Consider the following 42,405-nt stretch of genomic DNA (forward strand, 5'->3'; position numbering starts at 1 on the left):
CCGGGACTTCATGCGCAGGTGCGCGTCATCCAGACGACTGCTGCCCTTGGCGGTGAGCCAGGCGCGAGCAAATTGCACCGGGTTGCTCGCCGCCAGCCAGTTCATCGCTTCGGCGAGGGTGGCGGCCTGGTACAGCTCGTCTTTCTCGCCGCTGATCATCAGCCAGGTGCCGACATGCTCCGGCAGGATGACCACGGTTTTATCATTCAACAGCCCCTGATCCTGCGCCTGCTGCAAATAGGCGGCGAGCTTGCGGTGCAGGCGTTCGGGGCTTTGGTAGTCGGTGGGGAACAGCTCGGGCTGGATGCCCAGCAGGTTGCCACGGTCGGCGGGCGTGCCCTGATCGACCGCGAGTTTGATCCGCAGGTCCGACAGGTAATGACCGGCCGGGCGGTCAGCCGCCCACATGGCGTAGAAGGTGAGCGCGGCGATGAGCGCCATGGAAAAAGTCAGGTACAGAAGTTTGCGCATGAAATCCAACAACAACCGGGTACAGGGTGTGCGGACAGGGTAGGGCGCCAGCCCCGGCTTGCCAAGGGGCGCTGCGCATTTGGATCAATAACTTGTCAGTTACGGTCATTGAGTGACAGCGATGCGACTCCTAATCTGTCGAACATGACTGACGGGGGACGCAGAGCTCCCGCATTTTCCGTGATCGCTCGCTGTGGAGTTAACGATGACCGCCACTCAATACCCGCACCTGTTGGCCCCGCTGGACCTGGGATTCACCACGTTGCGCAACCGCACCCTGATGGGCTCGATGCACACCGGCCTTGAGGAAAAGCCGGGTGGTTTCGAACGCATGGCGGCGTATTTCGCCGAGCGTGCCCGTGGCGGCGTGGGCCTGATGGTCACCGGCGGTATCGGTCCGAACGACGAGGGCGGCGTGTACTCCGGCGCGGCCAAGCTGACCACCGAGGAAGAAGCGCTCAAGCACCGCATCGTGACGCGCGCCGTGCATGATGCAGGCGGCAAGATCTGCATGCAGATCCTTCACGCCGGCCGTTATGCCTACAGCCCGAAACAGGTCGCGCCGAGCGCCATTCAGGCGCCGATCAACCCGTTCAAGCCCAAGGAACTGGACGAGGAAGGCATCGAGAAACAGATCAGCGATTTCGTCACCTGCTCGGTACTGGCCCAGACCGCCGAGTACGACGGTGTGGAAATCATGGGTTCGGAAGGTTATTTCATTAACCAGTTCCTCGCCGCCCACACCAACCACCGCACCGACCGTTGGGGCGGCAGTTACGAAAACCGCATGCGTCTGCCGGTGGAAATCGTTCGCCGCGTACGTGAAGCGGTCGGCCCGAACTTCATCATCATCTTCCGCCTGTCGATGCTCGACCTGGTGGAAGGCGGCAGCACCTGGGAAGAAATCGTCACCCTGGCCAAAGCCATCGAGCAGGCCGGCGCGACCATCATCAACACCGGCATCGGCTGGCACGAAGCGCGAATCCCGACCATCGCCACCAAAGTGCCGCGTGCGGCGTTCAGCAAGGTCACGGCCAAGCTGCGTGGTTCGGTGAATATTCCGCTGATCACCACCAACCGCATCAACACTCCGGAAATCGCCGAGCAGATTCTGGCTGAAGGCGATGCCGACATGGTTTCGATGGCGCGCCCGTTCCTCGCCGACCCGGACTTCGTCAACAAGGCTGCCGAGGGTCGCGCTGACGAAATCAACACCTGCATCGGCTGCAACCAGGCCTGCCTCGATCACACCTTCGGTGGCAAGCTCACCAGCTGCCTGGTCAACCCGCGTGCCTGCCACGAGACCGAGCTCAACTACCTGCCGGTCAAGCAGATCAAGAAAATCGCCGTGGTCGGTGCCGGTCCTGCCGGTCTGTCCGCCGCCACCGTGGCCGCCGAGCGCGGGCATCAGGTGACCTTGTTTGATTCGGCCAGCGAAATCGGTGGTCAGTTCAACGTCGCCAAGCGTGTGCCGGGCAAGGAAGAGTTCTACGAAACCCTGCGTTACTTCAAACGCAAACTGCAGACCACCAACGTCGAGGTGTGCCTGAACACCCGCGTTGACGTGGCAAAACTGGTCGAAGGCGGTTACGACGAAGTCATTCTGGCGACCGGCATTGCGCCGCGTCTTCCGGCGATTCCGGGCGTCGAAAACGCCAAAGTGCTGAGCTATCTGGATGTGCTGCTCGAGCGCAAACCGGTCGGCAAGCGTGTGGCGGTGATCGGCGCCGGCGGTATCGGTTTCGACGTCTCGGAATTCCTCGTCCATGAAGGCGTGGCCACCAGTCAGGATCGCGCTGCGTTCTGGAAAGAGTGGGGCATCGACACGAATCTGGAAGCCCGTGGTGGCGTGGCCGGAATCAAGGCTGCACCGCACGCACCGGCGCGTGACGTGTTCCTGCTGCAACGCAAGAAATCCAAGGTCGGCGACGGCCTGGGCAAGACCACCGGCTGGATTCACCGCACCGGTCTGAAGAACAAGCAGGTGCAGATGCTCAACAGCGTCGAATACCTGAAGATCGACGACGAAGGTCTGCACATCCGCATCGGCGAAACCGGCGAGCCGCAAGTGCTGCCGGTGGACAACATCGTCATCTGCGCCGGCCAGGATCCGCTGCGCGAGCTGCACGACGGTCTGGTCGAAGCCGGGCAGAACGTGCACCTGATCGGCGGCGCCGATGTGGCGGCCGAGCTGGATGCCAAACGTGCGATCAATCAGGGTTCGCGTCTGGCCGCCGAGCTGTAATGCTGCAACCAGGTTCAGCGTGCCGATGACCATCGCGAGCAAGCTCGCTACCACAGGTTTTGCATCGTTCACAGATGTTGTGAGCTCAGCAGAACCTTGTGGGAGCGAGCTTGCTCGCGATGGCGTCCTTTGAGCGACTAGAATGCTGGCTCTGTCCAGAATGAAAAGTCGCCATGCTTCTTCCCCCCGCTGACTGGCTACCTCAAGCCCCCCTCGAACCGCTTGATCTGGACTGGCTCACCGCCGCCGGCATTGACGTCGCGATCCTGCGTCTCGACCGCATCGATCCGCTGATCAGCGGCAACAAGTGGTTCAAACTCGTCGAACATCTCAAAGCCGCCGACCGTGCGGGTGCCGAAGGCATCATCAGCCTGGGCGGTGCGCACTCCAATCATCTGCATGCACTGGCGGCTGCCGGCAAACGCCTGGGATTCGCCACGGTCGGGCTGTTGCGCGGGCATCCGCAAGACACGCCAACGGTCAGGGATCTGCAGGATTTCGGCATGCAGTTGCACTGGCTCGGATTTGGCGGTTATCGGGCGCGGCACGAGCCGGGGTTCTGGCAACCGTGGCAAGCGCAATACCCGACGCTGCATCCGGTGCCTGAAGGTGGTGGCGGTTTGCCGGGCGCGCAGGGTTGCGCGTCATTGAAGGAGCAGGTCAGTCAACAACTCGGCAAGCTCGGCTGGGACGACTACCACGGTTGGTGGCTGGCCTGTGGCACGGGCACCACGCTCGCGGGATTGGTGTTGGCCGAGGCCGGACAACATGCGGTGTACGGCGCAATGGCCGTGCCCGACGATCACGGCGTCGCAGCCAATGTCGAGGCGATTGTGGGCAAGGCTGGAGGCTACGAACTGATCGACGCCAGCCGTGGGGGTTTCGCCAAGGTCGATCCGGCGTTGCTTGAATTCATCGCGCAAACCGAACAGGCCAGCGGCATTCCCCTCGAACCGCTGTACACCGGCAAAGCCTTGCTGGCGCTCAAACAACAGATCGAAGCGGGCCGCTTTGCCCGGGGTTCACGCTTGATCTTCGTCCACACCGGCGGCTTGCAGGGCCGGCGCGGGCTCGACAGTTAACCCTGGCTGCGCTTGGGCATCATCCGCAGCAACGTGTTATCGCGCACCACGTAATGGTGATAGATGCCCGCCAGCGCATGCAGGCCGATCAGCCAGTAGCCGATGGTGCTGATCAGCACATGCCAGTGCTCGACCTCTTTGGCGAACACCTTGTCTTCACTCACCAGCAACGGCAGGTCGAAACCGTAGAACATCACCTGATGACCTTCGGCGCTGGTGATCAGCCAGCCGAGGATCGGCATGCTGATCATGAACAGGTACAAGGCCCAGTGCATCAGGCGTGCGAGGGTGGTTTGCCACTGTGGCGAGGCCGGGAAGATTTTCGGCGCCGGGCCCAGGCTGCGGGCGAACAGGCGAAACCAGACCAGCACGAACACAGTCAGCCCGAGCATGTAATGCACTTCGCGGATCAGCGTGCGGCCACCGCTGCCCTTGGGAAACAGCCCGCGCAATTCCATGCTGGCGTACACCAGTACCAACAGCACCAGCATCAGCCAGTGCAACAGGATCGACACGGTGCTGTAACGGGATTCGGAATTTGTCCACGGCATACGGCGTTCCTCACGGTTCAGGGCTCAAGCGTGCCGTTCTGCGACGGCATGCCTTAACTGTAATCCCCTTTGGCGCGTTTGCCCGAGGCTAAAAAAGCTTTCACTGAGCTGCGTCAGCGATTTGACTGAAAACACCCATGAAAAAACGCCAGTGTCGGGCAGACACTGGCGTTTTTGTTTGCCGCGATGGATGCAATCAGCTGCTTTGCGGCATCTCGCCATTGGCCAGGCGCTTGTTGATGTCGGCGATCACTTCCGGCAGATCGCTGATGGTGTCGATCATGTAGTGCGGGCGCGATCCTTCGAACAGCGCGTGAATGCGCTTGCGCTCGCTGGCCAGCGCGTCGCTGCCCAGTGCGCGATAGCCTTCGTAATCCAGGCCCAGCGCGTTGCCAGAGCAGATCAGCGCCACGGTCCACATCCCGGCGCGACGGCCTTCGAGAATGCCTGGCACGGTGTCGTCGATCTTCACGCAGGCAGCGACATCATCGATGCCCAGCGCAATCACGTTGGCCAGCGCCTGGGCTGGCCATGGGCGGCCGTTCGGCACTTCGTCGGTGGCGACGACGTGGTCGGCGACGTAGCCGTTGGTGGCGGCGAGTGCCACAACCTTGTCCATCACCTGCTTCGGATAACCCGAGCAGGAACCGATCTTGATCCCTTGCTGACGCAGGTTGGCGATGGTCTCCAGCGCGCCGGGAATCAGCGCCGAGTGCTCGGCGATTTTCTCGATCTGCAGCGGCATGAAACGGTTGTAGATCGCGGTCACGTCATCGTCGGTCGGGGTGCGGCCGAACGCCTTGCGATAGCGCTCGGCAACCTGCGGCTGATCGCACAGGGTGCGGATGTGATCCCACTTGCCCATGCCCATCGGGCCACGGGCCTCTTCGATGGAGACCTGGACGTCGAACTCGGCGAAGGCTTCAACGAAGATCTGGGTCGGTGCGAAAGAACCGAAGTCGACCACGGTGCCGGCCCAGTCGAGGATGGCGGCTTGCAGCTGGGTTGGGTTGTTGTAGTTCATGGCAAAGATTCCTGTGATAACACGCAATTCGGAGTTCGCTGTCCCTGTGGGAGCGGGCTTGCCCGCGATGGCGGTCTGACATTCACCATGGATGTCGACTGCCAGGGCCTCATCGCGGGCAAGCCCGCTCCCACAGGGGATTTGTGGTGTTGCTTAAATTTCCAGAACTTCCATCTCGCGCAGCACTTCACCCACCGCCGCGACGGCTTCGCGCATTTGCGCCGGGGTGACGTGGCCGATGCAGCCGACGCGGAAGGTTTCGACCTGGGTCAGCTTGCCGGGGTAGAGGATGTAACCCTTGGCCTTGACCCGTTCGTAGAAGTCCTTGAACTGGTAGCGCGGATCTTTCGGTGCGTGGAAGGTCGCGATGATCGGCGCCTGAATCGCAGCCGGCAGGAAGCTGCGCAAGCCGAGTTTGCCCATCTCCTCCATCAGCGCCTGGCAGTTGGCGGCGTAACGCGCATGCCGCGCCGGCAGGCCACCTTCTTCGTTGTATTGCAGCAGCGCTTCGTGCAGCGCGGCGACCACGTGGGTCGGCGGGGTGAAGCGCCACTGACCGGTCTTCTTCATGTAGCTGTGCTGGTCGAACAGGTCCATCGCCAGCGAATGCGAATTGCCGGCGGCTGCGGCCAGGGATTCCTTGCGGGCAAACACGAAGCCCATGCCCGGCACGCCTTCCAGGCATTTGCCAGAGGCGGCAATCAGCGCGTCGAACGGGACTTTTTGCGCATCCACCGGCAAGGCGCCGAAGGAACTCATGGCATCGATGATCAGGCGTTTGCCATGTTGCTCGACGACCTGGGCGATCTCCGGCAGCGGGTTGAGGATGCCGGTGCTGGTTTCGCAATGGATCAGCGCGACGTGGGTAATGTCATTGTCGGCGCGCAGCAGGCGGTCGACGTCGGCGGCGGTGGTCGGTTCGTCTTCAGCGGTTTCAAAGGTGCTGAATGAGCGGCCGAGCACTTCGCAGATTTTCGCCAGACGCTTGCCGTAGGCGCCGTTGATCAACACCAGTACCTTGCCGTCGCGGGGAACGAGGGTGCCGATCGCGGCTTCGACGGCGAAGGTGCCGCTGCCCTGCAAAGGTACGCAGTGATGGCTGTCGGCGCCGTTGAGGATCGCCAGCAGTTGTTCGCACAGGCTGGCGGTCAGTTGGTTGAAGCGGTCATCCCATGAACCCCAGTCGACCATCATCGCCTGGCGGGTGCGGGCCGAGGTGGTCAACGGGCCGGGAGTGAGCAGGATGGGTGCGGCAGTACTCATTCGTGTGTCCTCGCGATAGCGCTGTGGGATGAAGCTACGGGGCATACGTTGCAATTCGGCGGATCATCAATCAAATTGTTTGTTGTTATGCCAGCCATCAGTGAGGGTTATCCATGAACCTGTTCCAGCTCCGCGCCTTTGACGCCGTGGCCCGGGAAGGCAGCTTCACCCGTGCCGCCGCGCGGTTGTTCATCAGCCAGCCGGCGGTCACCGGGCACATCAAGGCGCTGGAGGAGCATTACCAGATCACCCTGTTGCGACGGACGGCGCGCCGGGTCGAGCTGACGGAAGAGGGCATCAAACTGGCGGCGATCACCCGGGCGATGTTCGGTATGGCGGAAGAGGCGCAGGCGTTGCTCGAAGCCAATCGGCAGTTGCTGACCGGACGACTTGAGGTGGCGGCGGACGGTCCGCACATGGTCATGCCGATGCTTGCCAGCCTGCGGGCGCGATATCCGGGGATTACGGTGAATCTGCGGTTGGGCAATGCTCAGGAAACGTTGGCGGCGTTGTTGTCCGAGCACGCTGACGTGGCGGTGCTGACTGAAGTCGAGCCGCGCAAAGGGCTGCATCTGCAAGCGCTGAGCGAATCGCGGATCTGCGCGCTGGTGCCGGCGGGGCATCCGTGGGCGACACGTTCCGGCGAGGTCAGGCTCAAGGAGCTGGATCAGGTGATCATGGTGTTGCGCGAGCCGAGTTCGATTACCCGGCGCACGTTTGATCAGGCCTGTGTGCAGGCGTCGGTCAGCCCACGGGTGTTGCTGGAGCTGGACAGTCGCGAGGCGGTGACGGAAGCGGTGGCGGCTGAACTGGGGGTTGGGGTGGTGTCGTCGGTTGAAGTCAGCCACGATCCCCGTGTCGTCGCGATTCCCATTGCGGGAGAGGGGCTGGTCAATCGGCACATGATCGGCTGCGTGGAGCGGCGGCGGGAGTTGCGCTTGATTCAGGCGTTTTTCGGGTTGGCTCCCAACTGATAACCGCCAGATCGTTCCCACGCTCTGCGTGGGAACGCAGCCCGGGACGCTCCGCGTCCCATTCGAGAGCTGGAACGCGGAGCGTCCCTTGAGGCATTCCCACGCGGAGCGTGGGAACGATCTACGAGAGGCTTTCGCGCACCATCTCGAGAAACGTCGCCACCACCCGCCGCGAACTCTGCTCGCGCAAGCACACCAGTGTCTCGGTCAACCGCCGGGTGCAATCGGTGATCGGCAGCGCGCAGACCCGTGAGTCCGCACCAAACTCCGCCGCCGACACCACACCCACGCCAATCCCCACCACCACCGCCTCCCGCGCCGCTTCCCGGCCTTCGACCTGGATCGCCGGGCGGATGCGGAAACCAGCCCGGGCCATTTCTTCTTCCAGGGTCTGGCGGGTGACCGAGCCGTGTTCGCGCAGCACCAGCGGCGTGTCGTCCAGATCTTCCAGGCAGATCGATTCACGCTCGGCCCACGGGTGATGGCGCGAGACAAACGCCACCATCGGGTCGTTGCGCAGCGGTACGCACAACAAACGTTCATCACTGACATCGCGCCCGAGCAACGCCAGATCAGCCTGATAGTTGAACAGCCGAAACAGCGATTCATCGGTGTTACCGGTCTCGATCTTCACGCTGATCCCCGGATAGCGCTCACAAAACCGGGCGATCTGCGGCAGCACATGCACCGGGGCATCCACCGCCAGAATCAGGCTGCCGGTCTGCAAGGCCTGGGATTCCTGCAACAACTCCTGGGCTTCGGCCTCGACCACAAACAGACGCTGGGTGATTGCCAGCAAGCGTTCGCCGAGATCCGTCAGGCGCACTGAGCGCTTGTTGCGGTGGAACAGCAACACACCGAAGCGTTCTTCCAGCTTGCGCACCTGGTCGGAAATCGCCGGTTGCGTCAGATAAAGCCGCTCGGCGGCCTTGGTGAAGCTTCCGTGCACGGCCACGGCGTGAAAGGCTTTGAGCTGGGCGTGGGAAACCGACATGGCTGATTCCTCGTTTACAGGCGCAGTTCAGTAACAAGCTGAGCTTATGTGTGAAATACGATAAATCGATTTTATTTATTAAACAGTAATTGCTTTGATCGGCTCACGCCAACGCTGACTGCCCGGTCGGGCAGCGACGCTGGCCATGAGCCTGTGCGTGCAACACCAGGTCTCATCTGACCGGTATCGCCGAAGGGACGGGGTGATATCGCAGTGCTCAACAATAAAAAACACAGGCGTTTACTCATCGATTCTGCCGGCACACTCACACCCTGAGGTCAGAACCACAATGAACAAGCACATCGGCACCATTGCGCGTTGGCGCATGCAGATCTTCGCTGTCACCTGGCTCGCTTACGCCGCGTTCTATTTCACCCGCAAAGCCTTTTCGGTGGCCAAACTGGGCATCGCCGAAGACCCGAGTTTCACCCTCGACAAAATGGCCATGGCCAACCTCGACGCGATTTACCTGGCGGCCTACGCCATCGGCCAGTTCACCTGGGGCATGCTCGCCGACCGCTTCGGCCCACGGGTTGTTGTCCTTGGTGGTTTGCTGATTTCCGCCGCGGCGGCGCTGGTGATGGGCAGCTTTGCAACCTTGCCGATCTTCGCCACCTGCATGCTGATTCAGGGGCTGGCGCAGTCCACCGGCTGGTCGGGGCTGTGCAAGAACCTCGGCAGTTTCTTCCCCTCCGAACAGCGCGGGCGAGTGCTCGGGTTGTGGAGTTCCTGTTATGCATTCGGCGGTCTGGTGGCGTCGCCGTTCGCCGGCTGGTGGGCTTACACGCTGATCGGTTCGTGGCACGCGGCGTTCATTTCCAGCGCGGCGGTGGTCGCGGTGGTGGCGGTGTTGTTCTTTATCTTTCAGCGCGACAAGCCGGAAGACGTTGGCCTGCCCGCCGTGGAGCCGGAGCCGGTCATCAGCGCCGAAGAGGCCGAAGCCAACAGCAAACTCAGCGTCTGGGAGCCACTCAAGGAAATCCTGCGCAACCGTACGGTGCTGGTGCTGGGTCTCGCGTATTTCCTGCTGAAACCGGCGCGTTACGCGATTCTGCTGTGGGGCCCGGTGATCGTGTTCGAACAGATGCCCTCGGTCGGCAAGGTCGGCGCGGCGATCATTCCCACCGCGTTTGAACTGGCCGGGCTGCTGGGCCCGATCATGATTGGCCTGGCCTCGGACAAACTGTTCGGTGCGCGACGCATGCCAGCCTGTGTGTTGAGCCTGCTGGCGCTGACCGTGACCCTTGCGCTGTTCATGGGCGCCCTGCACACCGGCAGCGTGATGCTGGTGGTCGCACTGTTGTTCGTGATGGGCCTGACCCTGTACGGCCCGGACTCGATGATCAGCGGCGCGGCTGCGATCGATTTCGGCAAGGCCAAGGCTGGCGCCACGGCGGCGGGATTCGTCAATGGCTGCGGCTCGGTCGGTGCGGTGCTCGGTGGTTTGCTGCCGGGTTACTTCGACTCGGTGACGGTGTTCATCGTGTTCGCCGGTTGTGCGCTGTTCTCGGCGCTGGTGCTGATTCCGCACTGGAACAGCCGCCCGGTCGGCGTCATGGAACCGCGTGCCTACGTGCCCAATCGTGCCCTGACCATCAAACCCCTGCGTAACTGAAAACCCTTGCCTCGCGGCCTGCTGCGGCACTCGCGGCAGGCTGTGCCGTGGCTGACTGACTGGAGAATTTTCATGAGACCGTTTTGGCTGGAGCAGGCTTTGCAGCTCGACACGTCCGAACCTTGTCCGCCGCTGCAAGGCGATGTGCGCACCGACGTGTGCATCGTCGGCGGCGGTTACACCGGGTTGTGGACGGCGATCATGCTCAAGCAGCAGAACCCCGAACTCGATGTGTTGCTGATCGAAGCCGACATTTGCGGCGCCGGCGCCAGTGGGCGCAACGGCGGTTGTGCGCTGTCGTGGTCGGCGAAGTATTTCACCCTCGAGCGGCTGTTCGGTGTCGAGGAAGCGGTGCGGCTGGTCAAGGAATCCGAGCGCAGCATCCACGCCATTGGCGAGTTCTGCGAGCAGTACGGTGTCGATGCCGATTACCGGTTGGACGGCACGCTTTACACCGCCACCAACCGCGCGCAATGCGGCTCCACCGATGCGGTGATCGCGGCGCTGGAGCGCAACGGCATCAACTCGTTTACCCAGCGACCGGTCGCCGATGTACAGCGCATGGCCGGTTCGGAAAAACACCTGGAAGGCTGGTTCTCGCCCGCCGCCGCCAGCGTGCAGCCGGGCAAACTGGTGCGCGGGTTGCGCCGGGTGGCGTTGCAACTGGGCGTACGGATTCATGAAGGCACGGCGATGACCGGGCTGGAGGAGGGCCGTCCCGCACGCCTTCACACGGCGAGCGGTCGGGTGACCGCCGACCGCGTGGTGCTGGCGATGAACGCGTGGATGGCCCGCGCGTTCCCACAGTTCGAGCGCAGTGTGGCGATCGTTTCCAGCGACATGCTGATCACCGAACCGCGCCCGGATCTGTTGCAGGAAATCGGTTTGACCAGCGGCGTCACGGTGCTCGATTCGCGGATTTTCGTGCACTACTACCACAACACCCCGGACGGCCGGATCATGCTCGGCAAGGGCGGCAATACCTTCGCTTACGGCGGGCGGATGCTGCCGGTGTTCGACCAGCCCTCGCCCTATACCGGATTGCTCAAGCGCAGTCTCGACGATTTCTTCCCGGCCTTTGCCGATGTGAAAGTCGACGCAACCTGGAACGGCCCTTCGGATCGCTCGGTCACCGGCCTGCCGTTCTTCGGCCAGATGAGTGCCAGCGGCAATGTGTTCTATGGTTTCGGCTATTCCGGCAGCGGTGTCGGGCCGTGCCACATGGGCGGGCAGATTCTCGCTTCGCTGGTGCAGGGCCTCGACAACCCGTGGACGCGTTCGCCGCTGGTCAACGGGCCGCTGGGTTACTTTCCGCCGGAGCCGATCCGCTACCTCGGCTCGCTGATGGTGCGCAACGCCATTCGCCGCAAGGAGCGCGCCGAGGATCACGGCCGGCGGCCCCGGCACCTCGATGTGCGTCTGGCGAAATTCGCGGCAGCGGCGGGCAAGGCCGACAAAGGTTGATCGTCAGCGCGGTGGGGCGGAGCGGTTGAGCAGCCAGTCGAGCAAGAGGTCGTCGTCGGGCTCGGTTTCTGTGGGCTGCGACGTTCGGGGGCGGCAGGCGTCGAGGCAGAGGATCGGCCGGTCGGGATCGCTGTCGAGAAAACTTACCCAGACCTCGCTGCCGGCGCAGGGCAGATTTTCCCGAGGCAGGCCGCCGCCGGCGTGGGGCATGACCACCGGCAACCACAGCCCTTCACTTGCGTCGGCACGAGTCTGATCGGGCCATAACCGCACGGCGATCCGTCCCTGATCGTCGACCTGCGCCGGTTGCCCCGGCGCGCCGAGTACTTGCGCCGGCTGATACCCCGGGATGCCCGGGCGTGGTTGGTTCGGCGGCGGGCGAAACGGGGTCGACCAGGGCAGCGCGGTGAAGTCGTTGTGATAGCGGCGAACCGTTGGCACTGGATCGAGAATCGAAGGTTGCTGACCTTGATGACGCAAGTCGGTGATTAGCCACTGCTCGTTGAAGGCGCTCACCGGATGCTCCATGACTTGCAACAGGCGCCCGCTGAGCAGTCGCGGACAATCGCTGCGGCCCTGAATCGAGCGCGACCGGCAGCGTTGGCGTTCCAGCAGGCGACGACTGCGTTGGGCCGCGTGACGTTGCGCAGTCGGCAAAAATCCCGATGGGGCGACGGCACCGCCCAGCGTTTGATTGGCGGCCTCCTGGCCCGTAATCGAATGCCCTCGCTCACGCACGCCGGCAGGAATCTGAGGCAGCACCGCTTCATGGCGCTGGAACAGGCTGCTGAGGCCGGTTGCTGGCGCATCGATCTGCGTGTTGAAAGCAATCGCCGTCGGTTGCTGCGGCAGGCTCAGGCTGTCATCGGCGAACACCACCACATGGCCGTCCGGCTGATGTTCGAAGTGATAGTGGATGCCTTCCTCTTCACAAAGCCGTTGCAAAAAGGCCAGATCGGTTTCCTCGTACTGAATGCAGAACGGGCGCGGCGGGTAATGGCCGACGGTCATATCGATCCGGTAGCTGTGGGCAGGCAGGTGATGTTCGCTGAGCAGTTGCTCAAGGATGGCCGGCACGTTCAGTTGCGTGAAGACCCGGCGTACGGGATGTTGCTCCAGCGCTTGCAGATGCGGCATCAGCACCAGTTGGTAGGCGATACGGTGCGTCGCCCGGTGTTCGCAACTGGCGCTTTGAATGATGCCGTGAATCCCGTGGTCGTCATCCAGGTGCAGAAACGCCGCTTGATGCAGCAGCGTGCCGGGTGACCAGGCGGGTGCCAGGCCCATGACTTCGATTTCGAACCGAAAGGGCTGATTCAGCGCTTCGTGGCCACTGAAGCGCAGGACCGGCAGGCTGATTCCGCCCTCGGCCAGGGTCAGCGAAAACGGACTTTCCTTGTCATTGAGCATTCGGGCGGGCTCTGTTCAGGCAATACGGGCCACAGAGGGTACGAAAACGCGACGTCGAATGGACGTGGCAAACCGGTTTTTCAGAATCGCCCTACAAGGCGCGTAGAAGATGTCGATGCGCATCGGAATTTTTGGTCGATTGCCGACTTTAGGCCGTATAAACTTGGCGCCATGCGTCGGCCAATAGATGTCTCGGCGCCACAGATCAAGAGAGTGAGTAATGGGCGCACAGTGGAAGGTTAAACACAAAGAAGCGGCAGCCAACGCCAAGGGCAAGATCTTCGGCAAACTGGTGAAGGAAATCACCATTGCTGCGCGTAACGGTGCCGATACCGCCACCAACGCACACCTGCGTCTGGTGGTCGAACAGGCCAAGAAAGCCTCGATGCCCAAGGAAACCCTGGACCGTGCCATCAAGAAGGGTGCTGGCCTGCTGGGCGAAACCGTTCAGTACCATCGCGTAACCTACGAAGGCTTCGCGCCGCATCAGGTGCCGCTGATCGTCGAGTGCGTCACTGACAACATCAACCGCACCGTGGCGGAAATCCGCGTGGCGTTCCGCAAGGGCCAACTGGGTGCATCCGGTTCCGTTGCCTGGGACTTCAACCATGTCGGCATGATCGAAGCGTCGCCGGACACCCCGGACGCCGATCCGGAAATGGCCGCGATCGAAGCCGGTGCCCAGGATTTCGAGCCGGGCGAAGAGGGCGCGACCCTGTTCCTGACCGACCCGACTGACCTGGACTCGGTGCAGAAAGCCCTGCCGGAGCAAGGCTTCACCGTGCTGTCGGCCAAACTGGGCTACCAGCCGAAGAACCCGGTCAGCGGCCTGAGCGACGAGCAAATGGCTGAAGTCGAGGCGTTCCTCGAAGGCCTGGACAACCATGACGACGTGCAGGACATGTTCGTCGGTCTGGCCGGCTGACACACCAGAAAATCGCAGCCCTCGGGCTGCGATTTTTTTTCAGGCGTGTTGCAACGTCTGGCTGATCTCACCAAACCCCGGCCGCGCCAGCACATCCGGCTGACAGCAGCGCTGCTCCAGGGTTTCCAGCACCTGACACTGTTCATCGCTCAACCCTGAGTCGATGCGCGCCAGCAGCTCCCCCAGCAAAATCCCGAACGCACGCACTTCGAGGCGTTGCAGCGCGCGGGTTTCAGGCGTATCCGCCATGGCATGGAACGACGCCGCACCAAAATCCCCCAGCAGACAATCGCCCTGATCGTTCAACAGAATGTTGTGTCCGTAGAGATCGCCATGGGTGATGCCATGACGGTGCAGATGCCCGGCGACCGAGGCGATGCCCCGGGCGATGCGCAAGGCAACGTCGGCACTGAAACGGCAATCATCGGCATACACATCCCGTGAACAGGACGCCAGGCTCGGCAGTCCGGCCAGGTTGCGGTAGCTCGGATCGATCAACTGCATCACCAGGCCCTGCTGGCCGTCGGGATGCTGGTCGATGCGGCCTTCGACGCGGATCAGGTTCGGGTGCAGCCCGGCGGTGATGCACGCGTTCATTTCATGCAGCGGCGAGCCGTCGCTGGTCATCTCGCCCTTGTACAACTTGACTGCCACGGGCGTGGCGGGCTGATTTGCGGGTTGCCACTGCGCCCGATAAATGACCCCGGAGGCGCCTTCGCCCAGCCGTTGCTCCAGCTGCAGCGCCGACCAGTCGATCAGGGGCGCTTTGTCGAGGGCGGCAGCATCGGCTTCGGTTTCCAGCGGATTGCCGGCGTAGGCCAGCCAGGTCAGGCTCGGCAGGGTCAGCAACCATTGTGGTAATTCGGTCAACTGGTTGGCGGCGATGCGGATCAGCTCCAGCCGATGGCACTGGCTCAGTGACGGCGGCAGGGCGCGCAGGCGATTGCCGGCAAGCATGAGTTTTTGCAGCAGCGGACGTTCGCCCAGTTCGGTGGGCAGGGTTTCGATGGCGTTGTCGGTCAGGATCAGCCAGCGCAGATTTGGCGGCAGCGCCGCGCCGGGCACCTGAGTGATGCGGTTGGCCTTGAAACCGATCATCGTCAGGGCCTGGCATTGGCCCAGGCACGCCGGCAATTGGGTGAACTGATTGTCGGAGCAGAACAGCACGCGCAGGCGCGTCAGACGATGCAGGTCATCCGGCAGGCTGCTCAGGGTGTTGCCGCTGAGGTTGAGCACTTCCAGCGTGTCGGCCAGGTTGAAAATCTCCGGCGGAAATTCGCTCAAGCCTTCGGCCAGATCCAGCCGGGTGATGCCCGACAGTTCGCCGGCGCGCAGTTGTGCAAGGGTGTGCATGAAAAGGATCGCTATCGAGAAGGCGCAAGGCGCCGGAAATGGGCCGCATGATAACGGCAAATCAGCCCGGTTCGTGCACTTCGCTCAATTGCCCGAGCCGGCTGCGGGTGCGGGCCAGATCGATCGCCTGGCCGCCGAGGCTTTCGTGCAAGGGGAGCTGGCCGAGCAGGGTCAGGTGTTTGTCCTGATCGTAGAGCACGTCGATCAGGTTGATGAACCGCTGCTGGGCGGCGATCGAACATTCGCCCAGTTCCGGTAGTTCGTCGATGATCCAGTGGTCGAAGCGTCGGCACAGTTCCAGATAATCCATCACGGCCGTGGGTTGTTCGCAGAGGTCGCTGAAGGTGAAACCGACGCGCCGGTCTTCGCACAGCCGCGCCTGCAAATGGCGGCTGCCGACCGCCAAGGGCAACGGCGCGGCATCGAGGGGCGGCAGGTTCAACGCGAGGCGCTGCCCCGGGGTGGCCGGCCAGACGTAATGGCCTTGGGTGAACAGTTGATGCGCATGCCGGCGCGCCTGGCTGCGGTAATCGTGCGGGCCGCCGACTTCCATGACCTGCATGCGCGCATTGATCAGGTCGATCACCGGTTTGAACCGCGCGTGGTATAGCGGGTTGGGGAGCAAGCCTTCGGGCGGGTAGTTGGAGGTCACCAGCAACAGGATCCCGCGCTTGAACAGCGCCTTGAACAGGCGGGTGATGAGCATCGCATCGCCGATGTCATGCACATGAAATTCGTCGAAACACAGCACCCGACAGTCCGTCAGCAACGCGTCGAGGGTGACGGCGAGGGCGTCGTCGCGGTCGCGGTGCTCGAACATGCCTTGATGCAACTGGGCGAAGAACCCGTGGAAATGCAGACGGCGCTTTTGCTGGATCGGCAACGCCTGGAAGAATCCGTCCAACAGCCAGCTCTTGCCGCGCCCGACCGCCCCGTGCAGATACAGGCTGGGCGGAGTTTGCGCAGGGGTGCCGAACAACAGGCCGGCCTGATGGGCCATGCAATCGATGACCCGCTGCTGGCTGTGGCTGAGGGTGTAGCCCTGGCCGTGGGCCTTTTGCCGGAAATAGTCACGCACCGATTGCGCGCTGGCGGCGCACTGGCCCGCGTTTGTAACGGAGCGTTTGCCGAAGAAATGGCGCAAGGCTGACCAGCGCTGGGTCAGACGCGAACGGTCGGGCAGTCGGGCGGGCACAGCAATCACTCCGTCATCATCGGGCCGGCTCCCCCCGAGCGCGGCGGGGTAGTTTAACCAGACGGGTAGTTTTGCTTCCACTGCGCTTTATCGTTTTTCCGGAGAGCAATCTGCGGCGTGTACAGGATTTTTCAACACTTTAAATCGACGTGTTGCCAACCTTTCGAAACAAATCCCGGCGAGTGACTGGATCCAATCGACTGGCGCAATCGGCGTCCGTTGCTAACCTGAAACACTGTAACGACAGAGACGCTGTCGCCATCAAGGAACGGGCGGTGAATGCAGGGATGGTCTGGGCATTGCTGGGCGGGCTCGCGGTACCGGTCCACGCCGCCGACCTTCAGGTCGAGGTGCGGGTCGATGTGCAGCGCGGTTGCCAGTTGATCGGCCAGCAACGCGAGGCCGGTATCGAACAACTGGGCGTGCTCGACTTCGGCACCACGGCGCGGCTCGGCGACCGGGACGGGCCACTCGGTGCGGCGCTCACGAATTCGCGCCTGCCGCGTCTGGAATGCAACCCGGACACCCCGTACCAGTTGCGCGTCGATGGCGGCCTGCACGGTGGCGTTGGCGAGGTGCGTTATATGGCGGGGGAGGCCGGCAGCAAGCCGATCCCCTATCGCCTGTATCAGGACGCCGCGCGGCGGGTGCCGCTGGTGGTGGATGTGCCGGTCAGCGGTCGGGTGCCGGACAGCGGCACAGTGGACTTGCCGCTATACGGGCGGATCGAGCGGATGGCCGAAGTGCCACGGGTCAGCCGGTATTCGGATCTGGTGAAGGTGACGGTCACCTGGTGATCGCGGAGTTTTTTCAGCCATCCGGTGGAGCCGGGTGGCGCAGGGAAGGGCGTTCAATGACGAGCGCAGTGGTCGAGTGATCCTGAAGGAGTAGGGGCTCAATGATGGGCAGACACGGGCGGCTAATCGCCACAGCCACATTGCTGTTGTTCACCGAGGTCGCGTCGGCGGCGGTCAGTGGGCAGATCCTTGCGCGGCTGACGCTGATCGCCGGCTGCGAGGTGACCAACGCCACCAGTCCCGCCAGCCCGGTGGACGGGCTGGGCTCTCTTGATTTCGGCCAGCAGGGCCCGACCTGGAACGCACCGATCAAGGCCAGCCTCAGCGAAGCAGGCAGCGGTCAGCTGAATGTCGCCTGCAACCCTTCGGTCACCGGGTTCACCGTGACCATCGACGGCGGCACTCATGGCGATGGCACGACACGCCGGCTGAGCAACGGTCGCCAGACACTCCCTTATCAGCTGTTTCTCGATGCCTCCGGCAGCCAGAGCTACAGCATCGGTCAACAACACAATTTCGCTGTCACCAGCGGCGCACAGATACCCATCCCGGTATTTGGCTCGGTGGTGGCGAACACCCGTGCGGTACCGGCCGGTGTCTATACCGACACCCTGACGGTGACGCTCGACTGGTAACCCCGTAGAGGACGGACACCATGCGTACGATTGCATCAAGGATAGGTTTGTCGTTGCTCGGCCTGACGCTCGCTTCCAGCGTCAATGCCGCCACCACGGTCACCGGCCAGATCACCTCCAGCCTGATCCTGATCAGCAGTTGCCAGGTCAACGGTTCCGGCGGTTCTACCGGACTGAACTTCGGTGCGTTGAACTTCGGCACCGCCAACAGCCTGTTCACCACGGCCACCGGGCAGGTGCTGGGCGGCGGGGGCGGGGCGCTGTCGATCCTGTGCTCGGCCGGCACCACGCCGACGGTCAAGGTCCGGGCCGGCGCCCATGACGGGCTCTCGCCGGGTGGTACGCGCGCGCTGTACGACGGGGTCGCCAACTACGTGCCGTATGACCTGTACACCGACGCCGGGCACTCGCAATTGCTGGCCATCGACGGGGTGATCAACCTCGCAGCCAGCACCGGTGTGGCGCAGACCGTGAACATCTACGGTCAGGCGGTGGGCAAGGCCGGGCTGCCGGCGGGCACCTATACCGACACGATTTCCGTCGAACTGACGTTCTAGTGCCATGGGCCGGCATGGCTGTGCGGCGCTGCTCCTGCTGTGTGCGGGCAGCTTGCCGCTGCCCTTGGCGGCGGTGACCAGCCAGAGTTTTCAGGTCAGTGCGACAGTGACGCCGGGCTGTCTGGTGGTAGGGGGCGTATCGAACTATGGCGGGCTGAATTTCGGTTCGCGTTCGGCGCTGGCCACCGGCACGGTGCAGGTCGCGTTGACCGGCGGCGTCACGCTGCAATGCACGCCGGGGGTGGCGCTGAACATGACGGTCGATGGCGGCCAGTACAACAGCGGCGGGCGACGCATGCAGATCAGCGGAGGCAGCGCGAAGGTGGCGTACACGCTGTTTCGCGATGCGGCATACAGCCAGAGTCTGGGCATCGGCCAGAGTGTGGCGGTGGCCTACAGCGATGCGAACAACATCAGTCTGCCGATCTACGGCCAGGTGCAATTGCCGGGCAATCAACCCGGGGGGACATACAGCGATGTGTTGCAGGTGCAACTGTCGTGGTGATGTGAAATGACAAGGAGCAGGTTTATGGGGTTTTTCACGTCACGCTATTCGTTCGCGTGTTGCGCCGTGCTGGCGCTGGTCATGTTCGGGACGCTCAAGGCCCAGGCCGCCAGTTCGGTGCTGATCTGGCCGATCGATCCGGTGCTGGAGGCCGATCAGCAGGCCAGTGCGCTGTGGCTGGAAAATCGCGGCACGGAAACCGCCAACCTGCAGATACGCGTGTTCGGCTGGAGCCAGAGCGGTTTCGAAGAGCAATACCGCAATCAGCGCGAGGTGATCGGCAGTCCGCCGGTGGCGAAGATCGAGCCGGGCCAGAAGCAACTGGTGCGCCTGACCCGCACCAAGGATGTACCGCCAGGCCAGGAACTGGCGTACCGGATCATCATCGATGAAATCCCCTCGGCCCAGCCCCCCGTCGCCGAAGACGGCAAGACCGCTGCGGCGATCCGCTTCCAGATGCGCTACTCGGTGCCGCTGTTCGCCTATGGCGCGGGTTTGTGGAGCAAGGAAGACAGCGCCCGCCAGCGTGACCCCAAGGGCATCGGGCTGCCGCAATTGAGCTGGCGCACGGTGGCGGTGGAGGGGCGTCCTTATGTGGAGGTGCGTAATCAGGGCGCGGTTCATGCGCGACTGACCGATGTGGCCATCAAGCAGGGCAGCCAAAGCAAGCCGCTGGCCGAGGGATTGCTCGGCTACGTATTGCCCGGCGCGGTGATGCGCTGGCCGGCTCCGGGGCCGGTGGCCGGAGAGCTGGCGGGGCGGATCAATGGCGCGGCCAAGGTGCAGAGCATTCCGCCGGCGCGATAGCCGTAGCGAGTCATGTCGAAGCCTGGCTTCGGCGCCAGCGGTTTCAGGAGGAATCAGTCCATTGACGGACGTAACACGCTAATGAGTCCAGGATGGGCTCGACGTATTCAGCGTCCGTTGTGGCTCATGACCGGCGCGTGGTGCCTGATGTTCATTCATCCATCCGGGGCCGGCGAACTGCCGCCGCCTCCCAGCGGCATGGAGGCCGTCAGCGATGTACAGTTGTTTCTGGAACTGGTGGTCAACCAGATGAATACCGGTCGGGTGGTGGCGGTGGAGCAGCGCGGCGGGCGCCTGTTCCTGCCTGCCAGCGTATTGCGCGATACGGGCATGAAGCTGCCGGAAGAGGCCGGTGCCGAAGTCGATCTCGACGGCCTGCCGGGCCTGCACAGCGATTACGACAGCGTCAGCCAGCGCTTGCTGCTCGACGTGCCACCGGACTGGCTGCCGGAGCAGTTCATCGGCAACCGCGAGGTTTATCCGCGCACGCCGGCGCTGAGCAGTTTCGGCGCGTTGTTCAATTATGACCTGTACCTCAATGACACCGACGACGCCGGCACTTATCTGGCGGCGTGGAACGAGGTGCGGCTGTTCGACAGTTGGGGCACGTTGTCGAACACCGGGCAATATCGCCGCACATTGTCAGGGGATGCGGTCAGCACGCTGGACAACGGCTATCTGCGTTACGACACCACCTGGCGCTACTCCGATGACGAACGGATGCTGACCTACGAGGCCGGGGACGTGGTCAGCGGCGCCTTGCCCTGGAGCAGTTCTGTGCGGCTGGGCGGTGTGCAGTTCTCGAGGGATTTTGCAGTGCGTCCGGATCTGGTGACCTATCCGCTGCCGCAGTTCGCCGGGGAAGCGGCGGTGCCGTCCTCGGTGGATCTGTTCATCAACGGCTACAAGTCCAGCAGCTCCGACCTGCAACCGGGGCCGTACACCCTGACCAACATTCCATTTATCAACGGCGCTGGCGAGGCGGTGGTGGTGACCACCGATGCGCTGGGCCGGCAGGTGTCGACCACGGTGCCGTTTTACGTCACCAGCAGTTTGTTGCAAAAAGGCCTGAGCGATTTTTCGGTGGCCGCCGGTACGCTACGCCGGGATTACGGCCTGAAGGATTTCAGCTATGGGCCGGGCGTGACCTCGGGCAGCCTGCGCTACGGCGTCAGCGACACGTTTACTCTGGAAAGCCACGCAGAAGCGGCGGATTCCCTGACCCTCGGCGGGCTGGGCGGCAACTTGCGTCTGGGCAATTTCGGGGTACTCAACAGTGCAATCAGTCAAAGCCGTTTCGACGGCGACGGCGGTCAGCAACTGAGTCTCGGCTATCAATACAGCGGCCAGCGCTACAGCTTTTCCTATCAGCGTCTGCAACGCCGTGACCGCTATGCGGACCTGACGGTCGTGGACAGTCCTTACACCACACTGAGCCGGCGCAGTGAACAGGCGACCCTGAGCCTGAACCTCGAGCGCTGGGGCAGTCTCGGCGTCGGTTATTTCGATATTCGCGCGGCAGACGATACCCGTACGCGGCTGCTAAACCTGAGCTGGAGCAAACCGCTGTGGCGCAACAGCAGTTTCTACCTGTCGGCCAACCGCGAAATCGGCGACAGCAACTGGGCGGTGCAGGCGCAACTGGTCATTCCGTTCGACCTGCGCGGCAGCCTGGCCATCAGCAGCGAACGCAGCAAGACCGGGCAGACGCAGCAACGGGTCAACTACAGCCGCGCCGTGCCGTCCGAGGGCGGGGTGGGCTTCAATCTCGGCTACGCCAAGGGCGACGGCGCCGATTACCGCCAGGCCGACGTGACCTGGCGTCTGCAATCGGTCCAATTGCAGGCTGGCGTCTATGGGACGTCCGACGCCGAAACCCGTTGGGCCGATGCCAGCGGCTCGCTGGTGTGGATGGATGATCAAGTGTTCGCTGCCAACCGCATCGACGATGCGTTCGTGGTGGTCAGCACCGACGGCTACGCGGACATTCCGGTGCGTTACGAGAACCAGCAGGTCGGCCAGACCGACCGTAACGGCCACCTGCTGGTGCCGTGGAGCAGCGCCTATTACCGCGGCAAGTACGAAATCGATCCGCTGAATCTGCCGGCCAATGTGCGCAGCCCGAATGTCGAACAGCGTGTCGCCGTACGCCGGGGCAGTGGCTATCTGCTGGAATTTCCGCTGAGCCGGGTGATCGCCGCGAGCATCGTGCTGGTGGATGCGCAGCAAAAGGAATTGCCGCTGGGCAGTGGCGTGCTGCACGAACAGAGCGGCACGCGGACGGTGGTCGGTTGGGACGGACTGGTCTATCTGGAAAACCTCCAGGCGCAGAATTCGCTGCGGGTGACTCTCGCGGACGGCAAGACTTGCCAGGCGCAATTCAGCGTCGATCTGCAGCAAGATGAAGTGCCGCTGATCGGCCCGTTGGTGTGCCAATGATTCGGGTGCGGCTTGTTCTGTGGTTGCTGTTGCTGCTGCCGGGGCTGGCGCAGGCGCTGTGTTCGGTGGTCACCACCACACCCGCCGGGTTCGGGAACATCAGTTCGATCGCCGTGCGCACCACCTCGCAACCCAGTTCCACTCTGAACGGAGGCTTGAGTTGCACCGGTTCGTTGCTGTCGCTGTTGACCAACAATGACCATTTCTGGGCCACCGTCACTTCGACCCAGAGCGGTTTGCTCGGGCCCACTGGCGACGTGATCGGTTACACGATCTACGCCAACAACAGCACCAGTTACCCGCTGACGCGGGGCACCGCCTATGACTTCGCCCGCAACGGCATCATCGACGCCCTCGGTTTGCTCGGCGGTACTGTGCCGAAAACCGTTCCGCTCTATTTCGGTACCACCATCGGCAGCAACGTGGCGGCCGGCGTGTATACCGAGACCCTGAGCATTTTCTGGAACTGGAATTATTGTTCGGGCATCGGCATCGGCGGGCTTTGCCTGGGCCGCGACATCAACAGCGGTACTACGACGTTGACGGTCAACCTGACGGTGTCCAACGACTGCACCATCACTGCGCCGAACATCGCTTTCGGCAGCGCACCGGTGGTCAGCGCGTTTACCCCGGTGACCGGGCAGACCATCAATCTCGCCTGCACCAAGGGCAGTGCCTACACCGTGGGGCTGAACGACGGGCAGAATGCGCTGAGCGTCGGCGGACGGCGACGGATGATTTCCGGCAGCAACTATCTGGCCTACGACATTTTCAAGAGCGCCGGAACCACCCGTTGGGGCAGTGTCGGCGCGGCCCGTCGGGCCAGCAGCGATGCCGAGGTCAACCCCGGCAACGGGCTGGGCACCGGCAGCCAGATCTTCAATTACAACGCGAAAATCTACACCGACCAGACCACACCGCCCGCCGGAACCTATCTGGACAATGTGGTGCTGGATGTGGGGTTCTGACCGGCTAGAAACTCACGGATTGCTTGAGCATTTTCGCCGCCGGGGTATCGGTCGGGCTGACCATCGCATAGTTGTAGCCCTTGCCGGACCAGTACTCGGCCTGCAGATCCCCGTCCTGACGGCTGCCCCGGGGCAGGAAGGTATTTTTCGGTCCCGGTGGACGCACGTAGAAACTGACCTTGTGCCCGCTCTGGTCTTCATACATCACCATCGCCGCCGGGCCCTCATCGGTGCTCAGCAGACGGCCGCTGACCGGTGCAAACCCGGCCGACGTCAGGTCCGGCAGGCGATTGGCCTGAGTGAAATAACGGTCGAGCCAGCGCTGGATGTCACCGTCGCCATCGACCTTGTAGTCCGCCGGCAGAAGCCCTTGCTGGGCGATCAAGCGGTACGCCTGCAAGGCGTCCGTCATCGGTGCCGGGGGATGAAACACGGTCATGTCCCGGGCTTTCCAGCCACCGACACCGCCGAGGCTGACGGCAATCAGCAACACCGCCGCGCTGGCCCACTGGCGGCGCGATTGGCGTTTGAGGCGCTGGCGAATCAGCGACGGATCGAGGTCCGGATTGGCTGGTTGTTGCAAGGCACCGCCGAGGGCGGCGCGCAGGTGCTGGGCGTCCTGTTGCCAGGCGCGAACCTGCGCTGCTTCGTCCGGATGGCTGGCGAGCCAGGTTTCCATTACATGTCGGTCGGCCTCGCTGAGCTGGTGGTCGACGTAGGCATGCAGGTCACGTTCGTTGGGGGGCAGACTGATCATTTGAGTATCCGCAAGGAAGGACTGCTGATTTCCCCGTCGCTGAGCTGGCGCAGGGCCTGGCGAGCACGGGACAGGCGCGACATCACGGTGCCGGTGGGGACGTCGAGAATCTCGGCGACCTCCTTATAAGTCAGGCCTTCCACCGACACCATAAGCAGCAGTGCGCGCTGTTCGGTGGGCAGTCGGTCGAAGACCTGCAAGGTCGATTGGGCAATCACGGTGCGTTCCACCGAGGGCTCGGCGTCATCGCGGCCGGTGAAGAATTCGAGCATCCGCGCATAACGCCGCGAACGCCGATGCGCATCGAGAAACTGCCGGTACAGGATCGAAAACAGCCAGGCGCGCAGATCGCCGTCGGCGCGTTTGTCGCCCCAACCCGACAGCGCCCGCTCCAGACTGGCCTGTACCAGGTCGTCGGCGCTGCTGCCGTTGCGTGTCAACGACACGGCAAAGCGCCGCAATCTGGGAATGATTTCTCTCAGTTGTTCGTCGAATTCGCTCATGAAGTTCTGCTAGTCACTACGCTGTGGACTAGGAAGACGCCCGGCATTGGAGGTTATTCCACGTTCCGAAAAATAAATACCGGGCCGTGGAATAAATCCCGATGGCGTGCGTCTTGCTGATTCTTCCTACTTGTGGCCGATGGCCCTGGAGTGCTTCATGGTTGATCGCAGCTCATCGCCCGGCGGGCCACAACGCCCGCCACTGAGTGCCGCGAGCCTGGTGTTGCGGCTTGGCGGAATCGCCGTGGTCGTCGCAGCCCTGGCCGGGGCGTTTGCCTACGTTCATGGTTCATTTGACCCACAACGCCTGACGCCGAAAGCGTTGGTCGATGTGCTGGAGAAGAACAACGGCGTGCATCCCGGCTTTCGCCGCAATCACGCCAAAGGTGTTTGCGTGATCGGACATTTCGAGAGCAGCGGCGAGGCTCGCTCGTATTCTGTCGCGCAAGTGTTCAACGAGCCGCGCACCCCGGTGGTCGGGCGTTTTGCGTTGCCGGCCGGCAGTCCGTATGCGCCGGACAGCGCCGTACCGATCCGCAGTCTGGCGCTGCGTTTCACTCAGGCCAACGGCCAGCAGTGGCGCACCGGGATGAATAGCATGCCGGTGTTCCCGGTCGGCACGCCCGAGGCGTTCTATCAATTGCAGCAGGCGCAATCGCCGGATCCTGCCACAGGCAAACCGGATCCGACCAAGGTGCCGGCATTTTTTGCCTCACACCCGGAAGCCGTACCGTTTCTGACCTGGATTAAAACCGCCAAACCTTCGGCGAGTTACGCGACGGAAACCTACAACAGCGTCAACGCGTTCTATCTGGTGGATGCCAGCGGCAAGAAGCAAGCCGTGCGCTGGAGCATGACGCCTCTGGCCCAGGACGCTGCCGGTGCGACTGCGCCTGAAGGTAGCGACTTCCTTGAAAAAGACCTGGTGCAACGCCTGGCCGAAGGGCCGCTGCGCTTTCAGTTGAACATCACCTTGGCCAATGCCGACGATCCGGTGAACGATGCGAGCAAGACCTGGCCTGCCGGTCGCAAGGTGTTGAACGCCGGCACCCTGGTGCTGGAAAAGACCCAGCCGCAGCTCAGCGGCGAATGCCGTGACATCAACTACGATCCGCTGGTGCTGCCGGCCGGCATTCAGGGTTCCGACGATCCGTTGCTCGCCGCGCGCTCGGCCGGTTACGCCGATTCCTACCTGCGTCGCACCAGCGAAGTCAGCCAACTGCCAACCGGCAAAAAGGAGGCTCGCCCATGAGCACGCAACCGACTCATTTCAATCCGCTGGCGCGGTTGCTGCACTGGTTGATGGCGTTGATGATCATCGCAATGTTGTTCATCGGCGCCGGCATGGTGACCTCGGTGTCGGCGCGGCATGAATGGTTGATCAATCTGCACAAGCCGCTGGGCATCGCGATTCTGTTGCTGGTGATCGTGCGCATTCTGGTGCGACTGGGCACGCGTCAGCCGCCGCTGCCGGCGGATCTGCCGGGCTGGCAGGTGATGGCGGCCAAGGCTTCTCATCTGTTGTTGTATGCGCTGATGCTGGTGTTGCCGCTGCTGGGCTGGGCGATGATCAGCGCGGCGGGGGATCCGGTGATGCTCGGCACGTCCCTGCAATTGCCGTCGATCGTGCCGGCGGATGCGCAGGTGTTTGCGTTGCTGCGCAAGGCTCACGGGTATCTGGCGTATCTGTTGTTCCTGACCGTGCTGCTGCACCTGGCGGCGGCGCTATTCCATGGCTGGGTGCGCCGCGACGAGGTGCTCGACAGCATGCTGCGGGGACGCAATCGCAGTTGATCGTGTGTCAGTCCGACGTGGCGAGGGCGCAAGCAGCCTCGCCACGTTTCGGTGTGGCCAGCGTTCGCCACCAGTACAGCAACGCGACCATGTTGATTGCTGCACCCAGCCAGCAGACGCCCGGCCATCCTGCGCAGGCGTACATGGTTGTCGAGGCGATTGAGCCCAGCGCGCTGCCGATCGAATAAAACAGCATGTAGCCGGCGGTCAGTCGGCTCTGCGCCTCCGGGCGGACGCTATAGATCATGCTCTGACTGGTGACGTGCACGGCCTGCAAGCCCAGATCCAGAGTGATGACGCCAAGCAGTAGCGCCCATAGTGATAAATGGGTGAGCGCGATTGGCAACCACGAGCCCAGCATCAGCAGCAGCGACAGGCCGCTGACCCATTGTCCCCATCCTCGATCCGCCAGATGTCCGGCTCTGGCAGCGGCCAGTGCGCCTGCCGCGCCGGCGAGTCCGAACAATCCGATTTCACTGTGGGAAAGCGACAGCGGCGGGGCGGCCAGCGGCAACACCATCGGCGTCCACAGCACCATGGCGCTGGCGAAGGTCAGCAGGGCGAGGATCGTCCGTTGGCGTAGCACCGGTTCCTCACGAAAGAGGCTGAACACTGAAGCGATCAATGCCACGTAACGTGTGGTCGGCCGTGCGTCTTCATTTTTGGGCAACACCCGAAACAGCAGCGCGGCCATCACCAGCGTCAACCCCGCCGACAGCAGATAGATCGAGCGCCAGCCGGCCAGATCGGCCATGCCGCCCGCCACCGTGCGTGCGAGCAGAATGCCGACGACGATGCCGCTTGTGATCACGCCCACAACCTTTCCGCGTTGCGCCGGGACGGCCAGAGTCGCGGCGTAGGCGACCAGCACCTGGGTGACCACGGCGAGCAGACCGGTCAGGGTGACGCCGATCAGCAGCCAGGCACTGTTCGAGGCCAAGGCGATCATCAGCAAGGCTGCGGCGGACAACAGCGTTTGCGTGACGATCAACCGTCGGCGGTTGAGCAAGTCGCCGAGGGGCACGAGCAATAACAGCCCGAGGCCGTAGCCGACCTGGGTCAGTGTCATGACGATGCCAATGCTGCCCGGCGACAGGCCGAAGGCGTCGGCCATCGCATCCAGCAGCGGCTGGGCGTAATACACGTTGCCCACCGCGAGGCCGCAAGCGATGGCGAAAAGCAGCACGACACCTTTATCGAGTGTTGCAGTTTTCATGTCCCGGATCCTTTCAGGTTTCAAGTTGAAACGTGATTGACGGTAAGTAATCCAGTTTTGATTTGCAACCTGATTGGATAAAAGTCGGCGCAAAAAAAAGATCGCAGACAGGCTGCGATCTTTTGTGAAGCGAAACTCAGGGGCGATCAGCGCAGGGTGTCGACCATGTCCGCGATGGTGGTCAGCACGTCTTTGCCCAGTTGCTTCGAGCGCTTGCCCGACCAGCCGGTGAGCGGGTTCGGCGCGTCATCGTGATCCTTGAACGGCATTTCCAGGGTCAGCGACAGGCAGTCGAACTTCTGACCGACGCTGTTGCAGGCCAGGGTCATGTTAGCCTGGCCCGGCTCGTCGCGGGTGTAGCCGTACTTGGTCTGGAAGTCTTTGGTGGTGTGCTTCAGGTGGCTGCGGAAGTGCTCTTCGAGCTTCTCCAGGCGCGGGGTATAACCCGGATTGCCTTCGCAACCGGCGGTGAACACGTGGGGAATTTCTTCGTCGCCGTGTGCGTCGAGGAACAGATCGACGCCGTACTTTTCCATCTGCTGCTGTACGAAAAGCACTTCCGGGCTGATTTCCTGACTGGCGTTCTGCCAGGCGCGGTTCAGGTCTTGGCCCATGGCGTTGGTACGCAGGTGACCGTGGAAGGCACCGTCCGGGTTCATGTTCGGCACCAGGTACAGATCGGCGCTGGCCAGCAGTTTGTTCAGCACCGGATCGTCATGATGTTCCAGGCGTTCGATCACGCCTTCCATGAACCATTCGGCCATGTGCTCGCCGGGATGTTGCTGGGCGATGATCCAGATCTTGCGGCGACCTTCGGCGCCGGTGCCTTTGCGCAGCAGCTGGATGTCGCGGCCTTCGACGCTCTTGCCGGTGGCCAGCAGCTCGGTGCCGGCCTTGGTCAGCGCTTGCTCGATCAGCCAGTCATGACGGCCACGGCTGTAGGGTTCGAAGTAGGCGAACCAGGCGTGGGTCTGCTCGGCTTCGAGGCAGAAGCGCAGGCTGTCGCCTTCGAATTGGGTTGGAATGCGGAACCAGTTGACGTGGTCGTAGGAAGCGACCGCCTGATAGCCGGTCCAGGCCTTGTTGTAGGAGGATTGGCTGGCGTTGACCAAACGGAACCAGTGTTCCTGATGAACATGCAGGCCGCTGGCCTTGAAGTGGAACCACTGGAAATGAGCGCTGCGGGTATCTGGCCGAATTGCCAGAACCGGGTTGAGCGGATTGCTGATGTCGATGACTTGGATGTTGCCGCTGTCGAAGTTGGCGCTGATGTCGAACGAAGATTTGGCCACGGTCATAATCGGTTCCTGAATATGATTTTTATGGCGGCTACTTTACACGCAAGACAGGGGTGAAACCGAGGGAAATTGCGGGTTGTGGCGGGGGGCGTCCTCCATGACGCGGATGCAGCTTAGTGGCTGTGCGATTGATTCTCAAGTGCTAATTGGCATTACTTTGCCCCAATGTGGCCGGGGTCTGCTTGCCAAGCAATATTCTTTTGATATTATCCGCGCCATCGAATTTGCGGCATCCAAAGACTTCATTAGCCTGAAGCCACAAGCCAGAAAACTGGCAAAAAAAAGACCCGGCAAAAAGCCGGGTCAAAAACCGTGATTAGCCTGATGAGGAGATAGTCCAGAAGACCGACCTAAGGTCTCTGGTCCATCGACTGATCTCGCGACCAGCTGCTTGCAATAATAATCATTATCATTTGCAAGTCAAATGTTTTTATCTGCGCGATTGGAAAATTCTTTCCCGTCCGTCCGAACTCCCGTCTTCAGCGAACCGCGCCATCGAGCGAGTGATCGACCATCGCCCGCGCCATGTCCACCATGTGCACGACCGAAAACGCCAGATCCCGACTCACGCCCTGCAAGCCGTCCACCGCCTTGAACGCCGTAGCCGCTGCACATCGCAGCAGATCGGAGGCGTGGACCAGGGATTCTTCGCCACTCAGATTGCTGTTCACACCGAAAAAGCGCTCATCCACTTCCGGTTCTGACACAGCTGGTTTCAAGTAATAGTCCAACGCCCGTTGCGCAGCGGCGCACCCTTGCGGGGACGTGAAGGTGGTGTCCATTTGCAGGTCGGGCAAGTCTTTGCTGGTGATATTCATGGTGAAAGGTCACTCCTTGGTCGATTCAAATCCGTGACCCAAGCATAGTACTATCAGTATTTGTGACCAGAATTTAAATACTACAATATGTGTTTTGCCGGCCGCAGGCGTCCACGTATGGTGCCGCACATGGATAAATGGATTGAGTTGGTCAAGGCCAAAATGAGTGAACTCAACGTCACTCAAGTCGAGCTCGGCGAGCGCGTCGGCATGTCTCAGGGCGGTATCGGCCATTGGCTGAACAAGCGTCGCGAGCCCGGCATCACGCAGATGAACCGCGTGCTGAAAGCGCTGGGCATGGAATATCTCGAGGTCGCGGTGGTGATTCGTGAACCGCAGATCGATGCGGATGACGAAATGCCTCTGGCGCAGAAGTACAACCCTTACTTTCGCTATCCGGTCAGCGAGTGGATAGCGCCGGTCGAGGCCCGTGAGAGCCAGCCAGCGTATTCGAGTGCCAAGGACAAGCGACGTTTCGAACTGACGGACTACCACGCCCGTGGCCCCGCGTTCTGGCTCACCGTGATGGGGAATGCGATGACTGCGCCCACCGGGCAGAGCATCGGCGAAGGGATGATGATCCTGGTGGACCCGGCGCTGGAAGCCGAGCCCGGAAAACTGGTGATCGCCCAGTGGCCGGACAGCGACGAGGCGATTTTCCGCAAACTGATCGAAGAGGGCGGCCAGCGTTACCTGGTGCCGCTCAATCCGACCTGGCCGAAAGCCTTGTTGACCGACGAGTGCCGAATTATCGGTGTCGTGGTTCAGGCCACGGCCAAATACTAGTCAGATCGATCCTCGCCAGGCGTAGGATCGATCCACCTTTCACGCTTCTTCCAGCTCGACCAGTGCACTGCCTTCGCTGACCATTTCGCCTTCCTGGCAATACAGTGCCTTGATCACCCCGGCATGGGGCGCGCGGATGCTGTGCTCCATCTTCATCGCTTCCAGCACCACCAATTGAGCGCCGGCCTCAACCGATTGCCCGGCCTCCACCAACACTCGAACGATGCTGCCGTTCATCGGCGCCGTCAGACCGCCCTGATGGCTGTGACTGGCTTCGACAGCACTGATCGGGTCGTAGGTTTCAACGCGTCGCAACTCGCCGTCCCATTGCAGAAACAGAACCTCTCCACGACGAATTACTCGCAGCTGTCGACGCAGCCCATCGTGCTCGACCACCAGTTGTTCGCCGACCAGTCTTGCATTGCCGCCAGCACCGAGCGTCAACGCCCGATCCTGCCCCTCGCAACTCAAATGCAGAGTGATTTCACGGGGCAATCCGGCACGCAAACCGCTGTGAAGCGCCCAAGGCGAAGCCGGATCATCTGCCCGAGCCATCCCCGGCAGACTCTGTGCAAAAGCCTGCGCCGCCGCCTCCCAGAACTCATCACTTAGCGCAGCAGGCGCTGGCAGCAACTGTTCCTGATAACGCGGAATGAATCCGGTATCCAGCTCCGCCGCCGCAAACGCCGGATGACCAATGATCCGTCGCAGGAAGTTGATGTTGGTCTTCAACCCGCCAATCGCAAACTCATCGAGCATGCTCAGCAACCGCAAACGCGCCTGCTCACGATCCTCGCCCCAGGCAATCAGCTTGCCGAGCATCGGGTCATAGAACGGCGAGATCTCATCGCCTTCCTCAACGCCGCTGTCCACACGGCGCCCCGGCCCTGCGGCGGATTCGCGGTACAGATCGAGGCGCCCGGTCGCCGGCAGGAAATCATTCGACGGATCTTCTGCATACAACCGCACCTCAATTGCATGCCCGTTCAGCGGCACTTGATCCTGTGTGATCGGCAGCGCTTCGCCACGGGCGACTCGAATCTGCCAGGCCACTAGATCAAGCCCGGTGATGGCTTCGGTGACCGGGTGTTCGACCTGCAACCGCGTGTTCATCTCCATGAAGAAAAACTCGCCGCGAGCATCCAGCAGAAACTCCACCGTGCCGGCGCCGACGTAACCGATGGCCTGCGCCGAACGCACAGCCGCTTCACCCATCGCCCGACGCAGTTCCGGACTGAGGCCCGGCGCGGGCGCCTCTTCGACGACCTTCTGGTGCCGACGCTGAATCGAGCAATCGCGCTCGTTCAGGTACAGGCAATTGCCATGTTGATCGGCAAACACCTGGATTTCCACGTGGCGCGGCTTCAGCAGGTACTTCTCCACCAGCATCCGCGAATCGCCGAACGACGACTGCGCTTCACGCTGGGCGGATGCCAACGCTTCAGCTAATTGGCTGACATCTTCAACCACCTTCATGCCTTTACCACCACCGCCGGCAGTGGCCTTGAGCAGCGCCGGATAGCCGATGCGTTCGCAGGCAGCGCGGAAGGTGTCCAGATCCTGAGCTTCGCCGTGATAACCCGGCACCAGCGGCACTCCAGCAGTTTCCATCAATGCCTTGGCGGCGGACTTGCTGCCCATCGCATCGATGGCGGAGGCGGGCGGGCCGAGGAAAATCAAGCCCGCCGCTTCGATGGCGCGGGCAAACCCGGCGTTCTCCGACAGAAAACCATAACCCGGGTGAATCGCCTGAGCGCCACTGGCCTTGGCCGCTGCGATCAGTTTGTCGATTTGCAGATAACTGTCGGCCGCTTTGCTGCCGCCCAGATCGACGCGGATATCCGCTTCACGGCTGTGCCGCGCCTCGCGGTCGGTGGCGCTGTGCACAGCAACGGTGGTCAGGCCCAAGGCTTTGGCGGTACGCATGACCCGGCAAGCGATTTCGCCACGGTTGGCCACCAGCAGGGTGGTGAGAACAGGTGCGCTCATCAACGCGGCTCCTTGGTGGTGGTTGCGGCTTGCCAGCTCGGCGGGCGTTTCTGCAGGAAGGCCCGCAAGCCTTCCTGGCCTTCCGGGCTGACACGGATGCGGGCGATGGCGTTTTCGGTGTAACGGCGCAGGGCCGGCGTCAGCGCGCCGTTGCCGACTTCACGCAGCAGATCCTTGCTGGCGCGCATGGCGGCGGGGCTGTTGAGCAGCAGGTTGTCGATCCATTGCTCGACTTTCTGCTCCAGTTCAGTCGCCGGATAGCTTTCGGACAACAAACCGATTTCCCGCGCCCGCTGCCCGCCGAAACGTTCGGCCGTCAGCGCATAACGCCGTGCCGCGCGCTCGCCGATGGCTTGCACCACGAACGGGCTGATCACCGCTGGCGCCAGGCCGATGCGCACTTCCGACAGACAGAACTGCGCGTCATCGGCGCCAATCGCCATGTCGCAGCAACTGATCAGGCCCAGCGCGCCGCCGAACGCCGCGCCTTGCACCACGGCCACGGTCGGGATCTTCAGCTTGGCGAGGTTGTACATCAGCTCCGCCAGTTCCCGGGCGTCGTCGAGGTTGGTGTGGTAATCGAGTTCGGCCGATTGCTGCATCCAGGCCAAATCCGCGCCGGCGCTGAAGTGTTTGCCACGTCCGCGCACCAGCAGGAAACGCAGGCTGGCGTCGCTGGCGACCTTGTCCAGCGCCAGGATCAGTTCGCGGATCATCTCGGCGTTGAACGCGTTGTTCTTTTCTTCGCGGCTCAGCCACAGGGTTGCGAAACCCCGTGGATCGCTCTGCAATTCGAGGGTGTTGAAGTCGCTCATGAGGTTCTCCCGATCACATCCGGAACACGCCGAAGCGGCTCGGTTCGATAGGCGCGTTCAACGACGCGGACAAGGCCAGGGCCAGCACATCGCGGGTTTGCGCCGGGTCGATGACGCCGTCGTCCCACAGCCGTGCGCTGGAATAGTAGGGGTGACCCTGCTCTTCGTACTGGTCGAGAATCGGTTGCTTGATCTCGCTTTCCTGCTCGGCGCTGAACGCCTGGCCGCTGCGTTCGGCCTGCTCGCGCTTGACCTGAACCAGCACGCCGGCCGCCTGTTCGGCGCCCATCACGCCGATCCGCGCGTTCGGCCACATCCACAGGAAGCGCGGATCGTAGGCCCGCCCGCACATGCCGTAGTTACCGGCGCCGAAGCTGCCGCCGATGATGACGGTGAATTTCGGCACCTTGGCGCAGGCAACGGCGGTCACGAGTTTCGCGCCGTGCTTGGCGATGCCGCCGGCCTCGTATTTCTGGCCGACCATGAAGCCGGTGATGTTCTGCAGGAACAGCAGCGGAATCCCGCGCTGGCAGGCCAGTTCGATGAAGTGCGCGCCTTTTTGCGCGGCTTCGGCGAACAGGATACCGTTGTTGGCGAGGATCGCGATCGGGTAGCCGTGCAGGTGGGCGAATCCGCACACCAGCGTGGTGCCGAACAAGGCTTTGAATTCATCGAACACCGAACCGTCGACCAGCCGAGCAATTACTTCGCGCACATCGAACGGCTGCTTGGCGTCCGCCGACACCACGCCGTACAACTCATCGCTGGCGTACAGCGGCGCAATCGGCGCGCGCTGCTGCACTTCGCCGAGCTTTCGCCAGTTGAGGTTGGCGACACTGCGGCGGGCGAGGGCCAGGGCGTGCTCGTCGCTTTCGGCGTAATGGTCGGCAACCCCGGAAGTCTTGCAATGCACATCGGCCCCGCCGAGGTCTTCGGCGCTGACCACTTCACCGGTCGCGGCTTTCACCAGCGGCGGGCCGGCGAGGAAAATCGTCGCCTGATTGCGCACCATGATCGCTTCGTCAGCCATCGCCGGCACGTAGGCGCCGCCGGCAGTGCAGGAGCCCATGACCACGGCAATCTGCGGAATGCCCATGGCGCTCATGTTTGCCTGATTGAAGAAGATTCGCCCGAAGTGCTCGCGATCCGGGAACACTTCGTCCTGACGCGGCAGGTTGGCGCCGCCCGAGTCCACCAGATAAATGCATGGCAGACGGTTTTGCTGGGCAATGGTCTGGGCGCGCAGGTGTTTCTTCACGGTCAGCGGGTAGTACGAGCCGCCTTTCACGGTCGCGTCGTTGGCGACGATCATGCACTCGACGCCTTCCACCCGACCGATCCCGGCAATCACGCCAGCGGCCGGCACGTCTTCGCTGTACACGGCGTGGGCGGCCAACTGACTGATTTCCAGAAACGGCGAGCCCGGATCGAGCAAGCGGTTGATCCGCTCACGTGGCAGCAGTTTGCCGCGCGAGGTGTGACGTTCCTGAGCTTTCGCGCCGCCGCCCTGGGCCACTTGGGCGAGCAGAGTGTGCAGGGCGTCGACCTGTGTGAGCATCGCCGCGCTGTTGGCGGCGAACTCCGCTGAACGAGGGTTGAGCTGGGTATGCAGGATAGCCATGGACAGCTCCGTTTAGCGGGTTTCGTTGAACAGTTCGCGACCGATCAGCATGCGACGGATCTCACTGGTGCCGGCGCCGATTTCGTACAGCTTGGCGTCACGCAGCAAACGACCGGCCGGGAATTCGTTGATGTAACCGTTACCGCCGAGAATCTGGATCGCGTCCAAAGCCATTTGCGTGGCACGTTCGGCGGTGTAGAGGATCACGCCGGCGGCGTCCTTGCGCGTGGTCTCGTTGCGCTCGCAGGCCTGGGCCACGGCGTAGAGGTAGGCGCGGCTGGCGTTGAGTTGGGTGTACATGTCGGCGACTTTGCCTTGGATCAGCTGGAATTCGCCGATGCTCTGGCCGAACTGCTTGCGGTCGTGGATGTACGGCACGATCAGGTCCATGCACGACTGCATGATTCCGGTCGGGCCACCGGACAGCACGACGCGCTCGTAATCGAGGCCGCTCATCAGCACTTTCACACCGCCGTTGAGCACGCCGAGGATGTTTTCTTCTGGTACTTCGACGTCATCGAAGAACAGCTCGCAGGTGTTGGAGCCGCGCATGCCGAGCTTGTCGAACTTGTTGCTGCGGCTGAAGCCTTTCCAGTCACGCTCGACAATGAACGCGGTGATGCCGTGCGGGCCTTTTTCCAGGTCGGTCTTGGCGTAGATCACGTAAGTGTTGGCGTCTGGGCCGTTGGTGATCCAGGTCTTGCTGCCGTTGAGGACGTAGCGGTCACCGCGTTTTTCGGCGCGCAGTTTCATCGAGACCACGTCGGAGCCGGCGTTCGGCTCGCTCATCGCCAGAGCGCCGACGTGTTCGCCGCTGATCAGCTTCGGCAGGTATTTGGATTTCTGTTCGTGGTTGCCGTTGCGGTTGATCTGGTTCACGCAGAGGTTGGAGTGGGCGCCGTAGGACAACGCCACGGAAGCCGAGCCGCGGCTGATTTCTTCCATCGCCACGACGTGCGCCAGGTAACCCAGGCCGGCACCGCCGTACTCTTCCGGCACGGTGATCCCGAGCAGGCCCATGTCACCGAACTTGCGCCACAGATCGGCCGGGAACAGGTTGTCGCTGTCGATCTGCGCGGCACGCGGGGCGATCTCCTTGGCGACGAAGGACTGAACCTGATCGCGCAGCATGTCGATGGTTTCGCCGAGGGCAAAGTTCAGGGATGGGTAGCTCATGGGTCACCTTTTGGCTTTTTTGTAGGGTGGGGAGAAGGGCGTTTCAGTTCTCACCTTTACGTTAACGTAAGCCTGTGACGAATGGCTGTCAATCACCCTTTACGTTAACGTCAACTTGAGCGAGAGTAGAGCCAGTTCTGAATGGTCGGAGCTGCCGTAGCTCCGTTCCAACACCCACTAATAAAGACAATAGGGGTCGTCATGGATCAACCCAGTGCAAACCCGCAGCGCAGCTACACCCGTGGTTCCCAGGACAAAGCCTTGCTGGCGATGACCATCGGGCAGAAGTTCGACGAGACCGTCGCGCAGTACCCGGACGGCGAGGCGCTGGTGGTGCGCCATCAGCAGCTGCGTTACACCTGGCGGCAACTGGCCGACGCGGTGGACGTGCATGCCAGAGCGCTGCTGGCGTTGGGTTTGCAGGCCGGTGACCGGCTCGGCATCTGGGCACCGAATTGCGCGCAATGGTGCATCACTCAATTCGCCACCGCGAAGCTCGGCGTAATCCTGGTCAACATCAACCCGGCCTACCGCAGCTCCGAACTCGAATACGTACTCAAGCAATCCGGTTGCCAATGGCTGGTCTGCGCCGGTGCATTCAAGAGCTCCAACTACCACGGCATGTTGCAAGGCTTGCTCCCGGAACTGGCCGAGCAATCCATCGGCGAACTGCGCAGCGAGCGCCTGCCGGAGCTGCGTGGGTTGATCAGCCTTGATCCCCAGCCGCCTTCGGGTTTTCTCCCGTGGTCGCAACTGGCAGATCTGGCCGCCAGTGTCTCTCCAGAACAATTGCGTGAACGCAGCGACAGCCTGCACTTCGATCAACCGGTCAACATTCAGTACACCTCCGGCACCACCGGTTTCCCCAAGGGCGCGACCCTCAGTCACTACAACATCCTCAACAACGGTTACATGGTCGGCGAAAGCCTCGGCCTGACTGCGGCTGATCGGCTGGTGATTCCGGTGCCGCTGTATCACTGCTTCGGCATGGTCATGGGCAACCTCGGCTGCATCACCCACGGCAGCACGATGATTTATCCCAACGATGCCTTCGATCCGCTGCTGACCCTGAGCACCGTCGCCGAAGAAAAGGCCACCGCGCTGTACGGCGTGCCGACCATGTTCATCGCCATGCTCGATCAGCCGCAGCGCGCCGAGTTCGACCTGTCGACCCTGCGCACCGGGATCATGGCCGGCGCCACCTGCCCGATCGAAGTGATGCGCCGGGTCATCAACGAGATGCACATGAGCGAAGTGCAGATCGCCTACGGCATGACCGAAACCAGCCCCGTGTCCCTGCAGACCGGGCCATCCGACGAACTGGAACTGCGCGTGACCACCGTCGGCCGCACCCAGCCGCAACTCGAAAGCAAGATCATTGACGAGGCCGGCAACCCGGTTCCGCGCGGCACCATCGGCGAGCTGTGCACCCGTGGCTACAGCGTGATGCTCGGCTACTGGAACAACCCCAATGCCACCGCCGAAGCCATCGACGCGGCGGGCTGGATGCACACCGGCGACCTGGCGAGCATGAACGACGAGGGTTACGTGTGCATCGCCGGCCGCAACAAGGACATGATCATCCGTGGCGGCGAGAACATTTACCCGCGTGAACTGGAAGAGTTCTTCTTCACCCATCCAGCGGTGGCGGACGTGCAGGTGATCGGCATTCCCTGCTCGCGTTACGGCGAGGAAATCGTCGCCTGGATCAAATTCCATCCCGGCCACAGCGCCACCGAACAAGAACTGCAAGCGTGGTGCAAGGAGCGTATCGCCCACTTCAAGACGCCGCGTTACTTCAAGTTCGTCGAGGAGTTTCCGATGACGGTAACGGGCAAGATCCAGAAATTCCGCATGCGCGAGATCAGTATTGAGGAGTTGCGCAGTAACGAGGGTTGAGGAGCAGATCTGTGGGGGCTTGGCTCCCACAGTGTCCTGCGGGATTTCGGAAAGCCAGACAGCACAAAGGGGAGCCGAAGCTCCCCTTTAATTTTGTCGTCGCGTGCTCTTTTTTATTATTGAGGGGCGGTCTGTTGTTGTTTTTGGCAACCGTGGCCCTTTACCGCTGTTTTTGGCGACCCCCATCCGGGGTCAAGAGCAAACGTATTTTTTTGAGCGCTGATCTGCTTTCTCGTCTAGCGATCCAACCGATTCGGGAGCTACCTGAAGGTAGTTTTATTGTTCTCTGCCCGGTTGCGGGTCATTCCGAGGAATACCCTGAAAAGCACACCTTCTCCAAAAAAATCTGTTAGCTGCGTCTCTGCCGTGTTGTTTTTGTTATGTCAGAGTCGGTACGTCTTATTTTTATTGGTTTGCTGCTTTTTATTCTTGTTATGCCATAGAGATAGCAGAAGCCGTGCCAACTTTTCAAAACCCTTGTAAATCAAGGGTTTGAGATTTTTGAAGGATTTTTCCTTCAGGCAAAACCAGACAATTTGTTTCCGTGTTACTCGCTTGTGCCCACGTTTCGCGCTCGGCGGTAACACCATCCCCTCACTGTGCGCTGCGAGCCTTGGCCACGCGCGAACCGGTCGGGCGACCCAGCACGGCGCTGATCTGCTGGCCGGCGGCAATCAAGGCGTCGAGGTCTATGCCGGTCTCGATGCCCAGGCCGTTGAGCAGGTACACCACGTCTTCGGTGGCGACGTTACCGCTGGCGCCCTTGGCGTACGGGCAGCCGCCGAGGCCGGCGATCGAGCTGTCGAACACCGCGATGCCTTCCAGCAGGCTGGCGTAGATATTGGCCATGGCCTGGCCGTAGGTGTCGTGGAAGTGGCCGGCGAGTTTTTCTCGAGGCACCTGTTTCGAGACCACTTCGAACAGCCGGCGGGTGGCGCCCGCAGTGCCGGTGCCGATGGTGTCACCCAGCGAAACTTCATAGCAGCCCATCGCGTACAGCTCGCGGGCCACCATCGCCACCTGTTCCGGGGCGACCTCGCCTTCATAAGGGCAACCCAGTACGCAGGAAACGTAACCGCGCACGGTAACGCCGTGCTGTTTCGCCGATTCCATGATCGGCGCGAACCGCGCGAGGCTTTCGCTGATCGAGCAATTGATGTTGCGCTGTGAGAACGCTTCGGACGCGGCGGCAAACACCGCGACTTCCTTAACCCCGGCGGCCAGCGCATCTTCAAAGCCGCGCAGGTTCGGCGCCAGTGCGCCGTAGGTCACGCCGGGCTTGCGCTGGATTTGCGCGAATACGTCGGCGGAACCGGCCATCTGCGGCACCCACTTGGGCGAAACGAAACTGCCGACTTCTATATAGCCGAGGCCGGCGGCACTCAGCGCGTCGACCAGTTGCACCTTGTCGGCGACGCTGATGGGCTGGGCTTCGTTCTGCAGGCCGTCACGCGGGCCGACTTCGATCAGGCGTACTTGGGAGGGGAGGGACATGGCGTTGACCTGCTCTTTGAATTCCTGCGGAACCTTTGTGGGAGCGGGCTTGCTCGCGAAAGCGGAGTGTCAGCCGACAAATCTGTTTCTGAAACACCGCTTTCGCGAGCAAGCCCGCTCCCACATTGGGATTTATTTAGGTTACTGAACTGATTGCTGACTCTTCAGCGTCTGCTCCAGCGCCTGCACGCAGCGTTCTTCGGCGGTGTCGAGTTCCAGCTTCATCTGTTCGATGTCCAGCAGTTGCTGTTCAAGCTGTTCCCGGCGTTCGCTGATTTTCGCCAGCATGCTGTTGAGTTGTTTGGTGTTACCGCTGGAAGGGTCGTAGAGCTCGATCAGTTCACGGCACTCGGCCAGGGAAAAACCGATGCGCTTGCCCCGCAGGATCAGCTTCAGGCTGACCTTGTCGCGCGGCGAATAGATGCGTTCCTGGCCTCGGCGCTCGGGGCTGAGCAGGCCTTGTTCTTCATAGAAACGGATCGCCCGGGTGGTGATGTCCAGCTCGCGGGCGAGGTCGGAAATGCTGTAGGTCTGGCTGCTCATGAAAGCGCTCGAAGAAGGGTCTTGGCGCTAAGCTAATGGCAGGTTGACGTTTACGTCAAGTGGCGGGCGCCTGCAGCTTGTCGAGCTTCTTCTCATGCGCTGTCACTTGCTGGCACAACTCGATCATCTGCTCGCGCATCCAGCGGTTGGCCGGGTCCTGATCGGTGCTTTCGTGCCAGTACAAATGGGTTTCCACCGGCGGCACATCGTTGACCGGCAAATTGAACGCATGCAGGTCATGACGACGGGCGAAACGTTCCGGCACGGTCATCACCATATCGGTCTGCTGCAACACCTGGGACGCCATCAGATAGTGCTGCGAACGCAGGGCAATCTTGCGCTGAATGCCCATTTTGCCCAGCGCCAGATCGACATGGCCCAGACCACTGCGCCGGCTGGAAATATGAATGTGGGTCAGCGACAGGTAATCGTCGAGGGTGAATTTTTCTTTGGTCGCCAGCGGATGGCCCTTGCGCATTGCGCAGACGTAACGGTCTTCCATCAGCTTGACGTGGCGCACCTGCGGGTCGGTGTTGAGCGGCGCATCCACGGCAAAGTCGAGACGCCCGGCGGCCAGTTCCTTGGTGGTTTCGCGGCGCTTGGACAGAAAGCTTTCGATGATTACCGTCGGCGCCAGACGACGCAGGCGCTGGAACAGCGGCGGCAGAATCACCGCTTCGGTCAGGTCGGTCATGCTGATGCGGTAGGTCTTGACCGCTTGCGAAGGGTTGAAAATCCGGCTTTCCTGAACCGATACCCGCAGTAGCGACAGTGCGTTTCGCACCGGGCCGATGATGTTCTGCGCCATGGGCGTCGGCACCATGCCCTGGGCGGTGCGCACGAAGAGCGGGTCGTTGAAGGTCTCGCGCAACCGTGCCAATGCGTTGGACACCGCTGGCTGGGTGATGCCGACAATCTGCCCGGCGCGGGTCAGGTTGGCTTCGGTGTAGATCGCGTCGAAGACGATGAAAAGGTTGAGGTCGACCTTGCTCAGATTCATTACGCGGCTCTCTTGTTATAGGTGGAGGGTACAGGTCAGGGCTGCCCGGAAAATCAACCAATCATATATCGGTGATGAATGTTTATACACGCCGAGAATAGGCTAGGTAAATTATCAACGCTGTTCTAGCATCGATTGCATGACTTAAACAACCTGCCGAAAAAAGGTAATTGCTCATGGATTTCGCTTATTCGCCCAAGGTGCAAGAACTGCGTGAGCGCGTGACCGCGTTCATGGACACTTACGTTTACCCGGCCGAAGCCGTGTTCGAGCACCAGGTCGCCGAAGGCGATCGCTGGCAGCCGACGGCGATCATGGAAGAACTCAAAGCCAAGGCAAAAGCCGAAGGTCTGTGGAATTTGTTTCTGCCTGAGTCGGAACTGGGCGCCGGCCTGACCAACCTCGAATACGCACCTTTGGCAGAAATCATGGGCCGTTCGCTGCTCGGTCCCGAGCCGTTCAACTGCTCGGCACCGGACACCGGCAACATGGAAGTGCTGGTGCGTTACGCCAACGAAGAACAGAAACAGCGCTGGCTCGAACCGCTGCTGCGCGGCGAGATTCGCTCGGCGTTTGCCATGACCGAGCCGGACGTCGCGTCCTCCGACGCCACCAACATGGCCGCCCGTGCCGTGCGCGATGGCGACGAGTGGGTCATCAACGGCAAGAAATGGTGGACCTCCGGCGCCTGCGATCCACGCTGCAAGATCCTGATCTTCATGGGCTTGAGCAACCCCGACGCGCCGCGCCACGCCCAGCACTCGATGATCCTGGTGCCGGTCGACACCCCCGGTGTGAAGATCGTCCGTCCGCTGCCGGTGTTCGGTTACGACGACGCACCCCACGGTCACGCCGAAGTGCTGTTCGACAACGTACGAGTGCCGTACGAAAACGTTCTGCTCGGTGAAGGACGCGGCTTCGAAATCGCTCAAGGTCGTCTCGGCCCGGGCCGGATTCACCACTGCATGCGTTCGATCGGCATGGCCGAGCGCGCACTGGAACTGATGTGCAAACGTTCAGTGAGCCGTACTGCATTCGGCAAACCGCTGGCGCGTCTGGGCGGTAACGTCGACAAGATCGCCGACTCGCGGATGGAAATCGACATGGCACGCCTGTTGACCCTGAAAGCGGCGTACATGATGGACACCGTGGGTAACAAAGTCGCCAAGAGCGAGATCGCGCAGATCAAGGTCGTCGCACCGAACGTCGCGTTGCGGGTGATCGACCGGGCGATCCAGATCCATGGCGGGGCAGGGGTGTCGAACGATTTCCCGCTGGCCTACATGTACGCCATGCAACGCACCCTGCGCCTGGCCGACGGCCCGGACGAAGTGCACCGCGCGGCGATCGGCAAGTTCGAGATCGGCAAGTACGTGCCGAAGGAAATGCTGCGTAGCGGTCATTAAGACCACGGCGCCTGCT

Annotated in this window: 39 protein-coding genes (1 of these 39 only partly in view); 19 read left to right on the top strand and 20 right to left on the bottom strand. The window is 62.1% G+C overall.

Annotation, left to right across the window (positions count from 1 at the left end; genetic code table 11):
- A protein-coding gene (locus K5E37_RS04230; RefSeq protein ID WP_221533198.1) for a nitrilase-related carbon-nitrogen hydrolase crosses the window boundary here: on the bottom strand, window positions 1–471 show its 5' portion. 660 nt of this gene lie to the left of the window's left edge; only the first 471 of its 1,131 coding nucleotides appear in the window; the start codon lies at window positions 469–471; its stop codon lies off the left edge, out of view.
- Window positions 472–676: 205 nt separating this feature from the next.
- On the opposite strand from K5E37_RS04230, the gene K5E37_RS04235 reads away from it, so the two are divergent.
- Window positions 677–2,716, top strand: a complete 2,040-nt coding sequence (locus tag K5E37_RS04235) for an NADPH-dependent 2,4-dienoyl-CoA reductase (protein ID WP_221533199.1) — start codon at window positions 677–679, stop codon at window positions 2,714–2,716.
- A 173-nt stretch (window positions 2,717–2,889) separates the two neighbouring features.
- Window positions 2,890–3,798, top strand: coding sequence for a 1-aminocyclopropane-1-carboxylate deaminase/D-cysteine desulfhydrase (locus K5E37_RS04240; RefSeq protein ID WP_221533200.1), 909 nt, complete (start codon window positions 2,890–2,892; stop codon window positions 3,796–3,798).
- On the opposite strand, the gene K5E37_RS04245 is transcribed toward K5E37_RS04240, so the two are convergent.
- From K5E37_RS04245 to K5E37_RS04255, 3 genes are all read right to left on the bottom strand, one after another.
- Window positions 3,795–4,349 carry a cytochrome b gene (locus K5E37_RS04245; RefSeq protein WP_221533201.1) on the bottom strand — a complete coding sequence of 185 codons (555 nt, stop codon included), beginning with the start codon at window positions 4,347–4,349 and terminating at the stop codon, window positions 3,795–3,797. The two genes, K5E37_RS04240 and K5E37_RS04245, sit on opposite strands and share 4 nt — an antisense overlap.
- Window positions 4,350–4,545: 196 nt before the next feature.
- Window positions 4,546–5,373, bottom strand: a complete 828-nt coding sequence (gene phnX, locus K5E37_RS04250; protein WP_115078526.1) for a phosphonoacetaldehyde hydrolase — start codon at window positions 5,371–5,373, stop codon at window positions 4,546–4,548.
- 153 nt (window positions 5,374–5,526) lie between these two features.
- Window positions 5,527–6,636, bottom strand: coding sequence for a 2-aminoethylphosphonate--pyruvate transaminase (locus K5E37_RS04255; RefSeq protein ID WP_221533202.1), 1,110 nt, complete (start codon window positions 6,634–6,636; stop codon window positions 5,527–5,529).
- Between the two features lie 113 nt (window positions 6,637–6,749).
- Between K5E37_RS04255 and K5E37_RS04260 the strand changes: the two genes are divergently transcribed.
- Entirely contained in the window at window positions 6,750–7,610 is an 861-nt protein-coding gene (locus K5E37_RS04260; protein ID WP_221533203.1) for a LysR substrate-binding domain-containing protein, read from the top strand.
- Window positions 7,611–7,731: 121 nt separating this feature from the next.
- Here K5E37_RS04260 and K5E37_RS04265 read toward each other — a convergent pair whose 3' ends face one another.
- Window positions 7,732–8,604: a LysR family transcriptional regulator gene (locus K5E37_RS04265; RefSeq protein ID WP_085608338.1), complete on the bottom strand. Its 873-nt coding sequence runs from the start codon at window positions 8,602–8,604 to the stop codon at window positions 7,732–7,734.
- Window positions 8,605–8,893: 289 nt separating this feature from the next.
- Here K5E37_RS04265 and K5E37_RS04270 point away from each other — a divergent pair, with 289 nt between their 5' ends.
- Together K5E37_RS04270 and K5E37_RS04275 are read left to right on the top strand one after the other, a co-directional pair.
- Entirely contained in the window at window positions 8,894–10,219 is a 1,326-nt protein-coding gene (locus K5E37_RS04270; RefSeq protein ID WP_007951542.1) for an MFS transporter, read from the top strand.
- Between the two features lie 66 nt (window positions 10,220–10,285).
- Window positions 10,286–11,683, top strand: a complete 1,398-nt coding sequence (locus K5E37_RS04275; RefSeq protein WP_221533240.1) for an FAD-dependent oxidoreductase — start codon at window positions 10,286–10,288, stop codon at window positions 11,681–11,683.
- A 3-nt stretch (window positions 11,684–11,686) separates the two neighbouring features.
- Here the strand turns inward: K5E37_RS04275 and K5E37_RS04280 are convergent, their stop codons facing one another.
- Complete coding sequence (locus tag K5E37_RS04280; RefSeq protein ID WP_085608341.1) at window positions 11,687–13,093, bottom strand: type VI secretion system Vgr family protein; 1,407 nt, start codon at window positions 13,091–13,093, stop codon at window positions 11,687–11,689.
- Between the two features lie 220 nt (window positions 13,094–13,313).
- On the opposite strand from K5E37_RS04280, the gene K5E37_RS04285 reads away from it, so the two are divergent.
- A complete protein-coding gene (locus tag K5E37_RS04285; RefSeq protein WP_007951538.1) occupies window positions 13,314–14,018 on the top strand; it encodes a YebC/PmpR family DNA-binding transcriptional regulator in 705 nt (234 codons plus the stop codon).
- Window positions 14,019–14,057: 39 nt separating this feature from the next.
- Here the strand turns inward: K5E37_RS04285 and K5E37_RS04290 are convergent, their stop codons facing one another.
- Both K5E37_RS04290 and zapE read right to left on the bottom strand, forming a co-directional pair.
- The gene (locus tag K5E37_RS04290; RefSeq protein ID WP_085608342.1) at window positions 14,058–15,371 is read right to left on the bottom strand and encodes a leucine-rich repeat-containing protein kinase family protein; all 1,314 of its coding nucleotides are present in this window, start codon (window positions 15,369–15,371) and stop codon (window positions 14,058–14,060) included.
- Between the two features lie 61 nt (window positions 15,372–15,432).
- The gene (gene zapE / locus K5E37_RS04295; protein WP_221533204.1) at window positions 15,433–16,566 is read right to left on the bottom strand and encodes a cell division protein ZapE; all 1,134 of its coding nucleotides are present in this window, start codon (window positions 16,564–16,566) and stop codon (window positions 15,433–15,435) included.
- Window positions 16,567–16,853: 287 nt separating this feature from the next.
- Here zapE and K5E37_RS04300 point away from each other — a divergent pair, with 287 nt between their 5' ends.
- The 7 genes from K5E37_RS04300 (at window position 16,854) to K5E37_RS04330 (ending at window position 23,274) form a co-directional block, all read left to right on the top strand.
- Complete coding sequence (locus K5E37_RS04300) at window positions 16,854–17,363, top strand: spore coat U domain-containing protein (RefSeq protein ID WP_085608344.1); 510 nt, start codon at window positions 16,854–16,856, stop codon at window positions 17,361–17,363.
- 101 nt (window positions 17,364–17,464) lie between these two features.
- Window positions 17,465–17,998 carry a spore coat U domain-containing protein gene (locus tag K5E37_RS04305; protein ID WP_085608345.1) on the top strand — a complete coding sequence of 178 codons (534 nt, stop codon included), beginning with the start codon at window positions 17,465–17,467 and terminating at the stop codon, window positions 17,996–17,998.
- 20 nt (window positions 17,999–18,018) lie between these two features.
- Window positions 18,019–18,555 carry a spore coat protein U domain-containing protein gene (locus K5E37_RS04310; RefSeq protein ID WP_007951533.1) on the top strand — a complete coding sequence of 179 codons (537 nt, stop codon included), beginning with the start codon at window positions 18,019–18,021 and terminating at the stop codon, window positions 18,553–18,555.
- 4 nt (window positions 18,556–18,559) lie between these two features.
- The gene (locus K5E37_RS04315) at window positions 18,560–19,060 is read left to right on the top strand and encodes a spore coat U domain-containing protein (RefSeq protein ID WP_085608346.1); all 501 of its coding nucleotides are present in this window, start codon (window positions 18,560–18,562) and stop codon (window positions 19,058–19,060) included.
- Window positions 19,061–19,084: 24 nt separating this feature from the next.
- Window positions 19,085–19,867 carry a molecular chaperone gene (locus tag K5E37_RS04320; RefSeq protein WP_221533205.1) on the top strand — a complete coding sequence of 261 codons (783 nt, stop codon included), beginning with the start codon at window positions 19,085–19,087 and terminating at the stop codon, window positions 19,865–19,867.
- An 81-nt stretch (window positions 19,868–19,948) separates the two neighbouring features.
- Window positions 19,949–22,306, top strand: coding sequence for a fimbria/pilus outer membrane usher protein (locus tag K5E37_RS04325; protein ID WP_221533206.1), 2,358 nt, complete (start codon window positions 19,949–19,951; stop codon window positions 22,304–22,306).
- On the top strand, window positions 22,303–23,274 hold the full coding sequence (locus K5E37_RS04330; protein WP_221533207.1) for a spore coat U domain-containing protein: 972 nt from the start codon (window positions 22,303–22,305) through the stop codon (window positions 23,272–23,274). The genes K5E37_RS04325 and K5E37_RS04330 overlap by 4 nt, the downstream gene beginning before the upstream one ends.
- A gap of 4 nt (window positions 23,275–23,278) precedes the next feature.
- Here the strand turns inward: K5E37_RS04330 and K5E37_RS04335 are convergent, their stop codons facing one another.
- Together K5E37_RS04335 and K5E37_RS04340 are read right to left on the bottom strand one after the other, a co-directional pair.
- Entirely contained in the window at window positions 23,279–24,031 is a 753-nt protein-coding gene (locus tag K5E37_RS04335; protein WP_221533208.1) for an anti-sigma factor, read from the bottom strand.
- A complete protein-coding gene (locus tag K5E37_RS04340; RefSeq protein ID WP_085690061.1) occupies window positions 24,028–24,534 on the bottom strand; it encodes an RNA polymerase sigma factor in 507 nt (168 codons plus the stop codon). Before K5E37_RS04340 ends, K5E37_RS04335 begins: the two co-directional genes overlap by 4 nt.
- Window positions 24,535–24,691: 157 nt before the next feature.
- Here K5E37_RS04340 and K5E37_RS04345 point away from each other — a divergent pair, with 157 nt between their 5' ends.
- The gene (locus K5E37_RS04345; RefSeq protein WP_064597803.1) at window positions 24,692–25,786 is read left to right on the top strand and encodes a catalase family peroxidase; all 1,095 of its coding nucleotides are present in this window, start codon (window positions 24,692–24,694) and stop codon (window positions 25,784–25,786) included.
- Complete coding sequence (locus tag K5E37_RS04350; RefSeq protein WP_007951524.1) at window positions 25,783–26,328, top strand: cytochrome b; 546 nt, start codon at window positions 25,783–25,785, stop codon at window positions 26,326–26,328. The genes K5E37_RS04345 and K5E37_RS04350 overlap by 4 nt, the downstream gene beginning before the upstream one ends.
- 7 nt (window positions 26,329–26,335) lie before the next feature.
- Here K5E37_RS04350 and K5E37_RS04355 read toward each other — a convergent pair whose 3' ends face one another.
- Both K5E37_RS04355 and K5E37_RS04360 read right to left on the bottom strand, forming a co-directional pair.
- Window positions 26,336–27,544 carry an MFS transporter gene (locus K5E37_RS04355; RefSeq protein WP_221533209.1) on the bottom strand — a complete coding sequence of 403 codons (1,209 nt, stop codon included), beginning with the start codon at window positions 27,542–27,544 and terminating at the stop codon, window positions 26,336–26,338.
- Window positions 27,545–27,690: 146 nt separating this feature from the next.
- Complete coding sequence (locus K5E37_RS04360) at window positions 27,691–28,842, bottom strand: M14-type cytosolic carboxypeptidase (RefSeq protein WP_221533210.1); 1,152 nt, start codon at window positions 28,840–28,842, stop codon at window positions 27,691–27,693.
- A 97-nt stretch (window positions 28,843–28,939) separates the two neighbouring features.
- Here K5E37_RS04360 and K5E37_RS04365 point away from each other — a divergent pair, with 97 nt between their 5' ends.
- Entirely contained in the window at window positions 28,940–29,158 is a 219-nt protein-coding gene (locus tag K5E37_RS04365; protein WP_139834507.1) for a hypothetical protein, read from the top strand.
- A 163-nt stretch (window positions 29,159–29,321) separates the two neighbouring features.
- On the opposite strand, the gene K5E37_RS04370 is transcribed toward K5E37_RS04365, so the two are convergent.
- Window positions 29,322–29,660, bottom strand: coding sequence for a DUF6124 family protein (locus K5E37_RS04370; protein WP_221533211.1), 339 nt, complete (start codon window positions 29,658–29,660; stop codon window positions 29,322–29,324).
- A gap of 129 nt (window positions 29,661–29,789) precedes the next feature.
- Between K5E37_RS04370 and K5E37_RS04375 the strand changes: the two genes are divergently transcribed.
- Window positions 29,790–30,446 (top strand): LexA family transcriptional regulator, encoded by a 657-nt coding sequence (locus tag K5E37_RS04375; RefSeq protein ID WP_221533212.1) that lies wholly within the window; start codon window positions 29,790–29,792, stop codon window positions 30,444–30,446.
- Window positions 30,447–30,485: 39 nt separating this feature from the next.
- Here the strand turns inward: K5E37_RS04375 and K5E37_RS04380 are convergent, their stop codons facing one another.
- The 4 genes from K5E37_RS04380 to K5E37_RS04395 are packed head-to-tail and all read right to left on the bottom strand — an operon-like array spanning window position 30,486 to window position 36,047.
- Window positions 30,486–32,435, bottom strand: a complete 1,950-nt coding sequence (locus tag K5E37_RS04380) for an acetyl/propionyl/methylcrotonyl-CoA carboxylase subunit alpha (RefSeq protein WP_221533213.1) — start codon at window positions 32,433–32,435, stop codon at window positions 30,486–30,488.
- Window positions 32,435–33,250: a gamma-carboxygeranoyl-CoA hydratase gene (locus K5E37_RS04385; protein ID WP_085712437.1), complete on the bottom strand. Its 816-nt coding sequence runs from the start codon at window positions 33,248–33,250 to the stop codon at window positions 32,435–32,437. Before K5E37_RS04385 ends, K5E37_RS04380 begins: the two co-directional genes overlap by 1 nt.
- Window positions 33,251–33,263: 13 nt before the next feature.
- The gene (locus K5E37_RS04390) at window positions 33,264–34,871 is read right to left on the bottom strand and encodes a carboxyl transferase domain-containing protein (RefSeq protein ID WP_085608354.1); all 1,608 of its coding nucleotides are present in this window, start codon (window positions 34,869–34,871) and stop codon (window positions 33,264–33,266) included.
- Window positions 34,872–34,883: 12 nt separating this feature from the next.
- Window positions 34,884–36,047: an isovaleryl-CoA dehydrogenase gene (locus K5E37_RS04395; RefSeq protein WP_221533214.1), complete on the bottom strand. Its 1,164-nt coding sequence runs from the start codon at window positions 36,045–36,047 to the stop codon at window positions 34,884–34,886.
- Window positions 36,048–36,248: 201 nt separating this feature from the next.
- On the opposite strand from K5E37_RS04395, the gene K5E37_RS04400 reads away from it, so the two are divergent.
- The gene (locus tag K5E37_RS04400) at window positions 36,249–37,946 is read left to right on the top strand and encodes an AMP-binding protein (RefSeq protein ID WP_011335000.1); all 1,698 of its coding nucleotides are present in this window, start codon (window positions 36,249–36,251) and stop codon (window positions 37,944–37,946) included.
- A gap of 594 nt (window positions 37,947–38,540) precedes the next feature.
- On the opposite strand, the gene K5E37_RS04405 is transcribed toward K5E37_RS04400, so the two are convergent.
- The 3 genes from K5E37_RS04405 to K5E37_RS04415 all read right to left on the bottom strand — a co-directional run bounded on the left by K5E37_RS04405 (window position 38,541) and on the right by K5E37_RS04415 (window position 40,983).
- Window positions 38,541–39,440 (bottom strand): hydroxymethylglutaryl-CoA lyase, encoded by a 900-nt coding sequence (locus K5E37_RS04405; protein ID WP_007951509.1) that lies wholly within the window; start codon window positions 39,438–39,440, stop codon window positions 38,541–38,543.
- 141 nt (window positions 39,441–39,581) lie between these two features.
- Entirely contained in the window at window positions 39,582–39,983 is a 402-nt protein-coding gene (locus K5E37_RS04410; protein ID WP_085690041.1) for a MerR family DNA-binding transcriptional regulator, read from the bottom strand.
- A 55-nt stretch (window positions 39,984–40,038) separates the two neighbouring features.
- Window positions 40,039–40,983 carry a LysR family transcriptional regulator gene (locus tag K5E37_RS04415; protein WP_011334997.1) on the bottom strand — a complete coding sequence of 315 codons (945 nt, stop codon included), beginning with the start codon at window positions 40,981–40,983 and terminating at the stop codon, window positions 40,039–40,041.
- A 176-nt stretch (window positions 40,984–41,159) separates the two neighbouring features.
- On the opposite strand from K5E37_RS04415, the gene K5E37_RS04420 reads away from it, so the two are divergent.
- Complete coding sequence (locus K5E37_RS04420) at window positions 41,160–42,389, top strand: acyl-CoA dehydrogenase (protein WP_221533215.1); 1,230 nt, start codon at window positions 41,160–41,162, stop codon at window positions 42,387–42,389.
- Window positions 42,390–42,405 lie beyond the last annotated feature (16 nt).

It is taken from the genome of Pseudomonas sp. RIT778, assembly GCF_019718735.1.
GTDB classification, from domain to species: domain Bacteria; phylum Pseudomonadota; class Gammaproteobacteria; order Pseudomonadales; family Pseudomonadaceae; genus Aquipseudomonas; species Aquipseudomonas aphyarum.

What these genes read in the sequence shown, in the direction of transcription:
- K5E37_RS04235 (WP_221533199.1), top strand. Translation starts at nt 677, where the DNA reads ATGACCGCCACTCAATACCCGCACCTGTTGGCCCCGCTGGACCTGGGA.
- K5E37_RS04240 (WP_221533200.1), top strand. Translation starts at nt 2,890, where the DNA reads ATGCTTCTTCCCCCCGCTGACTGGCTACCTCAAGCCCCCCTCGAACCG.
- K5E37_RS04245 (WP_221533201.1), bottom strand. Translation starts at nt 4,349, where the DNA reads ATGCCGTGGACAAATTCCGAATCCCGTTACAGCACCGTGTCGATCCTG.
- phnX (WP_115078526.1), bottom strand. Translation starts at nt 5,373, where the DNA reads ATGAACTACAACAACCCAACCCAGCTGCAAGCCGCCATCCTCGACTGG.
- K5E37_RS04255 (WP_221533202.1), bottom strand. Translation starts at nt 6,636, where the DNA reads ATGAGTACTGCCGCACCCATCCTGCTCACTCCCGGCCCGTTGACCACC.
- K5E37_RS04260 (WP_221533203.1), top strand. Translation starts at nt 6,750, where the DNA reads ATGAACCTGTTCCAGCTCCGCGCCTTTGACGCCGTGGCCCGGGAAGGC.
- K5E37_RS04265 (WP_085608338.1), bottom strand. Translation starts at nt 8,604, where the DNA reads ATGTCGGTTTCCCACGCCCAGCTCAAAGCCTTTCACGCCGTGGCCGTG.
- K5E37_RS04270 (WP_007951542.1), top strand. Translation starts at nt 8,894, where the DNA reads ATGAACAAGCACATCGGCACCATTGCGCGTTGGCGCATGCAGATCTTC.
- K5E37_RS04280 (WP_085608341.1), bottom strand. Translation starts at nt 13,093, where the DNA reads ATGCTCAATGACAAGGAAAGTCCGTTTTCGCTGACCCTGGCCGAGGGC.
- K5E37_RS04285 (WP_007951538.1), top strand. Translation starts at nt 13,314, where the DNA reads ATGGGCGCACAGTGGAAGGTTAAACACAAAGAAGCGGCAGCCAACGCC.
- K5E37_RS04290 (WP_085608342.1), bottom strand. Translation starts at nt 15,371, where the DNA reads ATGCACACCCTTGCACAACTGCGCGCCGGCGAACTGTCGGGCATCACC.
- K5E37_RS04300 (WP_085608344.1), top strand. Translation starts at nt 16,854, where the DNA reads ATGGTCTGGGCATTGCTGGGCGGGCTCGCGGTACCGGTCCACGCCGCC.
- K5E37_RS04305 (WP_085608345.1), top strand. Translation starts at nt 17,465, where the DNA reads ATGATGGGCAGACACGGGCGGCTAATCGCCACAGCCACATTGCTGTTG.
- K5E37_RS04310 (WP_007951533.1), top strand. Translation starts at nt 18,019, where the DNA reads ATGCGTACGATTGCATCAAGGATAGGTTTGTCGTTGCTCGGCCTGACG.
- K5E37_RS04315 (WP_085608346.1), top strand. Translation starts at nt 18,560, where the DNA reads ATGGGCCGGCATGGCTGTGCGGCGCTGCTCCTGCTGTGTGCGGGCAGC.
- K5E37_RS04320 (WP_221533205.1), top strand. Translation starts at nt 19,085, where the DNA reads ATGGGGTTTTTCACGTCACGCTATTCGTTCGCGTGTTGCGCCGTGCTG.
- K5E37_RS04325 (WP_221533206.1), top strand. Translation starts at nt 19,949, where the DNA reads ATGAGTCCAGGATGGGCTCGACGTATTCAGCGTCCGTTGTGGCTCATG.
- K5E37_RS04330 (WP_221533207.1), top strand. Translation starts at nt 22,303, where the DNA reads ATGATTCGGGTGCGGCTTGTTCTGTGGTTGCTGTTGCTGCTGCCGGGG.
- K5E37_RS04335 (WP_221533208.1), bottom strand. Translation starts at nt 24,031, where the DNA reads ATGATCAGTCTGCCCCCCAACGAACGTGACCTGCATGCCTACGTCGAC.
- K5E37_RS04340 (WP_085690061.1), bottom strand. Translation starts at nt 24,534, where the DNA reads ATGAGCGAATTCGACGAACAACTGAGAGAAATCATTCCCAGATTGCGG.
- K5E37_RS04345 (WP_064597803.1), top strand. Translation starts at nt 24,692, where the DNA reads ATGGTTGATCGCAGCTCATCGCCCGGCGGGCCACAACGCCCGCCACTG.
- K5E37_RS04350 (WP_007951524.1), top strand. Translation starts at nt 25,783, where the DNA reads ATGAGCACGCAACCGACTCATTTCAATCCGCTGGCGCGGTTGCTGCAC.
- K5E37_RS04355 (WP_221533209.1), bottom strand. Translation starts at nt 27,544, where the DNA reads ATGAAAACTGCAACACTCGATAAAGGTGTCGTGCTGCTTTTCGCCATC.
- K5E37_RS04360 (WP_221533210.1), bottom strand. Translation starts at nt 28,842, where the DNA reads ATGACCGTGGCCAAATCTTCGTTCGACATCAGCGCCAACTTCGACAGC.
- K5E37_RS04365 (WP_139834507.1), top strand. Translation starts at nt 28,940, where the DNA reads ATGACGCGGATGCAGCTTAGTGGCTGTGCGATTGATTCTCAAGTGCTA.
- K5E37_RS04370 (WP_221533211.1), bottom strand. Translation starts at nt 29,660, where the DNA reads ATGAATATCACCAGCAAAGACTTGCCCGACCTGCAAATGGACACCACC.
- K5E37_RS04375 (WP_221533212.1), top strand. Translation starts at nt 29,790, where the DNA reads ATGGATAAATGGATTGAGTTGGTCAAGGCCAAAATGAGTGAACTCAAC.
- K5E37_RS04380 (WP_221533213.1), bottom strand. Translation starts at nt 32,435, where the DNA reads ATGAGCGCACCTGTTCTCACCACCCTGCTGGTGGCCAACCGTGGCGAA.
- K5E37_RS04385 (WP_085712437.1), bottom strand. Translation starts at nt 33,250, where the DNA reads ATGAGCGACTTCAACACCCTCGAATTGCAGAGCGATCCACGGGGTTTC.
- K5E37_RS04390 (WP_085608354.1), bottom strand. Translation starts at nt 34,871, where the DNA reads ATGGCTATCCTGCATACCCAGCTCAACCCTCGTTCAGCGGAGTTCGCC.
- K5E37_RS04395 (WP_221533214.1), bottom strand. Translation starts at nt 36,047, where the DNA reads ATGAGCTACCCATCCCTGAACTTTGCCCTCGGCGAAACCATCGACATG.
- K5E37_RS04400 (WP_011335000.1), top strand. Translation starts at nt 36,249, where the DNA reads ATGGATCAACCCAGTGCAAACCCGCAGCGCAGCTACACCCGTGGTTCC.
- K5E37_RS04405 (WP_007951509.1), bottom strand. Translation starts at nt 39,440, where the DNA reads ATGTCCCTCCCCTCCCAAGTACGCCTGATCGAAGTCGGCCCGCGTGAC.
- K5E37_RS04410 (WP_085690041.1), bottom strand. Translation starts at nt 39,983, where the DNA reads ATGAGCAGCCAGACCTACAGCATTTCCGACCTCGCCCGCGAGCTGGAC.
- K5E37_RS04415 (WP_011334997.1), bottom strand. Translation starts at nt 40,983, where the DNA reads ATGAATCTGAGCAAGGTCGACCTCAACCTTTTCATCGTCTTCGACGCG.
- K5E37_RS04420 (WP_221533215.1), top strand. Translation starts at nt 41,160, where the DNA reads ATGGATTTCGCTTATTCGCCCAAGGTGCAAGAACTGCGTGAGCGCGTG.